Source organism: Methanoregula sp. (assembly GCF_041663825.1).
Taxonomy (GTDB): Archaea; Halobacteriota; Methanomicrobia; order Methanomicrobiales; family Methanospirillaceae; genus Methanoregula.
Window position 1 is genome coordinate 1 of the sequence record NZ_JBAYLY010000005.1, and the last position, 57,671, is coordinate 57,671.

The 57,671-nt window shown below is 52.9% G+C and carries 52 protein-coding genes, 1 tRNA gene and 1 pseudogene (1 of these 54 running past the window's edge); 36 read left to right on the top strand and 18 right to left on the bottom strand.

The features are described 5' to 3' along the window. Together WCX19_RS03350 and WCX19_RS03355 are read right to left on the bottom strand one after the other, a co-directional pair. A partial coding sequence (locus tag WCX19_RS03350; protein WP_373004987.1) for a serine hydrolase domain-containing protein occupies nt 1–519 on the bottom strand: 519 nt, incomplete at its 3' end. Nucleotides 520–664: 145 nt separating this feature from the next. Then, nucleotides 665–2,080: a serine hydrolase gene (locus tag WCX19_RS03355; protein ID WP_373004991.1), complete on the bottom strand. Its 1,416-nt coding sequence runs from the start codon at nt 2,078–2,080 to the stop codon at nt 665–667. Nucleotides 2,081–2,250: 170 nt separating this feature from the next. On the opposite strand from WCX19_RS03355, the gene dacB reads away from it, so the two are divergent. The 3 genes from dacB to WCX19_RS03370 all read left to right on the top strand — a co-directional run bounded on the left by dacB (nt 2,251) and on the right by WCX19_RS03370 (nt 5,486). Further along, the gene (dacB, locus tag WCX19_RS03360; protein WP_373004994.1) at nt 2,251–3,828 is read left to right on the top strand and encodes a D-alanyl-D-alanine carboxypeptidase/D-alanyl-D-alanine-endopeptidase; all 1,578 of its coding nucleotides are present in this window, start codon (nt 2,251–2,253) and stop codon (nt 3,826–3,828) included. A gap of 374 nt (nt 3,829–4,202) precedes the next feature. Next, on the top strand, nt 4,203–4,415 hold the full coding sequence (locus WCX19_RS03365; RefSeq protein ID WP_373004997.1) for a hypothetical protein: 213 nt from the start codon (nt 4,203–4,205) through the stop codon (nt 4,413–4,415). 267 nt (nt 4,416–4,682) lie between these two features. Then, a complete protein-coding gene (locus WCX19_RS03370) occupies nt 4,683–5,486 on the top strand; it encodes an ABC transporter substrate-binding protein (RefSeq protein ID WP_373005000.1) in 804 nt (267 codons plus the stop codon). Nucleotides 5,487–6,137: 651 nt separating this feature from the next. On the opposite strand, the gene WCX19_RS03375 is transcribed toward WCX19_RS03370, so the two are convergent. After that, nucleotides 6,138–6,815, bottom strand: coding sequence for a DUF2115 domain-containing protein (locus WCX19_RS03375; protein WP_373005003.1), 678 nt, complete (start codon nt 6,813–6,815; stop codon nt 6,138–6,140). Nucleotides 6,816–6,958: 143 nt separating this feature from the next. Here WCX19_RS03375 and WCX19_RS03380 point away from each other — a divergent pair, with 143 nt between their 5' ends. From WCX19_RS03380 to ilvN, 3 genes are read left to right on the top strand one after another with little or no spacing between them, the layout of a single operon-like run. Beyond that, nucleotides 6,959–8,449, top strand: coding sequence for a 2-isopropylmalate synthase (locus WCX19_RS03380; protein ID WP_373005006.1), 1,491 nt, complete (start codon nt 6,959–6,961; stop codon nt 8,447–8,449). Further along, nucleotides 8,446–10,125 carry a biosynthetic-type acetolactate synthase large subunit gene (gene ilvB / locus WCX19_RS03385; RefSeq protein WP_373005009.1) on the top strand — a complete coding sequence of 560 codons (1,680 nt, stop codon included), beginning with the start codon at nt 8,446–8,448 and terminating at the stop codon, nt 10,123–10,125. The genes WCX19_RS03380 and ilvB overlap by 4 nt, the downstream gene beginning before the upstream one ends. After that, nucleotides 10,122–10,625, top strand: a complete 504-nt coding sequence (gene ilvN, locus WCX19_RS03390; RefSeq protein ID WP_373005012.1) for an acetolactate synthase small subunit — start codon at nt 10,122–10,124, stop codon at nt 10,623–10,625. Before ilvB ends, ilvN begins: the two co-directional genes overlap by 4 nt. 54 nt (nt 10,626–10,679) lie before the next feature. Here ilvN and WCX19_RS03395 read toward each other — a convergent pair whose 3' ends face one another. Continuing rightward, nucleotides 10,680–10,919 carry a hypothetical protein gene (locus WCX19_RS03395; protein ID WP_373005015.1) on the bottom strand — a complete coding sequence of 80 codons (240 nt, stop codon included), beginning with the start codon at nt 10,917–10,919 and terminating at the stop codon, nt 10,680–10,682. Between WCX19_RS03395 and WCX19_RS03400 the strand changes: the two genes are divergently transcribed. Continuing rightward, nucleotides 10,905–11,414: a PEGA domain-containing protein gene (locus tag WCX19_RS03400; RefSeq protein ID WP_373005018.1), complete on the top strand. Its 510-nt coding sequence runs from the start codon at nt 10,905–10,907 to the stop codon at nt 11,412–11,414. The genes WCX19_RS03395 and WCX19_RS03400 overlap by 15 nt on opposite strands. 316 nt (nt 11,415–11,730) lie before the next feature. Here the strand turns inward: WCX19_RS03400 and WCX19_RS03405 are convergent, their stop codons facing one another. Then, nucleotides 11,731–14,469, bottom strand: coding sequence for a PAS domain S-box protein (locus WCX19_RS03405; RefSeq protein WP_373005021.1), 2,739 nt, complete (start codon nt 14,467–14,469; stop codon nt 11,731–11,733). A 297-nt stretch (nt 14,470–14,766) separates the two neighbouring features. Between WCX19_RS03405 and WCX19_RS03410 the strand changes: the two genes are divergently transcribed. The 8 genes and pseudogenes from WCX19_RS03410 (at nt 14,767) to WCX19_RS03445 (ending at nt 20,612) form a co-directional block, all read left to right on the top strand. Further along, nucleotides 14,767–16,290, top strand: coding sequence for a sodium:solute symporter (locus tag WCX19_RS03410; RefSeq protein ID WP_373005024.1), 1,524 nt, complete (start codon nt 14,767–14,769; stop codon nt 16,288–16,290). 59 nt (nt 16,291–16,349) lie between these two features. Beyond that, complete coding sequence (locus WCX19_RS03415) at nt 16,350–17,663, top strand: NAD(P)/FAD-dependent oxidoreductase (protein WP_373005026.1); 1,314 nt, start codon at nt 16,350–16,352, stop codon at nt 17,661–17,663. Between the two features lie 77 nt (nt 17,664–17,740). Continuing rightward, the gene (locus WCX19_RS03420) at nt 17,741–18,439 is read left to right on the top strand and encodes a glycosyltransferase family 2 protein (protein ID WP_373005028.1); all 699 of its coding nucleotides are present in this window, start codon (nt 17,741–17,743) and stop codon (nt 18,437–18,439) included. A 36-nt stretch (nt 18,440–18,475) separates the two neighbouring features. Then, a complete protein-coding gene (locus WCX19_RS03425; protein ID WP_373005031.1) occupies nt 18,476–18,895 on the top strand; it encodes a PaaI family thioesterase in 420 nt (139 codons plus the stop codon). Nucleotides 18,896–18,965: 70 nt separating this feature from the next. Continuing rightward, complete coding sequence (locus tag WCX19_RS03430; protein ID WP_373005034.1) at nt 18,966–19,118, top strand: hypothetical protein; 153 nt, start codon at nt 18,966–18,968, stop codon at nt 19,116–19,118. Nucleotides 19,119–19,189: 71 nt separating this feature from the next. Then, a pseudogene (locus WCX19_RS03435) lies at nt 19,190–19,243 on the top strand (hypothetical protein); the annotation flags it as partial. Nucleotides 19,244–19,327: 84 nt separating this feature from the next. Further along, the gene (locus WCX19_RS03440; RefSeq protein WP_373005036.1) at nt 19,328–19,519 is read left to right on the top strand and encodes a DUF2148 domain-containing protein; all 192 of its coding nucleotides are present in this window, start codon (nt 19,328–19,330) and stop codon (nt 19,517–19,519) included. Nucleotides 19,520–19,532: 13 nt separating this feature from the next. After that, nucleotides 19,533–20,612 carry a GHMP kinase gene (locus WCX19_RS03445; protein WP_373005039.1) on the top strand — a complete coding sequence of 360 codons (1,080 nt, stop codon included), beginning with the start codon at nt 19,533–19,535 and terminating at the stop codon, nt 20,610–20,612. Nucleotides 20,613–20,771: 159 nt separating this feature from the next. Here the strand turns inward: WCX19_RS03445 and WCX19_RS03450 are convergent, their stop codons facing one another. After that, nucleotides 20,772–23,432 (bottom strand): PAS domain S-box protein, encoded by a 2,661-nt coding sequence (locus WCX19_RS03450; protein ID WP_373005042.1) that lies wholly within the window; start codon nt 23,430–23,432, stop codon nt 20,772–20,774. Nucleotides 23,433–23,665: 233 nt separating this feature from the next. Further along, a complete protein-coding gene (locus WCX19_RS03455; RefSeq protein ID WP_373005045.1) occupies nt 23,666–24,322 on the bottom strand; it encodes a VTT domain-containing protein in 657 nt (218 codons plus the stop codon). A 79-nt stretch (nt 24,323–24,401) separates the two neighbouring features. On the opposite strand from WCX19_RS03455, the gene WCX19_RS03460 reads away from it, so the two are divergent. Further along, on the top strand, nt 24,402–25,334 hold the full coding sequence (locus tag WCX19_RS03460; RefSeq protein ID WP_373005048.1) for a PEGA domain-containing protein: 933 nt from the start codon (nt 24,402–24,404) through the stop codon (nt 25,332–25,334). A gap of 945 nt (nt 25,335–26,279) precedes the next feature. On the opposite strand, the gene WCX19_RS03465 is transcribed toward WCX19_RS03460, so the two are convergent. The 5 genes from WCX19_RS03465 to WCX19_RS03485 all read right to left on the bottom strand — a co-directional run bounded on the left by WCX19_RS03465 (nt 26,280) and on the right by WCX19_RS03485 (nt 30,464). After that, a complete protein-coding gene (locus WCX19_RS03465; RefSeq protein ID WP_373005051.1) occupies nt 26,280–26,843 on the bottom strand; it encodes a hypothetical protein in 564 nt (187 codons plus the stop codon). Nucleotides 26,844–26,937: 94 nt separating this feature from the next. Next, complete coding sequence (locus WCX19_RS03470) at nt 26,938–27,570, bottom strand: class I SAM-dependent methyltransferase (RefSeq protein WP_373005054.1); 633 nt, start codon at nt 27,568–27,570, stop codon at nt 26,938–26,940. Between the two features lie 87 nt (nt 27,571–27,657). Beyond that, nucleotides 27,658–28,938: a magnesium transporter MgtE N-terminal domain-containing protein gene (locus WCX19_RS03475; RefSeq protein ID WP_373005057.1), complete on the bottom strand. Its 1,281-nt coding sequence runs from the start codon at nt 28,936–28,938 to the stop codon at nt 27,658–27,660. A gap of 22 nt (nt 28,939–28,960) precedes the next feature. Continuing rightward, nucleotides 28,961–29,179 (bottom strand): hypothetical protein, encoded by a 219-nt coding sequence (locus tag WCX19_RS03480; protein WP_373005060.1) that lies wholly within the window; start codon nt 29,177–29,179, stop codon nt 28,961–28,963. A gap of 13 nt (nt 29,180–29,192) precedes the next feature. Next, the gene (locus WCX19_RS03485) at nt 29,193–30,464 is read right to left on the bottom strand and encodes an NRAMP family divalent metal transporter (RefSeq protein ID WP_373005063.1); all 1,272 of its coding nucleotides are present in this window, start codon (nt 30,462–30,464) and stop codon (nt 29,193–29,195) included. Nucleotides 30,465–30,807: 343 nt separating this feature from the next. Between WCX19_RS03485 and serS the strand changes: the two genes are divergently transcribed. From serS to WCX19_RS03505, 4 genes are all read left to right on the top strand, one after another. Then, entirely contained in the window at nt 30,808–32,085 is a 1,278-nt protein-coding gene (serS, locus tag WCX19_RS03490; protein WP_373005067.1) for a serine--tRNA ligase, read from the top strand. A 106-nt stretch (nt 32,086–32,191) separates the two neighbouring features. After that, a complete protein-coding gene (locus tag WCX19_RS03495; RefSeq protein ID WP_373005070.1) occupies nt 32,192–33,673 on the top strand; it encodes a zinc-ribbon domain-containing protein in 1,482 nt (493 codons plus the stop codon). A 95-nt stretch (nt 33,674–33,768) separates the two neighbouring features. After that, nucleotides 33,769–34,719: a PEGA domain-containing protein gene (locus WCX19_RS03500; protein ID WP_373005073.1), complete on the top strand. Its 951-nt coding sequence runs from the start codon at nt 33,769–33,771 to the stop codon at nt 34,717–34,719. 544 nt (nt 34,720–35,263) lie between these two features. Further along, nucleotides 35,264–35,500, top strand: coding sequence for a hypothetical protein (locus tag WCX19_RS03505; protein ID WP_373005076.1), 237 nt, complete (start codon nt 35,264–35,266; stop codon nt 35,498–35,500). A 422-nt stretch (nt 35,501–35,922) separates the two neighbouring features. Here WCX19_RS03505 and WCX19_RS03510 read toward each other — a convergent pair whose 3' ends face one another. After that, nucleotides 35,923–36,954, bottom strand: a complete 1,032-nt coding sequence (locus tag WCX19_RS03510; protein WP_373005079.1) for a mechanosensitive ion channel family protein — start codon at nt 36,952–36,954, stop codon at nt 35,923–35,925. A 46-nt stretch (nt 36,955–37,000) separates the two neighbouring features. Here WCX19_RS03510 and hypD point away from each other — a divergent pair, with 46 nt between their 5' ends. Beyond that, entirely contained in the window at nt 37,001–38,029 is a 1,029-nt protein-coding gene (hypD, locus tag WCX19_RS03515) for a hydrogenase formation protein HypD (RefSeq protein WP_373005082.1), read from the top strand. Nucleotides 38,030–38,089: 60 nt separating this feature from the next. Continuing rightward, a tRNA-Arg gene (locus WCX19_RS03520) sits at nt 38,090–38,161 on the top strand. A gap of 101 nt (nt 38,162–38,262) precedes the next feature. Here the strand turns inward: WCX19_RS03520 and WCX19_RS03525 are convergent. The 3 genes from WCX19_RS03525 to WCX19_RS03535 are packed head-to-tail and all read right to left on the bottom strand — an operon-like array spanning nt 38,263 to nt 41,023. Next, nucleotides 38,263–39,066: an energy-coupling factor transporter transmembrane protein EcfT gene (locus tag WCX19_RS03525; protein ID WP_373005085.1), complete on the bottom strand. Its 804-nt coding sequence runs from the start codon at nt 39,064–39,066 to the stop codon at nt 38,263–38,265. After that, the gene (locus tag WCX19_RS03530) at nt 39,066–40,499 is read right to left on the bottom strand and encodes an ABC transporter ATP-binding protein (RefSeq protein ID WP_373005088.1); all 1,434 of its coding nucleotides are present in this window, start codon (nt 40,497–40,499) and stop codon (nt 39,066–39,068) included. The genes WCX19_RS03525 and WCX19_RS03530 overlap by 1 nt, the downstream gene beginning before the upstream one ends. Continuing rightward, nucleotides 40,496–41,023: a tryptophan transporter gene (locus WCX19_RS03535; protein WP_373005091.1), complete on the bottom strand. Its 528-nt coding sequence runs from the start codon at nt 41,021–41,023 to the stop codon at nt 40,496–40,498. Before WCX19_RS03535 ends, WCX19_RS03530 begins: the two co-directional genes overlap by 4 nt. A gap of 244 nt (nt 41,024–41,267) precedes the next feature. Here WCX19_RS03535 and WCX19_RS03540 point away from each other — a divergent pair, with 244 nt between their 5' ends. From WCX19_RS03540 to WCX19_RS03600, 13 genes are all read left to right on the top strand, one after another. Then, nucleotides 41,268–42,482, top strand: coding sequence for an NADP-dependent malic enzyme (locus WCX19_RS03540; RefSeq protein WP_373005094.1), 1,215 nt, complete (start codon nt 41,268–41,270; stop codon nt 42,480–42,482). Between the two features lie 210 nt (nt 42,483–42,692). Further along, on the top strand, nt 42,693–42,956 hold the full coding sequence (locus WCX19_RS03545) for a 4Fe-4S dicluster domain-containing protein (RefSeq protein WP_373005098.1): 264 nt from the start codon (nt 42,693–42,695) through the stop codon (nt 42,954–42,956). A gap of 178 nt (nt 42,957–43,134) precedes the next feature. Continuing rightward, the gene (locus WCX19_RS03550; protein WP_373005101.1) at nt 43,135–44,379 is read left to right on the top strand and encodes a DsrE family protein; all 1,245 of its coding nucleotides are present in this window, start codon (nt 43,135–43,137) and stop codon (nt 44,377–44,379) included. Nucleotides 44,380–44,595: 216 nt separating this feature from the next. Further along, nucleotides 44,596–45,009: a molybdopterin dinucleotide binding domain-containing protein gene (locus WCX19_RS03555; RefSeq protein WP_373005104.1), complete on the top strand. Its 414-nt coding sequence runs from the start codon at nt 44,596–44,598 to the stop codon at nt 45,007–45,009. A 3-nt stretch (nt 45,010–45,012) separates the two neighbouring features. Further along, complete coding sequence (locus WCX19_RS03560) at nt 45,013–46,398, top strand: formylmethanofuran dehydrogenase subunit B (RefSeq protein ID WP_373005107.1); 1,386 nt, start codon at nt 45,013–45,015, stop codon at nt 46,396–46,398. Further along, nucleotides 46,395–48,116, top strand: coding sequence for a formylmethanofuran dehydrogenase subunit A (locus tag WCX19_RS03565; protein WP_373005110.1), 1,722 nt, complete (start codon nt 46,395–46,397; stop codon nt 48,114–48,116). Before WCX19_RS03560 ends, WCX19_RS03565 begins: the two co-directional genes overlap by 4 nt. Before the next feature lie 13 nt (nt 48,117–48,129). Beyond that, on the top strand, nt 48,130–48,930 hold the full coding sequence (locus WCX19_RS03570) for a formylmethanofuran dehydrogenase subunit C (RefSeq protein WP_373005113.1): 801 nt from the start codon (nt 48,130–48,132) through the stop codon (nt 48,928–48,930). Between the two features lie 96 nt (nt 48,931–49,026). After that, the gene (locus WCX19_RS03575; RefSeq protein ID WP_373005116.1) at nt 49,027–49,773 is read left to right on the top strand and encodes a SagB/ThcOx family dehydrogenase; all 747 of its coding nucleotides are present in this window, start codon (nt 49,027–49,029) and stop codon (nt 49,771–49,773) included. Between the two features lie 191 nt (nt 49,774–49,964). Further along, nucleotides 49,965–51,875 carry a molybdopterin biosynthesis protein gene (locus WCX19_RS03580; protein WP_373005119.1) on the top strand — a complete coding sequence of 637 codons (1,911 nt, stop codon included), beginning with the start codon at nt 49,965–49,967 and terminating at the stop codon, nt 51,873–51,875. 83 nt (nt 51,876–51,958) lie between these two features. Further along, nucleotides 51,959–53,389 (top strand): aldehyde dehydrogenase, encoded by a 1,431-nt coding sequence (locus tag WCX19_RS03585; protein WP_373005122.1) that lies wholly within the window; start codon nt 51,959–51,961, stop codon nt 53,387–53,389. 185 nt (nt 53,390–53,574) lie between these two features. Further along, entirely contained in the window at nt 53,575–54,177 is a 603-nt protein-coding gene (locus WCX19_RS03590) for a helix-turn-helix domain-containing protein (protein ID WP_373005321.1), read from the top strand. A gap of 88 nt (nt 54,178–54,265) precedes the next feature. Continuing rightward, on the top strand, nt 54,266–55,132 hold the full coding sequence (locus WCX19_RS03595) for an alpha/beta fold hydrolase (RefSeq protein WP_373005125.1): 867 nt from the start codon (nt 54,266–54,268) through the stop codon (nt 55,130–55,132). A gap of 164 nt (nt 55,133–55,296) precedes the next feature. Next, nucleotides 55,297–55,449 (top strand): hypothetical protein, encoded by a 153-nt coding sequence (locus WCX19_RS03600; protein ID WP_373005128.1) that lies wholly within the window; start codon nt 55,297–55,299, stop codon nt 55,447–55,449. Nucleotides 55,450–55,603: 154 nt separating this feature from the next. Here WCX19_RS03600 and WCX19_RS03605 read toward each other — a convergent pair whose 3' ends face one another. Further along, nucleotides 55,604–55,849, bottom strand: coding sequence for an NAD(P)H-dependent oxidoreductase (locus WCX19_RS03605; RefSeq protein ID WP_373005131.1), 246 nt, complete (start codon nt 55,847–55,849; stop codon nt 55,604–55,606). A 193-nt stretch (nt 55,850–56,042) separates the two neighbouring features. Next, entirely contained in the window at nt 56,043–57,098 is a 1,056-nt protein-coding gene (locus WCX19_RS03610; protein WP_373005133.1) for a hypothetical protein, read from the bottom strand. A 173-nt stretch (nt 57,099–57,271) separates the two neighbouring features. Between WCX19_RS03610 and ilvD the strand changes: the two genes are divergently transcribed. Further along, on the top strand, nt 57,272–57,671 hold the start of the coding sequence (gene ilvD, locus WCX19_RS03615) for a dihydroxy-acid dehydratase (protein WP_373005324.1). 1,244 nt of this gene lie beyond the right edge of the window; the window shows 400 of its 1,644 coding nt (coding positions 1–400); it begins with the start codon at nt 57,272–57,274; its stop codon lies off the right edge, out of view.

Here is a 57,671-nt window from a genome sequence, read left to right on the forward strand (position 1 = left end):
CCGTTCGAGCATCTCGCTGTTGGAGTACCCGAGCCGGCCCAGCGTATCCCCGTCGTACTCCTTTAATCCGGTCCGGTGGGCGAGCAGATCCCGGAGCGTGACGTGTTCGCTCACATAGGGATCCTTTAACGCAAAGCCCGGCACGTAGGTCACGACCGGCGTGTCCCAGGTGAGTTTTCCTTCATCAACGAGCGTTCCGATTGCCTGTGCGGTGATGTACTTGGTGACCGATGCAATCTGGAACCGGGTGTCGGGGTCCACTTTTTCTTGTGTATTGATCTCGCGGACACCGAACCCTTTCAGGTACACAACTGAGTCGTTGTCGACAATACCGACAACGGCACCCGGGACTTCGTATTCTGTCATCTTCTGGGTGACAAAATCGTCAAAGCCGTTGATTTTTCCGGCTGACGACTGTTTCTCCGCTGCCTGCTGGGTGCATCCCGCAGCAAGGAGAATGACAGCAATGAGAAGGGCAGCCACGACAAGGATGTGGACAGGGGGGATCTTTTTGGGCATGATAGAACCATTTGTTACTTTTTTTTACTACAGATTAAATCTGCGGTTTTCATCTTCTCTAAAAATGAGAACAAAAAAAGATAGAAACGACACAGACGGACGGTCTAAAAAATATATAATGAGGGGTGAAAAATCCCGGTTTTCTTCACGACACCTTCACCGCTTCATCGTGTGAACTTCCTTGAGTATACATCTCAAGGCCGCGGACCTTTCCCGAGGAGTCCCGTAAAAAGATGAACGAATCGTGAGACTCCGGCGTGACAAAGAAGGTATCGTTGCCCTCGTACATGAGCTCGACATGCCGGTCACCGGGCATGACCGCATCGTAGAATAACCTGCCGTCATCGGAATACACGGTAATTGTCCATGACTTTTCCCAGGCCGGTGCATATGTCCCGGTGTATTCAGAACTGTTCTTTAGAGAAAGCAGGACGGCCTTTCGGTCAAGTTTCTGCGGCAGGGAATACGGCTGGCCAAAGACAATTGCCGACAGGTCTCCGGCAAGGGGGGCGATGGAGGTCCGGTCGTAGTTTGAGAGGAACATGATGTTTACATCACTGTCGGGATAATAGAGCGTGTACGAGATGAACCCGAAATTCCGGCCGGCATGGCCGATCATCGTCCGGTTCCTGACTACCGCGCTGTCGATCCCGTAATGGTTCCGGATCATTGCCGCTGTCGATTCTTGGGAGAGGATCGTTCCCTGTGTATGGAAGGAGCGCTCCCAGCTAAACAGGTCTTCGGTTGTGGAATGGACCGACCCGGCGCCCCAGGAATTGTGGATATTCTGGAGATCGTAATGGACAGGTTTTCCCGCCATCGTGGTATACCCGCTCGCCCGGCCTGCAAATACGTCCCGTGCATTGTCCTGGCCGGTGCTGTTCATGCCAAGCGGGAGGAAGATGTTTGTTTTTAAGTATTCTTCGTAGGACATGCCAGAAGCGTTCTCGATGACGGCACTGAGCACGATGTAGCCGTTGTTGGAGTACGTGTAATTCGTTCCCGGTGCAAAGGAAAGGGGCAGTGCGGCTATCCGCTGGACGGTCTCGGGAAGAGTAAGATCGGTCCGGTCGGTTAAGGAGAATGCGCCATCGGAGGGAATGCCGGAGGTATGGTTCAGGAGATTGTAGATCCGGATATCTTTCCATTGCGCGGGACCGGGAACGTAGAGCGTGACCGGGTCGGTGACGTTCAGGCGCCCCTGCTCCTGGAGTTTCATGATGGCTGCGGCAGTGAACTGCTTGGTGTTCGAGCCGATCGGAAAGACGGTCCGTGGCGTGTTGTTGACCGCGAACTCGTAGTCGGCCATTCCGTATCCTTTTGAAAGGAGCACGGTACTGCCACGTGCCACATGGACGGCACCGCTGAAACGGCCGGCATCAAAAAGAGCATTCATATATTCATCGAGATTGTGCGATACCGCGAAATCCGCTGCGGAGAGCGTGACCGGGGTACCGCCGGCCTGCCCCCTGCTGCTGTCAGCAGCCGGCTGGGTGCATCCCGCAGCAAGGAGAAGGGCAGCCACGACAAGGATCAGGACCGGGTGGATCTTTTCAGGCATAATAGATACAAGCGGTACTTGGAGTACCGGTTTTTAAAAATCTGCGGTTTGTATTTTGCCAGGATAAAATAACTGATACGGGACCGGCGCCAAGGCTCGTGCAGTCGGGGGTTACAAAAATCATTTCACATAATTTATGCCAGATTAACGACGAGATCCTGTTTGATTGTATGACTCCTGAATCCTGCCGACGATATATGGCCGGCGCAATCATCAGTTTCCTGCTTGTTTTAATTATTGCATCTGCCGGGTGCTCCGGTACTACAGCCCAGACTTCAGCCGGCTCGTCTGCACTGGAGAAAAATATCACGACTATAACTTCGGCGCCGCAGTATTCCCATGCAAGCTGGGGCTTAATCGTTGTCGACCCGGCGACAAACCAGACGCTGCTTGAGAAAAATGCAGACGAGATGTTTGCACCGGCATCAACGACAAAACTCTTCTCATCATCTGCGGCCCTTGCAGCGCTCGGCCCCGATTACCGGACGACGACCCCGGTCTATGCAGTGGGAACAATCGGTGCGGATGGGATCCTTGACGGAAACCTCGTGCTCGTTGCAAAAGGCGACACAACCATGGGCGGGCGCACACTCCCCGATGGAACCATCGAGTATACCAATACCGATCATTCCGAGTCAGGTGCCGGCCTCACGACAACCGATCCCCTTGCCGGCCTCGACAACCTTTCACGGCAGGTAAAAGCGGCCGGCATTACAAAAGTCTCCGATGTAGTGATCGATGACCGCCTGTTTGCCAATGTCCAGGGAGAATTCATGGCGCTCCTCTCGCCTGTTGTGATCAATGACAACCTGGTGGACTTAAGCGTCACGCCGGGTAAGCCGGGTTCTGCACCGTCTGTTAAAATGCGGCCGCAGACCTCCCTGTACAAATTTGACAACCGGGCAACCACCGGCCCGGCCGGGTCGACAACCGCGCTCGATGCCGGGGAGGAAGCAGGAACAATCATACTCGTCGGGACTATCGCTGCCGATGCCGGGACGGTCAACACCACGGCAGCGGTCACGAACCCCGCTGTCTTTGCCCGCACGCTCTTCATCGAATCCTTAAAACGCCAGGGTGTCACGGTCGCTGCACCGGCAACCGGTGAGAACCCGGTCAAAAAACTCCCGGCGGCGGGAAGTTACGGTAGCGCAAAAGAAGTGGCAAACCTCACCTCCCCGCCGCTTGCCGAGGACGTGAAGCTGACGCTGAAGGTCTCGCAGAACATGCATGCCAACTACTACGTCATGCTGCTTGCCCTTGCGGAGAACAAGACGACCTATGCTGACGGTATGACAAAGGAAGGCAACGTGCTGCGGTCGCTTGGCCTCGACACGACCGGCGCGATGCTTGGCGACGGCGCGGGCGGGGACCGGGTCGATCATGTCTCGCCCCGTACTGTTGCGCAGCTGCTGACCCTCATGAGCAGGCAGCCGTATGCAGACCGGTTTGTCAAAGCCCAGCCGATCCTTGGTGTGGACGGTTCGACTGTCGGCCATTGTGCTACCGGCAACCCGGCCTGCGGCCGCGTGTACGCAAAGACCGGCACCTACAGTTACCCGGACCCATTGAACGGGGACAATATCTTACTTTCAAAAGGTCTTGCCGGCTATGTGGATACAAAGAGCGGGAAACGGCTCGTCTTTGTCGAATATGTCAACAATGTGCGGCTCACGGACAATGTCACTGCTGAATCCGTGGGTACGGATCTCGGTAGTATTGCCGGGATGGTCTACGGGAACTTCTGATCTTCCCGCCTTTTTTTGTATTTTAAGACTGGTCCTCGCATTGCTGTACCGGCAGATGAGTAAAAAGCAGGAGTGGAACCGGCCACGGATGGTTGGATCTTCCCGAAACTCTCGTGCCCTCACTTGCCGCCCGTTCGCCTTCCTTCGATGAGCCCCTGTTATCCACACCCTTGTTGTTCAGAGTGTGCATTCGCCGTTTGTCCCGGTGTGAAGATGATGGCGCGACCGTATCCGGAAGAGCAGAAGGGACCTGATGACTTCGCGGTACGAGACCCGGACCAGGTTTTACGAGAACGGCGTCTCCGGACTGGCTTCAAGATTTCCCGGGAGGACTGACATAAATAAACCCCCGGCCGCAGGTCTTCCAGTCCGTAATGACAAACGTACTGTCCGGCATCCTCCTGACAAAATCCACCTTGACCATAATCCCCCATATTCCCGATATTAAAACAATCGAACTCCTCGTGCCGCAGGCATTCCCGGCTTTTGTAGTCCGACCGCTCCCGACCGTTATCGAACGGCTGGCTGGTCCTCCACGGGTTTTGGCCAGAGAGTATCTCGAAGAGTGTTGCCACACCGTTGTGTAAGGTTATAACCCGTCATAAATGTTGATTTGTAAAGGATTATAACCGGACACATTTTTGGGAACGTGAGAGGGTTACGGTCTGACACGACCGGGGGATGTGGTTTTCCGGTGAAAAAAAATTTGCATTTGGAAAAAAATACAAATTTACCGATCGTGGCAGGGAGGCCGGGGTTATCAGGTCTGCATCCGGCACGTGTCATTGAGGTCACAGGAGTTTTCCGTATCGTTCAAACATCTGTAAATACCCTCCCTGCAAGAATTACTGACCATGAAACGATGGCTTCTTCCGGTTATTTTTATCGTGGGGGTATTCCTGGTCTGTGCCGGGTGTACGCAGAGCTCCCCTTCTGTTTCGGCAAACGGGTCGGTATCTACACCCACGGATACGACAAAGAAAGTATACGTCGTTGGTATTGACGGTGACTATTTCCCATTCTCGTATATCGACAAGAACGGGATGCTGACCGGTTTTGATGTCGAATCGATCCAGTGGATCGCAAAAGACCAGGGTTTTGATGTGCAGATCCAGCCTATGGCCTGGGACGGCATCATTCCCGCACTCCGGGCAAAAAAGATTGATATGGTCTACTCGGGTATGACAAAGACGCCCGAACGGATGGAGCAGGTTAACTTCTCGAAGACCTACTGGGGAGTCAACCAGGCAATAGTGGCCCGGAATTCCTCAACCATAACCATGGACAACTTCATTACCGGGAAAGTTATTGTCGGGACCCAGAGGGGATCGTCTGCCAATACCTGGCTTGAGAACAATCTTATCAGGAACGGCACGCTCAAGAGCACGAACCTGACGCTGTACGACAACTTCCCGCTTGCCTTAACCGATCTTTCCAACGGTCGCACTGATGTCGTGATGTTTGATGTGCCGGTCGTTGTCCACGCCATAAAAAACAAGCCGATAAAAAAGATCGGCATTATCACAACCGATGAAGCATACGGTGTCGCAGTACGGAAGGACGATACTGCGCTGCTTGCTGCCATCAACACGGGTCTCGACCATCTCATGGCATCGGACAGGTGGAAAGAACTTATCCAGAAGTACGACATGCAGTAGGTAAAAGGCCCCTCATTTTTTTTGGATTTAAAAAAAATAACAGATCCCACTCTCGCTGTACGTGACAGTGTCAGAAGGGATTGTATCGCCACTTTATTTTTTATAGTTGTTAAATGATGAGAATCGTTAATCTGCCAATTGAATGATCTCAAAGTCTGTATGTGTTGCAGTGACACTCACGATCCGGGCGGGCAATCTGATGATAGGACTGATGCCCCCATACTCTCACGAGCAAGGAGTGCCGTCTCGTCTGACGGCAAATAACCATTAAAACCGCCGCATCCCTCCCTCCGGATACCCCCGTTTCCCCCGGTTAATACATAAGGGGCCAATCTAGGAAAATTTTCCCGAAAAAACCGGGTTGTTTTTACCCGTTAAAAACCCCTTTATTTTTTGGCCATAGCGGGGTTCCTGGCCAGGCCGGGTTAACGGATGGGCATTACTGCCGGTTTTTCGCGACCAAAGGAAGGCCGCTAAATTGCACGGTTTTTTCCTGATTAAAACAGCCCGTTTCCCAAAATAACGGGTTATAACAATATTCGTGGAAAGTGTTGGCACCAGTTCCACGGGAGATTTCCGGAGGTAGTACCGGCCCGGGACCTCTTTTGTCGGAGAATGGATCCTGGGAGAGGGTCGGTCCGGCCCTGGTAATTACCCATTGAAATTATGGTACCGGTAACAGTTATCGATAAACTCCTGCTTCCGGTGCTCGCTTGCGTTTACCGGTGGCTTGAGGTACCCGACCGCCGGCGTCTGTTGTGCCGGGCAGAACGGGCAGAGGGCACTATCCACATCGCCTGATTTCTCCCGGGCCGGACAGTAGTACACGCCGTCAACAAGTTCGACCCGGTCGCCGCCGGGAAACCTCAATCCCACCGGGTGACCCGGCTCCTGCTTTACTATCATGCAGAAACCGACGAGCAAAAATTTCAAAAACCGGAGCCGGATATCCCCGGTCCCGGGCCGGCACTGGTCTGCTACCATGTTCCAGTATGCAGCCGCGGCATCCGTCACCGGCTCAGCATGTGTCCTGAACGTACCCTGCTGGTCCATGAGCCGGATGCTCTGGTACGTTCCGAGCAGGTGGCCGGTGATCGCTTCTTCGAGTTCTTTGCGGTATTCCGGTGAAAGATCCCGGACCGAGTTTCCGAAGTTCTGCTCCATCTGCCGGATGTCGCGGGGCGAATACAACAGCACGACCCGGGCAAGTGCCGCACCGAGTTCGCCCCGGCTCCGCAGCGCCAGAAACCGGGCACAATCTTTCTGTATGGCAGCGGCGACCTGTACGGGCGATCCCTGTTCAGGATTATACGGCATATCAGAGTTCATGGCCAGAAGTCTCCGGGAAGAGGTTTTCCTTACCCGGTATTTTGTCCGGCCGACACATGTAAGGGTTCCGGTGCGGGTATTTCCCTGTCCGAACGTTTTAATAGTCTGCTTTCCTAGTCATGTAACATGGTGTCTAACCATGAGTGAGTGTTTTATTAGCCAGTAAACTGCGCTTTTTTGATACCACGTTACGGGACGGGGAACAGACCCCGGGTGTATCGTTAAACCCGGACCAGAAATTAGAGATTGCGACAAGGCTTGCAGCCATCGGTGTCGATGTTGTCGAAGCCGGCTCTGCTGCGGCATCCACGGGCGAACAGGACGCGATCCGGCTCATATCAGGTGCCGGCCTGCCGGTCGAGACCTGCACGTTTGTCCGTGCGGTAAAGACCGACATCGATTACGCTGCTGATAACGGCGCGGACTCCGTCCACCTCGTGATCCCGGTCAGTGACCTGCACATCGAGAAGAAGATGCGCAAGACCCGCGACCAGGTAGCAGAGATGGCATGGAGTTCGGTCGAGTACGCGAAGAGCCGGGGGCTCATTGTCGAACTCTCGGGCGAAGATGCTTCACGGGCCGACCAGGAATTCCTGAAGTACGTCTTTGCCGGTGGCGTGGAACGTGGGGCTGACCGGCTCTGCTTCTGCGACACGGTGGGCGTGCTCACACCCGAGAAATGCGCGGCATTCATCCCGGCCCTTGCCGGGATTGCCCCGCTCTCGATCCACTGCCACGACGACCTTGGCTTTGCGCTCGCAAACACGGTCGCTGCCTTAAAAGCCGGCGCCACCTGCGCCCACGTCACGGTGAACGGCCTTGGCGAACGGGCGGGGAACACGCCGTTCGAGGAGCTGGTCATGTCCCTGGAAGTGCTCTACGGCTACGATACCGGAATAAAAAAAGAGGAGATCTATTCCCTCTCGACCCTGGTCTCGCGCCTCACCGGCATCCCGCTGCCGGTCAATAAGGCCGTGGTCGGCGAGATGGCGTTTACCCATGAGAGTGGCATCCATGCCCACGGCGTGATCCGGGAACCTTCGACCTACGAGTCCATCCGGCCCGAACAGATCGGGAGGAAACGCCGGATAGTACTCGGAAAGCATTCCGGCTCTGCCTCGGTAGAAGCGGCGCTGCACGAGATGAAGTATGCGCCGAACGATCAGCAGCTCAAGGCGATCGTTACCCGGATCAAGGATCTCGGTGACTCCGGGAAACGCGTGAGCGATGCCGACCTCATGGCTGTTGCCGATGCGGTGCTCGCAATCGAGTGCAAACCGGTCATCCGGCTCAAGCAGTTCACGGTCGTCTCGGGAAGTAGCATGATCCCCACGGCCTCGGTCACGCTCGAAGTCAGGGGCAGGGAAACGACCGGCGCGGCAACCGGTGACGGCCCGGTCGATGCCGCGATGCAGGTACTGAGTAAGTCAGTCGCCGATGCCGCAAACATCCGGCTTGAAGAGTACCACGTCGACGCCATCAGCGGCGGGACTGACGCACTGGTCGAAGTGACCGTAAGGTTAAGTAAAGACGGGAAGATAATTACATCTAGAGGCGCCCGCACGGACATTATCATGGCGAGCGTCGAGGCGATGATCGCCGGAATGAACAGACTACTTGAGGAACGACCATGAAGACCGGGGCAAAACTCCTCGTTGAAGCACTGCAGCGCGAGGGTACCGACACACTGTTCGGCTACCCTGGCGGGCAGATCCTGCCAGTCTATGATGAACTCTACGATTCACCATTGCGGCATATCCTGGTACGGCACGAGCAGGCTGCTGCACATGCCGCTGACGGGTATGCCCGCGCGAGCGGCCGGGTAGGAGTATGCATTGCCACTTCGGGGCCCGGTGCCTGTAACCTTGTCACCGGGATCGCGACGGCCTATATGGACTCGGTCCCGATCATTGCGATCACCGGGCAGGTCCCGACCTACATGCTCGGGAACGACGCCTTCCAGGAGTCCGATATCCAGGGCATCACGATGCCGGTCACCAAGCACAACTATCTCGTGAAGGATACCGTGGATATCCCCCGGGTGGTTAAAGAGGCATATTATATCGCGAGTACCGGAAGGCCGGGCCCGGTGCTTATTGACCTCCCCAAGGATGTCAACACCCGGTCCATCAAGGAACCGGTCGTGCCGGAAAAAGTGGCGCTCCGGGGCTACAACCCGACGTACAAGGGGAACAAGCGCCAGATCGACAAGGCAATCGCGCTGATCACCGCTGCCGAGCGCCCGCTCATCTACGCGGGCGGCGGCGTGATCTCATCCAACGCATCGCCGGAACTGGTCGAGTTTGCAACCAAGCTTGGCGTCCCGGTCACAACGACCTTAATGGGCCTCGGGTGCATCCCCTGCGATCATCCGCTCAATCTCGGCATGCTCGGCATGCACGGCACCGAGTACGCGAATTTTGCCGTGACGGAATGCGATCTTTTAATCGCCATCGGGGCCCGGTTTGACGACCGGGTCACGGGAAAGATCGACACCTTCGCGCCACATGCAAACGTGATCCATATCGATATCGACCCGGCCGAGATCGGAAAGAACAAGCGCGTGGACGTTCCGATTGTGGGCGATGTAAAATCCGTGCTGACCGACATGATTGCGGGCTTGAAAAAGATCGGCGCCTGCGACGCGTGGAATACGAAGATCAAGCACTGGAAGCAGCACCACCCGCTCAGGTACGGGAAGGACAAGGGCTGCCTGCACCCGCAATTCGTCCTCCAGCAGATGAACGAGCTCCTCAAAGGGAATGCCGTGATCGTCTCGGAGGTGGGCCAGAACCAGATGTGGACCGCCCAGTACTTCTGCTTCCGCCATCCCCGCACGTGGATTACGTCCGGCGGCCTTGGCACGATGGGCTATGGTTTCCCGGCTGCTATCGGGGCGCACTTTGCCCGGCCGGATGTGCCGGTCTTTGACGTGGCCGGCGACGGGAGCATCCAGATGAACATCCAGGAGATGGGGACCGTGGCGCAGTATAAGATCCCGGTGAAGATCGCGATCTTAAACAACATGTACCTCGGGATGGTGCGCCAGTGGCAGGAGCTCTTCTACGACCGGCGCTACTCGTATACCGAACTCCCACCGGTGGAGTTCGTGAATATCGGGAAAGCGTACGGTATCGACGGCATCAAGGTAGAGTCCTGCGACGAGGTCATGCCGGCCCTGAAGGCAGCAGTTGACTGCGACGGGCCGTTTGTGCTCGACTTCAGGATCGAGCGGGAGGAGAACGTCTTTCCCATGGTCCCGGCCGGTGCAGCGATTAACGAGATGATCGGGGGGCATCCGCGATCATGAAGCCGCACACGCTATCCGTCCTTGTGGAGAACAGGGCAGGTGTCCTCTCACGGGTAACAGGCCTCTTCTCCCGACGCGGGTTTAACATCGAGAGCCTCGCGGTGGGCCCCTGCGAGGAACCGGACATGAGCCGGATCACGATTGTCGTGATCGGCGACGATGCGCAGGTCGAGCAGGTGATGAAACAGCTCAACAAGCTCATCGATGTGATCAAGGTCTCGGACCTGACCGACAACGAGCGGGTCGAGCGCGAACTGGTGATGTTCAAGGTGACCGCCGACCAGGGTTCGACCCGGGCAGAGATCATGCAGATCGCGACGATCTTCCGCGCCCAGATCGTGGACGTGGGGGCAAAATCGGTGATCCTCCAGGTGGTCGGGGACACCGACAAGATCAACGCGATGGAGAAACTGCTCCGCCAGTTCGGGATCAAGGAGCTGATCCGGACCGGAAGGATCGCGATCCTGCGTGGCACGAAGACCGTGACGAGCAGCAAGTAACCTTTTTTTATTACCCTGCGGCACATTTCTTGAGGTCGCATAATACAACCTTTATCACCGGCTCTTCACATCATCACGGTATAAAGTTCCTGCACCTGTTTTTATGAGGATCGTTTGTATCTTCGCGCGCCTCTCGCTTGTCGCACCTGCCGCTGTTACCACAAACATCGTACAAGTGTTTGTCCACCCGGGCAGCGGGAGCGTTTGTGTCGATACCACCTGCCAGGTTGCCCGGGGTCGTTTTCCGGGTACAGCAGCACGCAGTTCGATACGGTCGCCGTGGGACGTGACCATACAATCAAAGTTTACGATACCAAGGGATACGAGGACTATACCGACACATTTTACATGGACTACAACGGCGATACCGTCACCCTGCAGATCTACCTTGTCCCTGTCGCAACTGAAACCGCCGCGTCCGTGACCACGTCATCCGGAACTGGCGCCGTAAGAGTCTTTGTCTCCCCGGGTCTCGGCCAGGTCTGCATTGACAACAGGGAATGTGAGTCGAGCACCGGTGCGGTCTCGACCAGCTGGAACGTGGACTTTGACGATGTAACGGCCGGCTCCGCCCACACGATCACAGTAACCGCCGATGGCTACCAGACCGCCACCACGCAGATCACCATCCTGCCGGACCAGGTCAACGAAGCTGATATCACCTTACAACCGATCCCTTCCGCCGCAGATACATCAATCCCGAAGACACAGGCCGGGTCTGGTGGTCTCGTAGCGCTTGTTGCTGCCGGGATCTGCGGAATGGTTTTCGTGGGGAAACATGGGGAGTGAGATCCTTTTTTATCACACAGTTCCGGCAAAGGGATCCATATTGCGATAATGCTGAAAATTTTCATATCTGGTTTTTTTCCGGGAATACGCACCTACGATCTCAGTATATCTCCTTCCGATCAGCCCGCTATAAAATACCGGATCAACTGTATTCGTATCCTAGACCGGTTCCACCGGTTACCCGCGAATATGAGCCGCAACTCGTACCGGATCTTTATGTTGGGGGCGTGATCCAGTTCTCATGATCCAAGTAAGCCTATGACGGGGAATAACTAGGGAGGGATAAATCAAGTTTAACTGACAATTTATCCGCATTTTACCGCGCATCAGTGAACCGGTATGCTCCCGTGGGCACAGTGATCTCAAACCGTACCCCTTTACCCGGCGCTCCGGTTTCCTTAATAATAATACCCGTCAGGGTGAGGATCTCCCGGATAAGGAATAACCCGAGCCCGGTATTTTTCCCGAATCCTCGCTCGAAGATCCGCTCTTTTTCGTCAACAGCAATGCCAATCCCGTTGTCCTTCCATACAACCACCAGATCATCGCCCGCTTTTTGAGAGGCTATCCGGATTTTTGTTACCCGCTGACCGTGCAGGATGGAGTTATCAAGGAGGTTGGAAAAAACCTTTTCAAGCATTGGATCGGCAAATACCCAAACTCCCCGCACCTCCGCATCAAGCGTAACCGTTGACGGAACCTGCGAGCGGGGGATTACAGTATCCAGATCTATCCACTGGGGTTCATTCGTTCCAAGAATCTGGTATACACGGGTGAATTCGATCTGCGACCGGATCGCTGTGATGGCGGACTCCATTTTCTCTAAATACCCGGCCTGCCCGGGATCCGTGCATTTTTTTTCTGCAATTTTAAGAAATCCAAGGATTACGGTTATCTTGTTGAGGATGTCATGTCGTGTGATGCTGGAGAGCAGGTTGAGCTGGCGGTTCGCCCGCCGGAGTGTCTCTTCGGCTTTCTTGCGCTCGGTGATATCAATGGCTACGCCCCGGAACCCATTCGTTACTCCGCCTTTATCTGTCCGACAGGGACGGATCTCAAGGATAATCGGACGCCCGTCGCGGTGGCGGGCAGGGACTTCTAGGGACGAGGGGATGCTTCCCGAGGACTCAATCTGCGCCTTAGCCTGCCTTGAAACAGACTTTCCCTCATCCGTGATCAGATCGGTGGTCGCTTTGCTCATAACTTCTTCAGGAGAATAGCCCAGGACCGTCTCAACCGTGGGACTGATGTACCGGAATTTTCCCTGACGGTCAGTCTCCCAGATTATATTCGGGGTGGTCTCGACAAGCGCCCGGAATTTCTCCTCGCTCTCCCGAAGTGCCTTTTCCGCATCTTTAAGCTCAGTGATATCCCGGAATATCCCTTCTACCCCGGCATACTTCCCAGCTGCGTCATAATAACAATGGCTGCTGGTCGAAACCGTGACTGGTGAGCCGTCCTTTCGTTTCAGCGTGATCTCCATGGAGGAGACAGATCGGTCTTTTTTCAGCGCGGCAAGAAAGAGATCTCTCTGTGCCGGATCGGCATAAAATTCGATGGCGGTCTTACCGATCATCTCTTCAGTTCCCGCATACCCAAGGAGTCTGGCCCCGGAAGGACTTGTCAAAATAAGGTTTCCTCTAGTATCGGTGCGATAAAATACATCCTGGATATTCTCTAAAATACTGCGGTAGTCCTGTTCGACAATGGCGCGGTAACGCTTCTCGCTTTCCCTGAGTGCCTCTTCGACCCGTTTACGCTCGGTGATGTCAATATAACTGCTCCGGATCAGTTTCCTCGTGGAAGATGGCAGGTGGACGAGCCGCACTTCAACGAAACGGTCCTCACCGCTGGCATTCCGGATACGCCGTTCAAATACGAGCTCTGCTCCTGCCAGAACCTGTTTCCGATGTTCAGGGACTGTTTCACGAAAGGGTCGTCCATCAGATTGATCGGGCCTGTAGAACTGCTGGGGACCGGAATCGAGCAACTGCTGCCGGCTGCACCCGAACAGTTGTCCGGCCTTTGCATTTGCCTCAATATACCGATCGAGATCCATATCAAAAAGGAGGATTGCCTCGGGTGCTTTCTCGATTAATGTCCGGAAGCGTTCCTCGCTCTCCACTAATGCGGAGTCTGTTTGTTTTCTGGTATCGATCTCTTTTTGCAATTGCAGGTTCGCAGCATACAGATCGGCAGTCCGCTGATTTACACGGTCTTCCAGCACATCGTGTGCTTTTCGGAGTCCTTCTTCAGCAGCTTTGCGTTCGGTAATGTCCCGGACGGCCTCGATTGCGCCGATGATGCTTCCGTCCTGATCGTACAACAGGCTCGCCTTGGCCCAGAGGGTTCTCGGCTCTCCCCGCAGACGCGGGAGCGTAGTTTCAGCAGCAAGCATCGTACCATCCCGGACAATGTTTGAATATTGGCTCCCGATCTCATCGGGAGGCAGGAAGATCAGATCAATCAGGGTCGGTCTCCGTTCACCGTAGAATGGGAGAGCATACTCGTAATCCCCCCTCCCCAGCATACAGTTAGCGGGGATACCGGTCATATCCTCAATTGCCCGGTTCCACGCGATTACGATACCTTTCGTATCGATTGCAACGGTTGCATCAGGCAGGAAATTGATGATATCCGCTTCACGCCGCTCATGGTCCCGGATGCTTGCCTCCGCCCTTCTCTGCTGGATGGACTGTCGGACATGGTGGGCAAGTTCGGCAAATTGAGAAACCGGTTCCCCACCTTTCTGGAGATAAAAATCAGCCCCTTCGTTTAAAGCCTGGATGACAACTTCTTCACGACCCCGACCCGTGAAAAGGATAAACGGAAGGGTGTTTCCCGAAGCCCTTATTTTTTTTAAGAATTCGATACCATCATGTTCCGGCATCTGATAATCCGAGATTATGGCATCGTATGTCTTTGAATTCAGCAGTGTGAGGGCTGCCGGAGCAGAGGTAATGGTGTCTACGCTGAACTGCCCGCTCTGCTCAAGGAAGAGTTTGCCGATCTCAAGCAGGTCGGGTTCATCATCAACATAGAGGATAGTATACATGATGCGACATCGGTGTAGGGCAATGGACTATTGCTCTGCATGTTGTTAAAATGTATTTCTTTGGGCAATTTCTGACAAATCAAGAGAAAAAAATAAAATTAATAATGTGAAAAATCGGTTACCCCCACAATAGTTATTCGCTAACATTTCGATCGTGTTATATGTTAGCATGCTACAAATTAACAGGATAGTATGTTTGGAGTGCCGAATCTCACGATTCTTGTATTCGGCGGCGTGACACTTGTCGCTTTTGCCGCACTGCTGTACTGGGGCCTGACCTTTGGGGGGCATGACTAAATGGCGGATTTTATCACCGTTGCGGTTATCGCCATCTACTTCCTCCTGATGCTCGGGATTGGCGTCTGGGCGTCAGGAAAGATCAAGACGACAGAAGATTACCTTGTCGCCGGCCGCTCGCTTGGGTTCTGGGTCTTTATCCTGCTCATGATCGGTGCGGTCTGCTCGGGCATGTCGCTTCTTGGGGTTTCGGGGCTCGGGTACCGGGCCGGCTGGCCGACCATGTGGGAACAGATCTTTGTCCCGCTCTCGATTGGGTTCTGCGTTATCTTCTTTGGCGTGAAACTGCATAACGTCGCAAAGTCTGCCGGTTATGTAACCGTGCAGGACTACCTCGCCCACCGGTACCAGAGCCCGACGGCGCTCCGCTCGCTCTCGGCTGTTGCCGGGATTATCGTCTCGCTCATCTACCTTGTGGGGCAGTACACCGCGATCGCCATAGTCCTGATGTGGCTCTTTGCGATCCCGCTCTGGCTCGCGCTCGTGATCGCGACCCTCGTCACGATGGTTTATACCACTATCGGCGGGCTCTATGCGGTCGCATGGGCATCCCTGATCCAGTCCATCATCCTGATTGTCGGGATCTTTGTCATGGCCCCGATCATTATCTTCTATGCCGGGGGATTCACGCACGTCAACGAATATCTTGCGACCGTCAACCCGAACCTTGTGATGCCGTGGATGCCGACCGGCGCCTTTGCACCTGCATACGTCGTCTCGTTTGCGATCATGCTCATGGTCGGTCTTGCCTGCGCCCCGCACGTGATCAACAACGTGCTTGCGGTAAAAGATGTCAAGTACTTCAAGTGGGCCCCGATTGTCGCATTCGCGGTCTACGGGATCGCCATGTTTCTCTTGAAGTTCGCCGGTTTTGCCGGTCTTGTCATGGTAAAAGAGGGCGTCTTTACCCTGCCGACCGTCTCGAATGCCTCGGACTTTGTCATTCTCTACGGCATCCAGTACTCCCTCCCCATCATCGCACTCTGGGCAATCTTTGCCGTGATCGTGCTTGCCGCTGTCATGTCGACGACCGACCGGCTGATGCTCACCATCGGCGCCATGTGTTCCTGGGATCTGTATAAGAAGATCCTCAAGCCAGACGCGAGCGACAAGAGCGTCCTTTTGCTCTCAAAAGTGATCGTGGTGCTCTCCGCGCTCGGCACCATGATCCTTGCGATCAACCCCCCGGATGCCCTCGCGAGCCTCATCTGGATGGGTATCGGGATCATGCTCTCCACCTTTGCCGTCCCGCTCCTTGCCGGGCTCTACTGGAGGGGCGCAACACGCGAAGGGGCACTTGCCAGCATGACTGTCGGCCTTCTTTCCGCAGTTGTCTTCGGGGCACTCAATTACTTCAAGATCACGGTCCTCGGCTATAACTTTGCCAATCTCCCGGTCCACTTCTCGTTCTTCCCGTTTGTCATCGCGATCGTGGTCATGATTGTCGTGAGCATGTTCACGCAAAAGACTGACCAGAAGATCCTTGACGAGACCCAGACCGGCTGGTATATCTCAAAACAATAATTTTCTTTTTTACCGGGAACGGTGTATTTTTATAAATCCAGCCGGCCAACACTTGGGCAGTGAAAACGGCAATTCTCGGGGGCGGATTATCCGGCCTGACGCTGGCCCGGCTCCTGCACGATAAAGGCACCGACTTTGTTGTCCTTGAAGCAGAGCCGGCATACGGTGGGCTCTGCCGGTCGCGGACCGACAAGGGATTCACGTTCGATATCGGCGGCTCGCACATCATCTTTTCGCGGGACACCGAAGTGCTCGACTTCATGCGGGAGATGATTGCCGGGAACGAGCAGCAAAACAACCGGAACACGAAGATCTTCTACAAGGGCCGGTACGTGAAGTACCCTTTCGAGAACGGTCTTGCCGAACTGCCAGAAGATGACCGGTTCTTCTGCATCAGCGAATTTGTCAAAAACCTTATCGCAGTCGAAAAAGGCGATCTTCCGGCCCCGAAAACATTCCGCGACTGGATCTACTACACCTTCGGGAAAGGGATTGCCGAGTGCTACATGGTGCCGTACAACGAGAAGATCTGGAAGTACCCGACACAAAAAATGTCCCTGCACTGGGTAGACGGGCGTATCCCCCGGCCACCGGTCGATGACGTGATCAAGTCCGCAATCGGCATCCCAACCGAAGGCTACACCCACCAGTCGGTCTTCTCCTACCCGCTCGATGGCGGGATCGAGGCACTCGTGAAGGGAATCGCACGGCCGGTGGAACCCTCAATCAAAACGAATTTCCGGATCCGTTCGATAAAAAAACAGGGAAATAAATGGCTCATCAGCAGCGGGACAGAAACGGTCGAGGCAGACCGGATCATCTCGACTATCCCGATCCAGCACCTGATTGCAGCGCTTGACGATGTGCCGCCAGCAGTGAAAACTGCCTGCGACGCTCTTACGTACAACTCGCTTGTCTGCATCAATATCGGTCTTATTGGAAGCCTGCCGGACTATTCGTGGCTCTATATTCCCGACCCGGCGCTTGGGAAGACCAACCGGGTCTCGTTTCCCTCGCAGTATAGCCGGCACGTCGCCCCACAGGGACATTCCGCGATCCTCGCCGAGATCACGCACCAGCCCGGCGACAGCGTGGCACAGATGACAGACAATGCACTCGTCGCCGAAGTCACCGGAACGCTTGTAGCCATGGGCATTCTCACCCAGGACCGGATCTGTTATACCTCGGTCGTGCGCCAGCCGTTTGCCTACGTGGTCTACGATACAGAATACCAGAAAAATATTGCCGTTCTCCGGGACTACTGCACGTCAGTTGGCATCCCGCTTGTCGGCCGGTTTTCCCAGTTCGAGTACCTCAACATGGACGGGTGCATAAGGAGCGTTCTGGATTTTGTAAAATCGTATCCTGCCTGAACTATTTTCCTATTTACTCTGGCATCACGCTTATCATCAGACAGCCCAAAAAATGTACAGGAGTTTTTCTGACCCGCATGATATCGGTTATAGTCCCGTCATTTAACGAAGAGGAGAATATCGCACAATGCCTCGTCTCGCTCTCGCACCAGACGGTCGACCGGACCGGGTACGAGATCATTGTTGTCGACGGTGGCTCAACGGACAAAACCTGCGAGATCGCACGGAAATATGCCGATATGGTCTTTATCCAGACCAGCAAAAAAGTCGGAGGGGCAAGAAACGACGGGGCTATGGCCTCGAAAGGCGATATTATTGCCACCACCGATGCTGACTGTATCCTCCCGTCAGACTGGATCGAGCAGGTCAGAAACGCATTTGCCGACCCGGCGGTCGTGCAGGTTTATGGCCCGGTCTACCCCATTGAGGACAGTATCGGTAACCGGTTCTCGCTTTTCCTTGCAAATACCTTCTCCCGTATCGGGTACTACAGCCGGACCTTTTACTATACACTCGGCTGTAACACCGCATTCCGCAGGGACGCGTTCATCAAAGCCGGCATGTACCGGTGCATCGATGCCGGTGACGATCTCGAGATCGCGATGCGCATGAAAGACGAGGGGAAGATCCGGTTTCTTGGCGGCCTCAACGTCGGTTTCTCCATGCGACGGTACCAGCAGTACGGTACACTCAAATCGCTCTATGAATGGTTCTACATCGTCGCCCACGGCGGGGAGACTCAGAAATATGCGTATTCCCAGAAAAAATACAAGTGATCCTTTTTTTGCCCGGCCCGTACGAAGGCGGAACGCATGAAACCGACACCATCCAATCCGGGCAACGCTCCTGTTCCTCCTGCAGGAGACCCGGTTGCAGCGTTTGAAGCATCAGAGTTTGCCCGGCTGCTGGGTATGCACATCATCGAAGCCCGCGACGGCTACGCACGTGTTGAGATGGACTGTGCCGGAAAAACCAACCCGCACGGTATCGCGCATGGCGGTGCGGTCTTCTCGCTTGCCGATCATGCATTTGGCATCGCATCCAACTGCGGAACCATCCATTACACCGCAGTCTCCGTGCACATCCAGTACATTGCACCCGCGAAAGGCCGGCTCGTCGCGGTTGCAGAAAGGGTAGCCACGAATGAGACCTGCGACACGTTCCACGTATTGGTGTACGAGGGAGAACGGACAGTCGCTATGTTTGACGGCGTCGCATTCAGGCTCCCGTAGGCATCTCCTTTACGCGCACCGCCCCACGAACCCTGCGCCTTTATCTCCCGGCAGTTGCCCATACTCCCTTATGACTGTTGAAAAAACAGCAGTGACCGCAGTTGCCGGGCTCATGGCGCTTGCGGCCCGCACCGCACCAAAAGCACACGGGGACGATGAGATCCTCCTTGCCGTGCTCACGGACGCCCAGATAAAAAAACTCTCCCGCGCGATGTCGGATTAGGCACGAAAAACGGGCTGGGATACTTCCTGCGCGATGCGAAGAATGTTGCCGCTTCCGATGCGTGTCTTGTCATCGGCGTCCGCGGCGCTGCCACGGTCGGCCTCAACTGCGGGGCCTGCGGGTATGCGACCTGTGCTACCCTGGTAAAATCAGCACAGAAAAAGAAAAACACTACAACCGTGTATGCCGGCCCCAACTGTGCGGTGCGGATGACGGATCTCGGGATTGCCCTTGGGTCTGCGGTAAAAACCGCCCAGATCCATAACGTGGACAACCGGATCATGTACACGGCAGGATCGGTTGCGATGAACCTCGGATTTCTGGGGAAAGACTGCACGGTCGCCTTTGCGATCCCGCTTTCGGCATCGGGGAAAAGTATTTTCTTCGACCGGAAAGCATAACCGGTGACAGACAATGCCAGTCATGATGATACGCGGCGGCGATCTCGATCTTGTCGAATACGAGTTTAAGTCATTCCTTCCCGGTGAGATCACAAAAACACTTGGTTTTGAGAAGAACCGTTACAAGCTGCGCCCGAAGAAGAGTAAAGTCGTGGTAAAGGCACCGGCCCGGATCCACCTCTCCGTCCTCGATATGAACCGGTTTGCACCGGACCACGCAGGCGGCGGGGGGATCGGGTTTGCCATCCAGTGCTATTGCACCGCGGAAGTCGAGTGTACCCGGCAGGGGCTCGTGATCGATTACAGCCGGTCGGCCATTGTCGAGAACTTCGTTGCCGTTTTTAACAAAGCGGTCGGCTACACCGGCGGGTTTAAGATAAAAGCGACCGACCACCAGCGCAAGCATGTCGGCCTCGGGTCGACGAGCACAGTCATGATCGCGGTTGCGACAGCCTTAAACGAGGCTGTCGGCTCGCCGCTGACCAATGCAGAACTTCGCCAGCTGATCGGCCACAACTATGTCGAGGAGACCGCAGAAGGTACGATCGCGTTCGGCTTCGAGACCGGGGTCGGCCCGGCCGCGAGCACCCATGGCGGCATGGCAGTGATGGGCGACGAACTGACCCTCGTGTACCACCACCCGTTTGCGGAAGGAAAAAACGTTTTTATTGTTGTCCCGCCAACCGACATCTCGTCAGCCGGGACAAAAGAGTTTGACCTCCTCATGAACCGGGCACGGTCGCTTGACTACCGGGACCGGGAACTCAAGGCATACCTCTTTATGATGGATTTTATCCCGGCTCTCGAACGAGAGGACTTAAAAAAAGCAGGCGACGTCGTCTGGGAGATCGAATTCCGGGGATCAAAACGAGCAGAGATCGAGCACCACAGTTACCGGATCTACCAGTACATGAGCATGCTGCGCGAGGCCGGCCTCGAATTTGTCGGTATGAGTTCTGTGGGCCCGTCAATCGCGATTGTGACGGAAAAAGACAGTAAAACCATCCAGAAGATCTTAAAACCCATCGGACTTGAGATCGCGATTGTGACAAAAGTGGATAATAAGGGAATGACGATTACGTGCGGGAAATAACCCAGTACAGACAGGGATAGATCCCCCTTTAAAAGACGAGGAAACAAAACCAGGATCCTTTTTGTACCAACCATTTTCTCCTGAAAATCCAGTGTTTGATTCAACAACAGTATGCGAAGGAATTCCCCCAAGTACAAACAGGATGTTCTGCAGATTCCCTTAACCCTTTATGAGGGCATTGGTTTTCCGGCCTGAGATCCGGTACTGTTTTTCCGGAACCGTAATTTCGAATCGTGCACCGTTGCCAGGCACCCCGGTCTCTCTGATGGTGATCCCGGTCAGGGAAAGGATCTCCCGGATCAAAAACATTCCAAACCCCATATTTTTCCCCAATCCGCTCTCGAAGATCCGTTCCTTTTCCTTGACGGCAACGCCTATCCCGTTGTCCTCCCAGATAACAACCAGGTCTTTTTTTGATTTTCGGGCGGATACGCGAATTATGGTCACCCGCTGCCCATGACGGACGGAATTATCCAGCAGATTAAAAAAAACTTTTTTAAGTAACGGGTCAGCAAAGACCTCAACATTTGGAATATCCAAAGTCGTCAGGGTAATCGTTGCCGGGACCTCTTGCCAGGGTATAACCGAATCCAGTTCTACCCATTGCGGCGCGTTGTTACCTATATCCTGGTAGACTCTGGTAAATTCGATCTGTGACTGGATATCTGTAATGGAGGCTCTTATTTTTCCCAGGTATTTTCCGAGCGTAGGATCGCTTGAGTTCATTTCTGCGAGTTCAAGGTACCCGTGAATTCCGGTGATCCGGTTCAGAATATCATGCCGGGTGATACCAGAGAGCAGGCTGAGCTGGCGGTTTGCCCGAAGGAGAGATTCCTCTGTTTTCTTTTGTCGGGTAATATCACGGCTGATGCCGGTATATACGGTAATATTACCTTGGGCATCGCGCATCAGTGACCCGTTCTGGGAATGCCACAGCCATGTGCCGTCCTTGTGTCGTATTCGGTACTCAAGCCCACTCGTCTTTTCCCCGGTCTGGAATGTGTGCCGGAAGAATTCAAGGTTGCGGGGAAGATCATCAGGATGAATTAAGTCAATAGCGGATTTTCCGATCCACTCCCCGGGCTCGTATCCCAGCAATTCGGTAACCTGTGGAGAGATGTACGAATAAATCCCGGTAGGGGTTATCGAGTAGATAATGTCATCTGCATTCTCCACAAAGGTGCGAAACTTCTCCTCGCTCTCTCTGATTTCATCTTCCGCTTTTTTCCGCTCGGTTATGTCTTCAAGGTGAACCTGGATCAGGTCAGGCGGAATAAAGGCAGCGCTGGCATGGATATACTTTCCGGGCAGGAAATGTTCTGATGTGCATTCCGTTAACAGTGTTCCCCTGATTGCGAAACAGTGTCTGATCTTGGACAGGATATCAGGCCGGCCTGCGTATAGACGGGATGTCGTTATCCCAAGGTAGTCATGCGCACGGCCGCCCGAGAGAGTTTCTGCCGCAGTGTTATAGTCCACCAGAACAAAATCGTCATTACGGTATTGCCAGGTGAATATGGCAAGAGGGTTGTTCTGGTACTGCCTGCGGAATCGGGTCTCGCTCTCCTCTAATGCAGCCTTTGTTGCCACTTCCCTGGTAATATCCCGGCCCACCGACTGGTATTCGATAAGTTTTCCAGAAGGATCATAGATCGCGCGGTCGCTCCACCGCTGCCACCGCAGTGCTCCATCCGGCATAATGATCCGGTGTTCGATAACATCCGTTGGATGACTCGGGGACAGGGAGGCAAAGAACCGTTTCACGCACTCCCGGTCTTCAGGAGGGATCTTCGGTCTGAACCGGTGTCCGATAATATCCTCCCGGTTCATCTCAAAATACCGGCAGTATGCGCCATTGACAAAGACGTGCGTGCCATCCGGCAGGAACCGGGAGATAAATTCGGACTGGTCTTCGACAACGTTCCGGTACCGCTGCTCGCTCTCCTCAAGCAGTTTCTGGCTTTTTGCCAGTTCATCGTAATTTTGTCGGAGTTCTTCATCACCTGCAGTCAGCTGCTCGTATGCTGCCTGGAGATCCTCGTTCTTACGGGCAATCACCTCCTCCGCGGTTTTTCGCTCCGTAATATCAGAGCACATTGCAAAAGAGCCCTGAAACGTACCGTCAGGAGCCATAACCGGCGTCGCTGACATCTGCGTCCGCCGGATCTGTCCCTCTTTTGTAACAAATCGTCGCTCGAACCGTCCGCTCTTCCCTTTTCGTCGTTCATCTCTCCGGGAGGTGTCGTCAGGTATCTCTTCAGGCGCAATAAGCGAGGAGATGTGCCGGCCCATCATCTCTTCTGCCGTGTAGCCGAGCATCTCCGCCATCCGCCGGTTGGCATAGACTATAGTGAACGCCTCATCCATCTGGATAATACCTTCAGCCGTGGTCTCTACAATACGACGGTATCGTTCCTCGCTCACTTTGAGTGCATCTTCCGCGCGCCTGCGCATGACCGCGTAGCGCACCTTATTTGACAGTTCGGCAAACTGGCTTTTTGGTTCGCCACCTTTCTGGAGATAAAAATCTACCCCCTCATTCAAGGCCTGGATAACAACCTCTTCGCGTCCCCGCCCGGTAAAGAGGATAAACGGAAGGGATTTTCCCAAAGATCGTATCGTTTTTAGCAGTTCGATACCGTCCATATTTGGCATTTGGTAGTCAGCAATGATGGCATCGTAGTTTTTTGTATCGAGAAGAGCAAGTGCTTCCGGGCCGGATGTGATGGTGTCAACGATAAACTGACCACCCCGTTCAAGGAAGAGTTTCCCGATCTCAAGCAGGCCAGGTTCATCGTCAACATAGAGAATACAATACATGAGACCTCGGTTTAATGTGCCGGGTTCTATTTGATAGATGTAATGATGATAGTTTCGATCCAGACGCATTCCCAATACCAGAACGGATTCCTGCAGATTCTTTCAGCAGAGAAAAGATATTTTCCCGGATTATTTGCCACGCTATCCGGTCAATACCACCGGCCCCCCACAAAAAAGATCGGAAACCAAAAAACCTGCAGGAGCGAGAAAATGCGCACACATGTAAAAAATTACTACCCTTCCGGTTTCTTCTTCTGCCGGCAGGCCTGGATAATCCCGACAATAATAAAGAGAATTGCACCAGCGGTCAGTGCCAGGACAAAGAGAAGCATCAGGCTCATATTCTCTTTGACAATAGAGAACGTGCCCAGGTAATACCCGCCGAGCACTACAAGGAGCGTCCACGCGACTGCACCAAGCACGTTATACAGGAGGAACCGGTGATACTTCATCGTCCCAACACCGGCAAGGAAGGGCGCGAATGTCCGTACAAAGGGCACGAACCGGGCGACAAAGATAGTGGCCCCCCCATATTTCTCGTAAAAAGAATACGTCTTGTCAATGTGCTCTTTTTTTATAAAGTTCGGGAACCGCTCCTGGAAAATATGTAATCCAAGGTAATTTCCCAGCCAGTAATTGACCGTGTCCCCGGCGACAGCTCCAAGGATAATTACCGGGATGAGAATCTCAAGATTCATGATCCCACTCGCTGCTGCTGCCCCGGAGACAAAGAGCAGGGAATCCCCGGGTAAAAACGGCGTTATAACAAAGCCGGTTTCAAAAAAGATGATGCAGAACAGGATCAGGTAAGTCCACATGCCGTAACTCTGGACAACCGAGGACAGGTTCTGATCAAGATGTAAGATGAGGCCAATAATTGATTCTATCATGAATGGTACAGGTATTAGGTAAACGGCCTATATCAACATGAGGCACCGTCGATTTGTTTTGGCCGGGTAACAGGTGGGAATGATGTCAACGTATATCGTCAAAAAAGGACAAACAGGGTATACTGACAACAATATTTTGTGCCACGTGATTACCATGATGATTCCCGAAAAGATTTTGCGTCTGACCTCCCTGTGCAGCATCATCTGCTTCGTGTTTCTCCTTGTTGCCCCTGTACAGGCATTCACGGCAGATTCCCTGAGTATTACCGTCGCAAATAACGGTGATGCCACGGCCACGTTCAAGTATACCCTTGAGGGAGTGATCGAAAATGCCATCCCCCAATCCATGCTCCAGGAACAGCTGGTAAAAGGACTGGCCACAAGTTCGGATCCTCCGGAAGTGCTCTCCTTTGATAAGTCAGGAGCAGGTCTTTACCTGAAAAATTTTGCCGTGATAAACGATGTCCCGACCGGGTCAGAGTACCAGACCGCATCCATGGACTTTAAAAAAGCCCAGATCGCTCTCCAGAACTCGGCCGTAAGTACCGTGATCTCCGCTGATTTTTCCCCGAAAGTCACAACCGTTATCTTCCCTGACGGATATTCACGCCAGCTCACCGATTCGTCGGTCCTGCCATCCCTGAAGCATACGGTGATCGATCCGGCGAAAGCTGCTGCTGTATCGACAATAAATGCCTCGGCGCCCGGGGCAATCAGGGTCAGTTCGTCTCCCGCACAGGTGCACGTGTATATTGACAATACTTATACCGGCGAAAGCCCGGGAACCTTTACCGGTATAACACCCGGCCGACACGAGATCATGCTGGAATCTGACGGGTACCTTTCCCTTACAAAGACTGTCACGGTAAACCCCGGTGAGACAGCCACCGTTTTTGAATCCCTGGAACTTGCTGAAACACCGGTAAAGAAATCGGGTGCACCGGGCATTGGTGTCGTGATCGCTGCTCTCGTACTTACCGGGTGCGGCATGGCCATCCTGCGCAGGAAATAAGATCCGGCTTTTATTTTTCCGGAAGATCTCTTCCGGCTTTTTTTAACCTTCGCAAAAACTTCTGGTTTTTTAACACACTGCGAAACGCATGTTAACGGACGGGACAATGCCCGTCCCCTTCAAACATCCAAAAGCACTTTACGATGATACCGGATTACCTTTTCAGACACTCTCTCCACAGGGGATATGTCACAACGGCAGGGAACTCCGGCGCATTTTTCACGGCATGTATGGATCTCATGTCCGGGGATATTCATTTTTTTATTGGGAAGAGCACAAGGATTGTTCACTCCGCGAAAGAGCCAGATATCCCAAACGGACCTTTAAACCTTGTACTTCTCTAAATTTTCCTTTGCAAACATCAGAATTTTTTAACAGGACTTGCCGAAGCGATTCCCGGTCCATTGGGGGTACCCCCTCCCGGCAAGCCCCGGGTGGCACCCCCCACTCCCAAAAAGGAGAGGTACCCCCACCCCCCGACCAATTTTTTTAAAAGCATGATACCCCCACCCCCTGTCCGGGCATAAGAGGGGGACTACCCCCTCTTTCCTGCATTCCCAAAACCTGTGCTTCGCGTGGAATTATCGTCTGAATGTATATTTTGCCGGCCGATGGCTTAGTGGGGGTAGGGGCCTCTTTTCCTGCATGGGGGCACCCCCCGCTCCCAAAAAGGAGAGGTACCCCCACCCCCCGACCGATTTTTTAAAAGCATGATACCCCCACCCCCCTCTTGTGGCCCGGGAGTGGGGGGTGCCTCTTTTGTACAAATGGAGGGGTACCCCTTCCTGCACCAAAGGGAGGATGGCGGCTGTCAAAAAGGATATTCCCGCGTCCAGATCTGGTTTATACGAATTTTTAGTGATTGTTCTTTCAACGTGAAAATAGAGAAGTACTAAAAACCGGCAAAACAGATCGAGCACGAAAAAAAGAGAGAAAAATTACTGTCTAACGCCTTGATCGGATCGCAAGGATACCGATGACACCAAATGCGGCAAAAGCGGCGAATGGCAGGTTGCCGGACCGGGTTGGCGCCGGTGAAGTTGCAGTTTCGACGGCAATTGTTACTTCAGCAGAAACATTGGACTGGGTGTTGGCTGATACCGGGGCGGTTACATTTGCCTGCTGTGCCGTCGTATTTGCCGCTGCGAGCGGGACGAGGGTCACTGCAATCTCAACGGTCTCGTTTTTCGCCGGGACTGAGGTTATATTTGCTGTGTAGACGGCATACCCGGACTTTTCAACGGTAATGATACGGTAGGGCGTTCCGGTCGTATAGACCTCAACCTTTAGTTGACCGTCCTTTGTGATTCCCTTGAAATCCTTATCAAAGGTAACATTTGCGTTGTCCACATTTGCTTTGACAAGGTAGGTACCCATGTTCCCGCCGATCAGCTGCGGGGCAGTAGTAGCCGTCGCGGCCGCAGTCTGGTTATCTGCCGGGACCGCAGCTGACACGCATCCGACAATTGCAATACACGCAAAGAGCGTTAAAAAGAATATTTTCTTCACATAATCACTTCCAAGTACGAGAGGAAAGAACGTCGCACGTACATTTAATAATTCCTCCGTGATCTGACGAATTACAGCGAAACGCCCTTAAAAATCAGGTTGTTTTTTCAAATGCGGCAGTGATCTCGGCTCGGGGGAGCGGCTGCCCGAGCACGGTCATCGTCCAGCGCCGGGTAGAACACTCCAAGGCAGATAATGGTGAGAGAAGTGCCTGAACCTCAATCTCAGAAAAGTAATGAGTGGCTATCCCGTTTTTCCGTTCGAACGTACCCGGTTCGATCTCGCGGCCGGTGCCGGCCCGAAAATCCTCACCAGAAAACCCGGAAAAATACAGGGTTCCACCCTCCTTAAGCACCCGTGCCGCTTCCCCGACGCAGCGGACACGCCCGGCTCCTGACAGGTGCCCAATCACGTGGAACGCAATCACGACATCAAATGAGGCATCGGCAAAAGGCAGGTAGCGGACATCGGCAAGGGCGATATCCCCGCGTGCAGTTTCTGGGATAAGAGACCTGCACAGGATCGCAGCAGTGGAAGAAAAGTCAACGCCAACCACCTCGCAGTTTTTTTCCAGAATCGCGGAGAACGTCTTCCCGTTCCCACACCCGAGTTCAAGCACGCGCAGGCCGGGGCGAAAAGGCGGCAGGTTATGGACTGCTCCTCCCCAGACCCGCCCCCGCCGGGAATACTCGTTCTCCCAGCAGCCTGCATCACGATCTCTGTTCATATATCTGCACCGTTTCCATTACCGTCACCGACTCTCGATGCAGAACCGGCTTTGCCGGGACGAGAATCATGTTCCGGATCCACACTATTATTCGAGGAAATGATGGGTCAGGTTCATGACATCGCGGTACGGGATGACCCCGATAAGGCGATTGTCGTCATCGGTGACCGGCATGGCCCGGAAACTGTACCGCTCGAACTCCTGCGACGCCTCTTTAAGGGTATTCTCTACATTCAGGGCAATCACGTTCTCCGTCATAATCGCAGAGAGGAGCGCCTTGTCATCCGCCCTCAGCAGTTCCTTGAGGTCAACCACACCCAGCAGCCGGTCATTGTTATCCACGACGTAGATATACATGACGACATCTTTTCCACGGGCATGACCGGGAAAATCATTCTGCACGTACTCAACGGTCGTGTCCGGGAGGAATTTTAAGATCTTCTGGGTCGTGTAATGGATCACCTTCTCCTCCTGCTTTTCCATAATCGCCCGGACTTTACGGGCATTGTCGGGACTGAGCGCCGCGAGAATCTCTGCTGCGTCCTCATGCGGGATAACTGACAGGACATCTGCCGCCTGGCCCGGTGTCATGATATTGATTAAGGGGACCACTTTTCCAATATCGAGCGATGCAATAATATCCCGCTGGACATTGGGCTCTATTTCTTCTAATGTATCGGACGCCTGATCGGTTTCAAGCGATGAGAATACCGCGAGACGCTGGTCATGATCAAGTTCCTCGATGATATCGGCCAGGTCGACCGGGTGGATATCCGCAAGGGTCTCTTTTAAGACCGTGAGCTTGACATTGCCCTTGAAACTGCTGATGTGGGTGGGCAGGGGCTGGACGTACTTCCATGAAATTATCGAATCCTCTGTGGTCTCCGTATCCCCCGGGAAGAGTCGTGCAAGCGGCCCGAATCCGAACCGGCGCAGCCGCGCCGCCTTGCTCGTGTCCACTTCGGTCACAAAGAGCCGACCATTCCGCTCGACAAGCCGGATATCGTAGACCACTTCTACTTCCGCATCCTCCGTGTCGAGCACTTTCTTGTCAAGGATATGGTCGCGCAGCAGGATTGCATCCTCGGCCGGATCCCGCTCGTATTTTTTTGGGTCATCAATACCGATGACAACCCGGCCCGGTTCAAGGCTTTTTACCTGTTCCCAGGGTATAAGCAGTGACGGATCACCAAACGGGCGCCTCACAACCAGGTATTTTACAACGGGAAACGTCCCGGTCTCTACGATTACAAGATCGGACAGTCTCCCGATCTTCTTATCAGAAAAGAGCACTTTTGCATCCAGAAGTTCGCTTAACAAGTAACGGGCATCTGATTTTGCTGCAACCGTATCCTGTTTTTCATTCATTTGTTCACCCCCGTTTTTCTCATCAAATACCGCCTCCACCAAGCATCGTCCAGAATTTATAGCCCAGGAGCAGGACGAGAAGGACCAGGTACACCCGAAGCATCAGGAGCGCGAACTTTACCCCACGGGACATCTGGATCTTTGGAGTAGCATACTTCCGGTTGATCTCAGAAATTTTACCGGTCCACCCCCTGATAATGCTGCCCACCCTGCTCCCGAAGATATGTTCAATACGAATCATATGATAAACCACCTCACCCTCCGAACAGGCCCGGGAAGAGGGTCGATATGCCAAACAGCGTCGAGAGGACAATAATCACCGCTACGATCACGATCCCGGCGATATTCTGTGCGAGCGTGTTCTTGTATTTTCCCATGATCTCTTCGTTATTCAAGAGCAGGATCAAAAACACCAGTGCCGCCGGGAGCAGGGTTACTGCAATTACCTGTACAAAGAGCGTGATGAGGACAAGCGGGGCATCGGGTATCAGCACCACGGCTCCAGCCGTCAGGATGGCAAACAGGTAGCAGGCATAGAACCACGGCGCTTCCCGGATCTTAAGGTTGAGCGAATGCGCCCATCCGAATACTTCCCCGAACGCCCACGAACTGGAAAGCGAGATACAGATCGCCCCGAGGAACCCGGCATCGAATAGTCCTATCGCGACAAACGTCCCAAGCCACGGGTTAATTCCCATCATGATGGTCGCTGCCTGCGCCGCACTGTCAATCTGCATGCCGTAAAGAACCGTTCCGGTCACAACGACAACAAAAATAGCGACAATGACGGTAAACGCCGAACCGATCAGGGTATCCAGCTGCCCGAAAGGAATATCTTTTTCCTTCATCCCCTTATCGACAACCGCGCTCTGCTGGAAGAAGATCATCCACGGGGCAATTGTCGTCCCGATATTTGCCATTAAAAAGAAAAAGAGCGTGCTGTTAAAACCACCGGGGAAATGCGGGATAAGCCCCTGGCCGAGAACGTCCCCAATCGACGGGTGGACAAGAAATGCTGCAGGGATGTAGATAAGGTTGAGCACCGCAAAGACGATCGCAATCTTCTCCCAGGTCCAGTATCGTCCCTGGAGCACCATGAGCAGCATGACGACCGAAACAATTGCGATGGTAAAAATGGGGGGGACGTGGAAGATGCTCATTGCTGCAGTCATACCGATAAACTCGGTGATAAGTGTGAGCCAGTTCACGAGCGTAAGATCAAGAAATGAGAACCAGCCCCAGAACGAGCCGAACGCATCGAAGATCGCCTCTGCGTGGCCTCTTTTCGTGACTGCCCCAAGACGGACTGTCATCTCCTGAACCACATAGGCGACCGGCAGGAGCAGCAGTAAAAACCAGATCAGGCCGTAGCCATAGGTGGCCCCGGTGACCGTGTAGGTGGTGATCCCCCCGGCATCGTTATCGGCGAGCATCACGATGAGACCCGGGCCGGCAAGGATCAGATAAATCTTGAGCGCCTTAACAAAACGCCGGTATTTATAAAAAAATGTTGATCCAAAATCCATAAGGCGCCCCTTTTTAGATTCATCACCCGGTTACATTGCGGTAATCTTCCCCTCCGTTCATCCGGCCGGCATGGCGATGAGCGTCAAAATCAGATTCTTCCCGGATACAATGGCCGCGAACAGGTAATAAAATATCTCAAAGAAAGGTCTGTCATCGTATCAGTCCCTAGCATCATCTGTGGCGATATTTTTGTGGAGCACTGCCGGGCAGACTTCATGTAAACTGTTCTCTCAAGTGCATTGAAGCATAATAAGGTAAAATAAGATACACTAATACTGGAATATCAAAATCAAAAAAGCCCCTCGTACCAGATACAGGGGATGTTCATTTGAGGTGCGCGAAATGTTAGATATCAGGTTTGTACGGGCAAGCCCGGAGATAGTAAAAGCCGATTTATTGAAACGCAATACTCCGGAAAAAATTGCATGGGTAGACGAGATCCTGGCAAAAGATGCGCGATCCCGCGAGCTCAAAGTACAGACTGATGAACTGCGGCGCCGGAGGAACACGATAGCCCGCGAGATTAACGAGGCACGCAAAACAGGAAAAGACCCGGCACCACTCATGGCGGAAGCGGCCGAACTTCCAAAGAATATCAAGGACAATGATGCCGAACAGGATGAGATCACTGCACTCATCCGCACCCGGCTCATGCGCCTCCCCAACATCCTGCACGAGAGCGTACCGCAGGGAAAAGACGATACCGAAAATATCGAGATCCGGCGTATCGGCACCCCGCGTACATTTGACTTTGAGATCCAGAGCCACGGGCAGCTTGCTGCCGACAGGGGCTGGGCAGACTTCGAACGGGCAACGAAGATCTCCGGCGCAGGTTTCTATTTCCTGAAGGGGAACCTTGTGCTCCTGGATCTTGCGCTCCAGCGCTTTGCTCTCGACCTGCTTGAAAAGAAAGGATTTACACCCATTTCCCCGCCGCTCATGATTAACCGCAGCTCGTACGAGGGGGTCACCGATCTCGAGGATTTCGAGAAGGTCATGTACAAGATCGACGGCGATGATGCATATTTGATAGCGACAAGCGAGCATCCCATGGCCGCAATGTACCAGGACGAAATCTTTGAAGAAAAAGACCTGCCGCTGCGTCTCGCCGGCCTCTCATCCTGCTTCCGTCGGGAGATCGGGGCGCACGGGCTTGATACAAAAGGGCTCTTCCGCGTCCACCAGTTTACGAAGATCGAACAATTCGTCTTCTGCAAACCTGAAGACTCCTGGCAGATCCACGAAGAACTGCTGGCAAACGCCGAGGAGATTTTCAAAAAACTGGAGCTTCCCTACCATGTCGTCAACATCTGTACCGGGGATATCGGCACGGTCGCTGCAAAGAAATACGATATTGAGGCATGGATGCCGCGCGAGAACGCCTACAAGGAAGTTGTCTCCTGCTCTAACTGCACCGCGTACCAGGCTGCAAGCCTTAACATACGGGTGCGGGACAAGGAGAATTTCGAGTCAAAACGGTATGTCCACACCCTCAACTCGACCGCAATCGCCACGTCGCGGGTGCTGCGGTGCATTTTAGAGAATTACCAGAACAAGGATGGATCGGTAACAATCCCGGAAGTTCTCAGGCAGTACATGAACGATCGGGAGTTCCTGTAAAATCCCTTTTACATTTACCTCTCCTTTTTTATCATTAAAACCAAAACATCTGGTAAATACTTATTTGCCATAGGTAATGCAAGAGTATAACAGTGAACGTGGTACTATGGGCTATCCAGATTTGAAAAGCGACGAGTCCATTATTCTGACCGCACAGCATATCAAGGTAAAATCTGTGCCGTTCGAACTGGTGCTCACCAACCGGCGCCTTATCATTATCGACAGCGAGAAGAATGTTGTCCCTACTCAGCAAATTCCGCTGGTAACGATAAGGAATGTAGCGACCGGGGAAAATGCAATCCGCGATCCGGTAATTACCCTGACGATCCTGACCGATACGGCAGATACCCGTGAACTGGCGCTCACCTTTGCGATGCAGACTGCCGGGGAACGCAAACGCGAGGCCGGCGAATGGGTAAAGACTCTCAAAAAATATATCTCGGAAGCGTCATCGTATCCGGTTGAGATGGTGCCAGAGAAGCAGGGCTCTGAACAATCCCGCCAGGAACATGTCGGTACTCCCGGTGTGAAAAAGAAGATCGAGATTTCCCGCCCGATAAAAAAGATCATAGTAGACTCAAGTAACCTGCCGCCAAAACCTGTCGAGACAACATCGCTTCCCGAAGGATCTTTCTGTAGTCGGTGCGGGAACCGCATTCCTATGGGATCGACATTCTGTAACAGGTGCGGAACCAAGGTTGTCATCCCGGAAGAAGCAGCGGCCGATTCTACAACACCAGGGCAGATTACCACGGCCCCGTCGGTTACACCCGGATCGGGAGATCACAAGGGGAGGCCCATCGAGCAGATCATCCACTCGATCGAACCCCTGATTGAGGATTCGGTGCCTCGCACGGAAATTACCCCGGCCATACCGGAACCGGAACAGGCGCTCTCGGTTCCCACTGAAGCACCCGCAACCCCAACTGCCGAAACAACGCCCCCGGTGGAAGGAACACAGGCATCGGTGGCAGAACCGGTCTTAGCACCGGTAGTTCCACCCATACCCCAGGTTCCTCCATTACCACCAGTACCTGCAGCACCACGGAAAAAACGGACACCGATTCTTACGGTTGCCATAATTCTTATTGTAATCATCGCGGTAGCAGCCGGTGGATTAATGGTCATGAAAAACATGCAGACAAACACCGAAGTCATACCGGTGACGACCACAATACCCACCACGGCTACCACCATGCCGACACCAACTCCGACACCGGTAGTGACAACGATCGTGACAACCGCTGAGCCGACAACGCCACAGGTACTTATCCCGACAACAGGTGTCTGGGCCGAGATTATCTACGATAAGACATATAGTGGACTGGTAGGCACCCCGGGTTCGCAGGTAACCGTGACAGATACCGGGGATCACTTCTATGTAATTCCCACAAGTGAAGGGACCGTTGCCATCTCTATCAAGAAGACGGATGGTTCTGGTGACGAACTGAAAGTTATTGTCTACAAGGCCGGCACTGCGATAAAAACAGTGTCAACGACCACCCCCAATGGCAGGATTGACCTGCAGTTTGCCCTGGCAACCCCGACACCCACCCCAACGATGGCAAAAACAAATAGTACTGCGTAACAGAGGATCGGCCTGAAAATTATTATTTTGTCCCGTCCGTGTGATGTATGCAGGACAGACAAAAAAAATAAATAAATTTTTAGGATAGGTGTATCTTGAAACACTGGAACCTGTATGCAGGAATTCTCCTGCTTTTCGTGCTCGTCGGTGCGGCTGCCGCATCCGGTTCGATGCAGTCGTACCTGGGCAACACCATTAAACTCTCGGGATACTGTTATTCGAGCTCGACAGTCTACCTCTTTTTGACCGGGCCAAACCTCCCGACAAATGGCGTTGCGCTGGACAACATTTACCGCCGGGCGGACCAGGGAGGTTTTACCGAGGTCAGTGTGGACGATCACGATCGGTGGGAATATAACTGGGGCACAAATTCACTTGGTGGAGGCCTTGATGCCGGCACTTATACCGTGTGGGCAGTCAACAGCCCCAACGATCGTTCTCATCTGGGAGAGACGGAATACAGTACGATTTCCGTTTCCCTGGGTAATCCAAGCATCAGTGTTGTCACCCCTGCCGTTCCCGGCAGCTTCGATCTCCGCTCGGTTCCGGACAATACATCGGTAGTAATAAACGGGAACTATAAAGGCAGCACACCACTGACCGTGTCCGGTCTCGATCCCGGCAAGTACACTATCACGTTCTCCCGTTTTGACTACGAAAAATTTTCCACAACGGCAACAATTGAAGCGGGCGCGATCACCGAAGTGACAGCAACACTCCAGCCAAAGACCGGGAGTCTTGTGATTAATACAACTCCTTCAGGTGCCCAGATCCTTCTTGATGGGAACAATGTAGGAACAGCCCCGGTCACACGTACGAATCTTGCTGCCGGCAACCACACGATCAATGCAACGCTTGATGGGTATATCCCGGTTGAAGAACAGGTACGGGTGATCGCTGACCAGTCGGTCACAAGCACGATTGAACTGGAAAAACCTTCGGTAATCCCGGGTATGACCACACCCGTACCGATCCCGGTAACAATCGGTGCATGTTCCTGCGCAATCCTGATTTTTGCATTCTGCCGCCTGCGTGCCGGCCCGTAACAACATACGGGCCAACGGCTACACATTTCCCGCCATTTGGCCGCCGTAACAGTAAACACGGGAGGGAAATATGCGCAGGCAGCCGGTGGAGCGAGACCTACCCTACATACAGTTTCAGTGGGAAATTTGAATTTGCCCTGTCCATTGACGAGAATGCATTTACCGGGAACTGGACGTCCGATTCTGACGAGACCGGTGCAATCAACAACACATCAGTCCGGTCATGGAACGGTATAAGGATTTAAACCGTCAGAGGAAAACCCGGCGGAGCAATATTTTTTCGGATTTTTTTTGAAGCATGACAAGGTCAGGGATAAGGGTACTTCATGCTCCCGCCCTCATTTTTACGAAGACGAGACAACGACAATCTCTGAAAAAACTATCTTCCCGTAGATTTTCCTTGCCTCCCGGATAGGCCAGAGTTCGTACAGGATTACGGTGGCAGGAGCCCATACTCCCACCTAGAGCCAAAGATGCAGATACCATCAGAGAACATAATGACAGGCAGCGATTCGCCGAACTGCAGGACCGCCGACTCAAAAACGTGCTCACTACAAGGACAACGAGCGCGATAATCATGCTCTATTTCCCGTACTTTGTCTACTGGCGATACTTCCGGTCTGTGCAAAGCACCCGGTACCGGAAATGGCTGCGGATGGCCTCGGGGCGTGCCCGGTTTTCCGGGGGCATCAGTCGCAGATGCCGGTACCATGAGTGCAATTTTAAACCGGGTCGTATCCGGGAAGTCCCGGATTTTGTCTACGATATAGTCTTCTGCTGATGAGATCAGTTCTTTTTTTTGCAAACGGCACCGGGCAGTAGGAAGTAAAAAAGCTGATCCGGTGAAGAAGGCCTGATCCCGATTACAACATTTCCATCTTCAACAGGATACATCGATTTGGATTCCGGAATATGTACACCGGATTAATTCGTAGCCCCGCACCCTATATTAGTTGCATTATTTGATTTTTTCCGGGGAGTGAAAAGGTCTATGCAACGACATATAAGACAAATTTGTAAACAGTTAGCACGGGGATTTTATGCAACAGCCACTTTAACGGCGGTTTAATTATCAATTGAATGGTTCAGCCACTACCAGAAATGAGAAGGTACGGGAAGCGGCCAATAAAGATACCGGTTTAATTATCGTCGATGCAGAAGATGGGGAAATAAACAGGATTATGTAAAAAAGATCCGTGAAAATTATTGTTTCATCCGAACCTCGAGCTGCGGGAACGGGATATCGATACCTTCCGCCGCGAACCGTGCAGAGATCCGGACATTGATGGCATCCTTTACCTCGTCCGGAACATTGTAAGCCCGCGACCAGATGTAAAGCACAAACTTCAGGCTCGAATCCCCGAATTCCTGGAAGAAGACCTTTGGTCCCGGATCATCAGCAAAATATTCTGTATTCTTTATCGCATCCTCCGCAACTTCGAGTATGATCTCTTTTACCCGGACAACATCGCTTCCGTACGCAGCAGTGATCGGGATTGTATACCGGATTTTCGGGTCGGGAGAGGAAAAATTGATGACACTGTTTGAGGTGAGCTTGTTGTTTGGGATGGTGACAATCTTCCCGTCAATAGTCTTGATCCGGGTACTCCGCGTCCCTATAACCAGTACGTCGCCATAAAATGTGTCAAACTGGATTCGGTCGCCGACCCTGAAGGGCTTGTCGACGGTCAGGATCGCACCGCCAAAGAAGTTGGAGAGGAAATCCTGTGCCGCGAGTGCGATAGCCACACCAGCGATACCCGCACCGGCAAGGAAGGGTGTTATGTTGATATCGAGGTTGACAAAGATCAACATGATCCCGATAAACCATATTACATAGCGCACTGCCAGTTCGAGAAGGTCGATAAGCCGGTCATCGGTATCGCCTTCCGTACTCGCTGCAAGGGCATGGCCGTAAATATGGATAATATCGTGAAGGAGTGTAGACACGATCCATGTCCCAATCAGGATAAAGATCGAGTTGAGCACATGGTCAGAGATCATCCATGCATACTGTGCCGGGACGACGTCAAAATACTTCAGGGCAATATAGACCGATAACGCAACGATGCCTATCTGAACCGGTGTACCGATCGCCGCGATGATAATATCATCCCATTGTGTCTCGGTAGTTTCAGCATATTTCTCGAGCCACTTTACAACGAAACGTGCGATGCCCGCCACGACAAGGCCGACAATAACGATTGCAATGGCAAAGAGCAGGTTATCATCCATATACGTACTCTTATGTCACAGGGCAGTAAATAAATGTAAGATTACCATGGCAACGGGAAACGAGATTGCAGAGACACTTCGCGGGCTGGTGGACCGGGATATGACTTTTATGCACATCTGCGGGACTCATGAAGCGGCAATTGCCCGCACGGGCCTGCGGAGCATCCTGCCTCCACAGTTGAAGATTGTGATGGGGCCCGGCTGCCCGGTCTGCATCACACCGCAGGGCGAGATCGATGCGGCACTCGAACTGGCAGAAAAGGGCTGCATCATCGCAACATATGGCGACCTCCTGCGGGTACCCGGTTCCAAAGGCTCTTTGGAGTCCTGCGGCGGTGATGTGCGAGTCGTGCAGGGCGTCCACAAGGCAGTCGAGATCGCAGAGAAGACAGACAGGGAAGTCGTCTTTATCTCGGTCGGTTTTGAGACGACCGCCCCGACTGTCGCCGCGACCATCCTGTCACACCCGCCGAAGAACTTCTCCATCCTTTCCTGCCACCGCGTCGTCCCCCCCGCAATGAAGTGGCTGCTTGCGCAGGGCGAGGCAAACCTTGACGGTTTTGTTCTTCCCGGACATGTCTGTGCAATTATGGGGTATGAAGAGTACGAACAGTTTGCCGTGCCGCAGGCTGTTGCCGGCTTTGAAGCCGAGGACATCCTGCTTGGTCTTCTCATGCTGGTCGAACAGGTTCGGGAAGGAAAGCACCGCGTGGACAATGCCTATCCACGAGTAGTAACCCGGGAAGGTAACACCAAGGCAAAGAAGATCATGTACGAGGTCTTCGAGCCCTGTGATGTTGAATGGCGGGGCTTCCCGGTCATCCCGCAGTCCGGCCTCCGCTTAAAAAAGGAATTCGGGCAGTACGACGCGCAGAAGAAGTTTGGCCTTGTCTATAAGAAGGTAAGTAAACATTCGGCCTGCATCTGCGACAAGGTTCTGCGAGGGATTGCCCAGCCGACAGACTGCAAACTCTTCGGGAAGGTCTGCACGCCCCGGACTCCTGTCGGGCCATGCATGGTCAGCCACGAAGGGGCATGCAAGATCTGGCACCTGTATCAGGTCAAAAACCTGTGAGTCTCCCGGCTATCCTTCTCTTTTATATGGATGCGCACAAGATTAAGTAAGGTAAAATACGCCTCGGTAGGGTAGTGGACATCCTAGAAGCCTCCGGAGCTTTTGACCCGGGTTCGAATCCCGGCCGAGGCGCTTAAGCATTTTTCTGATTTTGTTTTCCTTGAGCGCAATGCGAATAATTATCCGGGTTGTCGGGCCACCTTGGCTTTTGTGCACGCCAAAAAAGAGAGGTTTTAGAAGATCAGGCCCGATGCGAAGATCGCAATGACAACAAATCCCGAGACCGTGACTGCAAGGCCGCCCATCATCGCGTAATCCCCGGTGCAGAACTTTCGCTCGCGCACATGAGTCCTGATTCCCGTGCGATATCCCCGCATATCTATGGTGAGTCCGAGCACGTTAGAGCGCAGGAGCGCGTTTGAAACAAGCGGGATTACAATGGGTGCAACGCTTTTGATCTTCCCGATCATTCCTGTCCCCGGGTTATAGCCCCGGGCCAGCTGTGCCTCATGGATCCGTTGCCCCTCGATCTGGAGAGTCGGGATAAACCTGAGCGCGAGAATAAACATCAGGATATAATCGATGGGCATGTGCAGTTTTTCCATCGCGTGAACAAGATCGCGGGGCTGGGTTGAGATAAGGAAGAGCTGGAAGGCGAAGATCAGCACCATGAACCGGAGCGCGAGGATCAGGCCAATGCCAATTGCACCGTCGGTTATGGCAATGGACCCGCCGATCACCGGCACTCCCTGCGGGATCAGGTACCCGAGCGTAGCGCCGTTTGGCATCGTGAGCACCGTGATGATGATAAAAACGACGCTCATTATCAGGACGAGTTTGAGCTGCTGAATTACTTCGCGGTGGAGGTGGCTCGCGTACGCAATGACCAGAAGGGCAACAACCATCAGGATGAGGAAGGGGATGCTCGTTACAAAAACACACATCACACTTGCGACTATGATAAAGAGAATCTTCGAAAACGGATGGAGCCGGTGGAAAAAACCGTCCTTGTGAACGTACTGGAGGATCTCGGACATTATTCCATCACCTGTGTATCCGATATGACCCGGCCCTGATCCATGGTGATCATGCGATCTGCGCAGTACTGTGCGATATCCCGGTTATGGGTAATAACAATAATTGTGTGCCCTTTTACCTGGAGATTTTTGAGAATTTCCATAACGAGCCGGGCTTCGTCCCCGTCTAGACCGGTCGTAGGCTCATCAAGGACAATGATCGCCGGCTGCATGGCGACCACGCAGGCAATGGCAAGCCTCTGTCGTTCGCCCCGGGATAACCAGCGGGGATAGAGGGTCTTTGTGTGCAGGAGTCCGACTTCGTCAAGTGCTGCATCGATCACGTCATTTTTGTTCTTAATCCCGAGGTTTTCAAGCCCGAATGCGATTTCGTCTTTTACCGTGTCGGCAAAGAACATGTGATCCGGGTTCTGGAAGACCAGGCCTACATCACGGGCAAGGTCAGTAATCGTGCAGTCCCGGGTATTTTTGCCCCGGATCAAAACATCCCCTGCAGTAGGAATAAGAAGCCGGTTAAACTGCTTGACAAGTGTGGTCTTGCCGGAACCGTTTTCGCCGACAATAGCGACAAATTCGCCGGCACTGATTTCGATGCTGACATCGTGCAGGGCCGGGACTTCATCGTAGGAATACGAGAGGTGCCGGACAGAAATGGCCGGTGAAGATGCAAAAAGAGCCGGGGCTGCACCATTCCTGATGCCGGTAAAATCCGGGATGACGATCCTTCTGATCCGCTCGTCTTTGAGGACATCTTCCGGTGCGCCGATAGCTGAAATCGCGCCGTGTTCCATCACGACAAGAGTATCGACCATGTCCCGGAAATGGGCATACTTATGCTCGACAAGGAGGATGGTCTTGCCCTGCTTCTTGAGGTTGGATAAAATTTCAACGATCCGCCGGGTCGCATGTTCGTCCAGCTCGGAGGTTGGCTCGTCAAGGATCAGGATGTCATTTCCGAGGGCGAGCGTCGCAGCAAGAGCTGCGCGCTGTTTCTGGCCCCCGGAAAGGTTGTGAGGGGAGCGGTTCTTAAGCTCCGTAAGGTACGTAACCTCCATGATCGAGGCGAGGCGCTTCTCAATTTCTTCGGGAGTGATGCCACGGTATTCAAGTGCGGAAAGGATCTCTTCTTCAACGGTGGTAAAGATCATCTGCGCTTCGGCGTCGTCAAAGACAATCCCGATGTTTTTCGCTATCTCGGAAAGCCCGGTATACGTCGAAACATCCCGGCCGTTGATGGTCACAAGGCCCGATTTCTTCCCGCCATACTCATGACAAAGGATGCCACATGCTGCAAGGCAGAGCGTAGTCTTCCCGGCACCGGAGGGGCCGGTCACCATGATACAGCGGCCCGGTTCCAGTACTAGAGAGAGACGGTGCAGCGCTTCCTGCACCGTATGTGGATACGTATAACTGACGTCTTTAAGTTCGATCATTCCTGTCCTCTCACCAGCACCCTGCTTGAGGGGATGTAGAGGATCTGGACAACAATTGCATTAAATACGGCAGTTATGACGACTATCGGAACAAAGACAATCATAAAGTTCCCGATATTGCCACCATACTTGGGAAGAACTGTGGCCCCGACAAAGAGAAGCGCGATTGCAGCAAACGAGAACCCGCTCACCAGTGTTGAGAGGAACGTGGTTACAGTCGGGGCAAGTTTTGTCCGGGATTTCAGGAGAGCATAGAGCCCGAAGCAGACCAGCGCACCCAGCGGTTCGCTGATAAGGTTTGCAGGTGGGAACATTGAACTTGATATCAGCATCGACAAGAGGCCGGCAACGATACCGATCCCAAGTGCCTCGTAGACTTTGGGCTGGATCAGGATGATCGCAAGGCAGTAGAACGCAATGATCATGTTGGGCGTGAGCGGCGTATGGAGCATCGCAAGGAAATACCGCAGGATCGCACCGACAGCAAGAAGAATTCCGACTATGGCAATATCTTTTGACTTCATGATACTATCACATCTGTAATCTGGATCAGGTATCCGAAAGAGCACACAACCCGCGGTTAATCCGCCGTTCGTGGCAATTGATTATACCTTGATGTATAATTCTGTTCATTGCTGTATTAAAATGTAACTTTGCTGGCATATGCATCGTAATTATCCTTCTCACCTTATTCCATAAGAAAAACGAGCCTTAACAGGGCAAGGTTCATTACCTTTTACTGCGTTTTTCTCGTACAATGTGAGGGATATGCAGGTTACCGCTGGCAGTGATGAGATATACCGGGAGTCCCTCGCACTCCATGCACTGCATCACGGGAAACTGGAGATTCGTTCCAAAGTTCCGTTCAGGAACCGGTACGACCTGTCCCGGGCTTATACCCCCGGCGTTGCCGAAGTCTGTCGCAGGATTGCCAAGGACCGGAACCTGGCGTACCGCTACACCCTCAAGGCGAATACTATTGCTATCGTGACTGACGGGTCGGCAGTCCTTGGTCTCGGGAATATAGGAGGGTATGCGGCGATCCCGGTGATGGAAGGGAAGGCAATCCTCTTTAAGGAGTTTGCCGGCATCGATGCCTTTCCCATCTGCTTTGAGAGTTACGAGACCGACTTTGTCGACCAGGTGAAAAATATTGCACCGGTCTTTGGTGGGATCAATCTCGAAGACATCGCAGCCCCGAAATGTTTTGAAGTCGAGGATGCCCTGCAGGATATCGGGATACCGGTCATGCATGACGACCAGCACGGCACGGCAGTAGTCGTGCTCGCGGCGCTCCTGAATGCCTGCCGTGTGACCGGACGAAAATACGAAGATCTTAATATTGTTGTTTGCGGCGCCGGGGCGGCAGGGTATTCCATCACCCGGCTCCTCAAATGTATCGGGTATGATCCGCTCGTCTGCACGATGGTTCACGAAATTACCGTCTGCGATACCCAAGGGATTATCCACCGCCGGCGCGAGGGACTCTACCAGAATAAGTACAAGTTCATTTTAAGCGAGGAGACCAACCACGCGGGCCGGACCGGTTCGCTTTCTGATGCGATGGACGGTGCGGATGTTGTTATCGGTGTCTCCGCTCCCGGTATTATCACGCAGGACATGATACGGTCGATGAACAAAAATCCCATTGTCTTTGCCATGGCAAACCCTGTGCCGGAGATTTGGCCGGATGCAGCAACAGACGCAGGGGCCGCCGTGGTCGGGACCGGGAGAAGTGATTTCCCGAACCAGATCAACAACGTGCTCGCATTCCCGGGTATATTCCGGGGAGCGCTTGATGCCTGCGCCACCCGCATCACTGATGAGATGAAGATCGCCGCTGCCCATGCGATCGCCGGTTGCGTCCGGAAACCTCACCGGAGACATATCCTGCCAAGTATCCTTGACAAGGATGTGACCCGGGCCGTGGCACGGGCTGTGGCTGAGGCAGCGAAGTCCTCCGGGGGCAGGACAACAATCTGATCTATCCCAAAGACACCATCAGCCCGAACCACACTTCCCCAAAATCGATCATGATGGAAGTTACCCTGCAATTTTCCCGTACAGTCACTGCCATACTATTCCCTTGCGAGACTAAAAAAACGGGAAACTGTGACAGGGGATTGTTTGAAAAAATTTAATTATAATGTTCGATAACTGTAATAATCAGTTAAATTTGAGTGTGATGTTTCAATGGCGTTTGCAGTGCATGTCAACATAAACCGGTGCACCGGGTGCGGTAACTGTGTCCGCGCCTGCCCGGTTAATGCTCTCGAGCTTTATACAATTGATCCAGCAACGAAGGACAAGATCTATGCAGTCAGGGACGGAAAAGCCATCAGCCTTGACGTCAAGGCAGAACTTTGTGCCGGCTGCGGTGTCTGTGTACGCGCCTGCCCGTACCAGGTAATCACTCTCTCCGGACGCGGAGAGACGGGAATGCTTGCGAACATCTAATTGCCTGTCCATCTATCACAGGATTTGATACCAGTAAACCGGCCCGGTAAGAACCGGACCCTCTTTTTCCAACCCTTAAAAACGATATATCTGGTAAAACGGTATACGTTAAAGGGAACGCATTTAGTCACATTGATAACCAGACCTGCACATACTCACATGCAGGGATAAATGATCCATGACCTCACATTTTCTCCTTTTAAGCGATGCCCTGACCCAGGAGCGGTTGTCATGGACTGAAGAAGTGCTCAAATATTATTTTATCCAGTTCTCTCCCGAGGCACTTCGCCGGACCGTGCCGGAGAAAAGCCCGACCTTTATCCTCTTTCTCACCGGGGATGCCCTCTACAGCCTCTTTGGCCGGGAAACCAGCCAGATCTGGGAGATTATCTTCTCCCTTCCATCCATGAAAGTCATCTGTGACCAGCAGGATCTAGACCTTCGCGGACTATCCATCGATCCATTAAAAGTGAAGTTTTCCGGTCTTATCAGCAGTCGGCAATCGGTTCCTGAAGGGTCACAACCATCGTTCTGGGGAGAGGTGGTGGATGCTGCCCGGGCTCAGGCACCAGAAGAAACGGCGATCGGGTACCTCCAGGTACAGTCACCTTACATGCATCGCGCGGCCCTGTACGCTCTCCTCTGCCTGGAAGCGGCACTTGACCGGGACTGCGATCCGGAGCTCTATGCGTTCCTTGACGGGGTACATATCGGACATGCAAACCAGCACCCGACAGCCTTCAGGAATCTGGGCGAAGGTTTCTCCGAACTCGCCATCCACGCCTCGCAGCACCAGCGGCACTGCCTTCTTATGGGGTCAGCACCGTGTGCAATGGAACGGGGATACGGCATGTGGGACGATGGGAAAGGGCTTGTTATCTCTTCCTGTTCGATTAAACCCCTGAAACTGAGGGGCCTCTATGACATGGTTGAACGGTTCACAAAAGACCACAGGATCCTTGGGACAAACTCGGGATCCATCCAGTTCCGCCAGGATCATACCGGAATACCGGACGGGCTGTCCGGTAAAGATCACGCCCCGCCGTCACTGCTGATCCTGATAACCTTCAGTCCCTACACAACCGGGATGGCCACGGGGGCACTCTCTTTTGCTACCGCATCCGCCCATCAGGGAATCGAAACGCGGGTGGTGTTTATAGAAGACGGCGTCTATGCCCTGACAGGGGAACAGAAAACCGATGCTGCCGAACAGTTTTTCTCCCTGCAGGATATGATTAACTCCGCTTCACGGAACGACAGGCTTGAGTTTTTTGTCCATCAGCCTTCACTCCATCAGAGAGGCCTCGTCAAAAATAAAAAGTTTAACGCTGTGCTTGATATCAACAATCATGATTTGGGAAAACTATTGTTCGAACCACCTTTGGGTATACGTTGCCGGTACCAGAGGCTGCTGTTTTTTTAAAACCGGTACGTTTCATCGATTATAAAAGGATGAAAAAGAGGAGTTTATTGAGTTAAATTAACTTGAAATGGAAATATTTGCAGTTTGCTGTATTTAGTTAACAATGGTGTATCAATAAATAAATTATTTAACATCTGCATTCCTACGACATGTACAGGCAAAAGAGCCGATTTATTAAAACTGTGTTTGTAGTGTGTGATTAATACGAGGTGAACAATGGGTAGCGCGATTAAACTGAACATGATCACCCAAAGATCGGTTGAAGAGGGCGCCGCGATGGAAAAGGGTAAGACAAACCCTGACTATTTCGAAGCCTGTTCAATCATAGAACTGAATCCTGAAGACATGAAGCGTGCTGGTATCTGGAAGAACTCGAACGTGAAAGTGACAAGCGAGTGCGGCACAGTTATTGTGAAGTGCATCAATGCGACGCAGTACTGTCCCCCGGGCCTTGCCCATATTCGCCAGGGAGTCTGGGCCAACCAGGTTGTTCCTCCACGGACCCAGTGCACCGGGACCCCCCAGTACAGCGGTTTCCCGGTGACGGTCGAACCAGCATTTAACGAGAAGCGCAAGACCGCCCTTCAGCTTGTTCAGGGCGCAGTCGGACTCTGGAAAGGAGTGAACTAATCCATGCCAAAGCTCATTACCCAGGTGGGATGCCCGTACTGCGGATCATCCTGCGATGATATCGAAGTCCTTGTCTCTGACGACAACAAGAAGATCCTTGAAGTCCACAATGCCTGTATTATCGGAACCAACCTGTTCCACCATGCAAACGACCCGACCCGGCCAAAGCTCCCACGCATGCGCCAGCCGGACGGTTCGATAAAAGAGATCTCGTATGATGAGGCAATCGACTTTACGGCAAAAACTTTACTTGCCGCGAAAAAGCCCCTTATCTATGGATTTGGTTCGACCAACTGCGAAGGTATGAGTGCAGTCGCAAGGATCGCCGAGAAATCCGGCGCTGTTTTAGATAACTGCGCATCCATCTGCCACGGGCCTTCCTTCCTTGCAATGTTCGATAACGGCTACCCAAGCTGCACGCTTGGTGAGGCAAAGAACCGTGCCGATGTCGTGGTCTTCTGGGGATGCAACCCGATGCACGCCCACCCGAGACACACTTCCCGTTATTCGATCTTCCCCCGGGGTTACTTCACCCAGAAGGGACAGATGCAGCGGACGATTATCAGTGTTGACCCCCGCCAGACCGATACCGCAAAACTCGCGGATATCCACCTCATGCTTAATCAGGGTCACGACTACGAACTTTTCGATGCGTTCCGCACCGTCCTCAAAGGGTATGATATACCCGATGAGGTTGCCGGTATCAAGAAAGAAGTGATCGTTAAGTCTGTAGAAGTTATGAAGAAAGCACGTTTTGTGATGATCTTCTTCGGTATGGGATGCACCCATACGGATGGACGTAACCACAACATCGATGCTGCCATCAGCCTGACCCGCGACCTCAACCTCCACACGAAAGCCTCGATCATGGCAATGCGTGGACACTATAACATTGCCGGTCCGGGACAGGTCTGGGCATGGTTGTTCGGATTCCCGTACTGCGTCGACCTTTCCAAGGGAACTGCCGCCCACATGAACCCCGGTGAAACCAGTTCAATTGATCTGGCAATGCGAGACGAAGTGGACTGCTTTGTCAATGTCGGAACAGATGCTGGTGCACACTGGCCTATCGATGCCATCAAGCACATCAAGAAACATCCTTTCATCACCGTTGACCCCAACTTCTGCATGGCAAGCGAGATCTCCGATCTCCATATCCCGGTAAGGATTGCCGGTGTCGATGAACCGGGCGTTGTCTATCGTATGGACAATGTCCCGATCCAGTTTAAATCGGTTATTGACGGCCTGCCGGGAGTTCCCAGTGACGAAGAACTCTTTGACAAGATCTACGAGCGCATGTGCGAGCTCACCAAGACCCAGCCGGTCTGGCTCACCTCAAAGGAAGACCGGAAACACCCGACAAACATCTCGGCGGTGAATGAAGCATGAGCGAGATCAAGGGTGAGATTTTAATCAAGGGTGGGTTTATTGTCGACCCGACCCAAAAAATTAACGGAGATGTCGGCGATGTTGCCATCAGAGATGGCAAGATTGTTGATAAAGTCAGTTCTGCCGCAAAAGTCATCGATGCCAAGGGCAGAGTTGTCATGTCCGGCGGTGTGGATGTCCACTCCCATGTTGCGGGTCCCAAGGTCAATGTCGGACGAATTATCCGGCCTGAAGACAAACTCTTCAAGAGCGGTGTTACCCATGACCCCACCCGGATGGAAATTGGCTTTTCAATCCCGAGCGTCTTAAAGACCGGGTACGATTACGCCCGCATGGGGTACGGTTTTGTCATGGAAGCGGCAATGCCTCCCATCCATGCACCCCACGTTCACGAGGAAATCCACGACACCCCTATTATCGATGAAGGAGCGCTTCCGGTTTTCGGGAACAATTGGTTTGTCATGGAGTACCTCAAGAAAGGTGAGGTCGAGAACACCGCAGCCTACATTGCATGGTTGCTCAAGGCGACCAAGGGCTATGGTGTTAAGGTTGTCAACCCCGGCGGAACGGCTGCCTGGGCATGGGGTATGAACTGCCTGGGTATTGAAGATCATGTGCCTTACTTTGAAATCACCCCCCATGAGATCATTACCGGTCTCATGGCGGCAAACGAGTACCTCGGCCTGCCCCACTCAATCCATGTTCACCAGAACAATCTCGGGAACCCGGGCAACTACCCGACAACACTTGCCTCGCTCAAACTCGCAGAGGGTGTCAAGACCAAGAACAAGTTCGGCCGTGAACAGGTTATGCATTCCACCCACCTCCAGTTCCACTCGTATGGCGGGGACAGCTGGGCAAATTTCTGCTCGAAGGCAAAAGAAGTCATGGACTACGTCAACAAGCAGAAAAATATTACCATTGATCTCGGCTGTGTGACGCTTGACGAGACCACGACCATGACTGCCGATGGCCCATTCGAGCACCACCTCCATGCCCTCAACCACCTGAAGTGGGCAAATGTTGATGTCGAAATGGAAACTGCCGCCGGCGTTGTCCCGTATATCTACGATAAGAATGTTGTCCCGAACGGCGTTCAGTGGGCAACCGGCCTTGAACTTGCGCTCTATGCAAAGGACCCGATGCGGACATTCATCACGACAGACCACCCGAACGCCGGCCCGTTCATCCGGTACCCGCGTGTTATCAAGTGGCTGATGAACCAGAAATCACGGGAAGCGGTTCTTGCGTCCATGAAGAAGGTTGACAAGGTCATCGATCTGACCAACATCCACACGCTTGACCGGGAACTCACGCTCTACGAAATTGCAGCTATGACCCGTGCAGGTCCCGCAAAGTGCCTGGGCCTCACCAATCTCTATGGCAGCCTGAAGCCCGGCATGATTGCAGATGTTGCGGTCTATGACCTCAACTTCAATAACATGCCAAGCGACCCCGAGAAGATTGAATCCGCGTTCCTGAACTCCAGCTGCTTTGTCAAGTCTGGTGAGATTGTTGTCAGGGACGGCGAGGTCATCAGCCACGGTCACAAGAAGACCGTCTGGGTTAACCCAATCATGAAAGAAAACCCGCAGGTAAAACGTGATGTTGCCGAGAGTTTCAACAAGGGCTACTACACGGTCGGACTCACCAACTACCCGGTGCGCGAATATCTCGCCCCCCACCCGTTCGTGATCGACGTAAATGTGGAGGCTTAAGGCAGGTGCAATCATGGCGACTGTTACTTTAAAACCCACGAAGACTCCCGAGCTCATGCTTGAGGCAAACTCCATCACGCCGGATGCATTTGCAGGAAAGACCGCAAGCCAGATTGCCGATCTCGTATGCCGTGAAGGAAAGACCTATGTCAAGATCGGTGACTTCTTTGAAGTTTCCGGTAATGCGGGTGCAACCGCAGCAGAGACCGACATTCTTATCGCCGGCGACTGCACACGGGTAAAATATATTGGCAGCAAGATGACTGCCGGCACGGTCACGGTAAACGGCAATGCTGATATGTATGTCGGCGGCTGGATGAAAGGCGGCAAGATCCACATTAAGGGAAATGCCCACTCCTTCTGCGGTATCGCAATGGAAGGCGGCGAGATTCTCGTCGACGGCAATGCTGAAAACCATGTTGGCTGCGCATACCGTGGCGACTGGCGCGGTATGAAGGGCGGCACGATCCGGATCAAGGGCAGTGCAGGTAACGATATCGGCACCTTCATGCTCGGTGGCACGATCATCATAGAAAAGGACGTATTCATCCACGTCTCGACCCATGCAGAGGGTGGCACCGTTATCATCAAGGGTAATGTCGAGGGACGTGTCGGTGGCCAGATGGTCAAGGGAGACATGTACGTCTTTGGCGCCATCAAGTACATGATGCCCGGTTTCAAGAAAGTAGACCGGATGGAACTTGAAGTTGATGGCACAAAGGCCACCTTTGACCACTACATCGGGGATCTTGGGGAACGTCATCCCAAGAGTAAGGGTAAGGAAGTCTTTGCTAACCTCTATGTCAAGGCATAATCAATTTTTTCTTTTTTGTCCCGGCCGGGATACCTACGGGTGTTATCCAACAGGAGCGTAAATATCAGGATACACCAGAAAAACTGAGGTCAGATTATGAACGATGTCGGTAAAGAATTTATCAAAGGAACCCGGTACCCGGATTATTCTACCGTGGACCTGGTCCTGCGTAAACCAGAACCCCCCATGGAACTTCCTGTTCCTGATGGCGCAAAGATCACAAAACTCCCCGATCCAAAAAAGATCAAGGTACCCAATGTCCCGGTAACTGATCTTATCGGGAAATGGGAACCATCGGGTTATCTTTCACGTTCATCGATGACCCTGGCGGAACTCTCGGCACTGTTGTGGTATACTCAAGGGTTCCGCGCAAGAATTAACGAATTCCTTGTCTTAAAAAACGTCCCGTCCAGCGCTTCGCGGTATCCGATTGAAACCTATTTTGTCGCAGGAGAAGTGGAGGGACTTTCTACGGGTATGTACCGGTATGTCCCAAGCATACACAGTATAATTACCATAAACGAAGACGCGGATATCTCCACCGCGATTGCGACCGCGAGTTTGAATTTCAAGGTTGTCACTCGCGCAGCAGTAACATTCATCTGGGTAGGGGTACCTTACCGTTCGACATGGGCAATGGGGAACCGGGGATACCGGAGCGTCCTCTTAGAGGCAGGACATACCTGCCAGGAACTGATCATGACTGCAGGTTGCTTTGGGTTTGACGTGCAGCCTATCGATACGTTCCATGACGACATGATAACACATCTTACAAATACCGATCCTGAAACACAGTGGCCGGTCTACCTTGCCGCCGTAGGAAAACGGACACGTGAGGTCTGACCGGCACGTGTCCAAAGATTTTTTTACCCCGTCACCGGTGATCATAATCGAATCATTTATTGAGGATTATCAGGATAAGGTACCTGAAATACCAGCAGGGGCATGCAAATATCCCCTGTTTTCAAATACGAGTGACCCATGATATCCCCCTTACAACAATGGCAAACAAAAGTGCATTACGGTGATGCGGCATGGTGAAACGCTACCTGTCACTGGTTACGTTTGATGAGGCACTGCATCTCCTCAAAACATCATTTGTAATCCCGGAGCATACTGAGATCGTTCACGTTACCCGGTCGCTGGGCCGTGTCGTTGCTGCGCCTGTCTATGCCCGGTACTCTGTGCCGGAAGTAAGTCTTGCAGCCATGGACGGCATCGCAGTAAAAAGCCGGGATACCTTTGGCGCTTCGGATCAGACGCCGGTTACTCTTCAGGATTTTGCCCGGGTCAATACCGGAAATATCGTTCCCCTTCGGTTCGATGCCGTGATCATGATTGAAGAAACCTGGGAAGTGGAGGACAAGTTCCAGATCCGTAAAGCCGCAATGCCATGGCAGCATGTGCGCCCGGCAGGTGAAGATATCAGGGAAGGCCGGCTTGTTCTCCCGAAGGGTCATCAGGTCCGGGCTTTTGATATTGGCGCCCTTGCAACTTACGGGATCGTGGAACTGAAGGTCAATACGTTCAATGTTGGGATTATTCCTACGGGAAGCGAGCTGGTTTCATTAGGTGTTCGGCCAAGCCCGGGACAGGTCGTGGAAAGTAACACGGTCATGGCACAGGTCCTTCTCGATTCGATGGGAGCACATTGCACCCGCCTTCCGATCGTACGCGATGATCCTGATCTTATCAAGGAAGCGCTTCGTACTGCTGCACGCGATAATGACCTTGTCATCATATCAGCCGGATCTTCGGCCGGGACACGCGACTATACCGCAGGGGCGATATCGGCAATTGGCGAACTGCTTTTCCACGGCGTCGCGGTGAAGCCGGGGAAACCAATGATGCTCGGGAAGATCGACGGTAAACCGGTCATCGGGCTTCCGGGCTTCCCGCTCGCCGCCCAGTCCGTCCTGCGTGAATTTGCAGTCCCTCTCCTTGAATACTGGGGACTTGCGCCACTCACGAAATATTCGGTCAGGGTAAAACTTTCAACACCCTTAAGTTCCGATCTCGGCTTTGACGAGTTTGTACCGGTATCTGTCGGAAGGATCGGCAACCAGTACTGGGGCATGGCCCGTTCACGAGGCACAGTTGTACAGATGTCAACCGTCCGATCAAATGGATACACACATATCCCGGCGCCGGTTGAAGGGTTCGATGCGGAACATGAACTCAAAGTTTATCTTACGACAGACCCGGCAAATATCGAGCGAACCTTAATCTTTTCCGGGGCCATTGACCCCATTTTGGAAGAACTGGGAAACATCGCACACGATCAGGGCCTCTTTATCCACACGGGAAGTGCCGGAAACACCGGTGCCATCCTCTCGCTTAAGCGAAATTCCTGTCATGCAGCGCCGATGAGCCTGCCGGCGTTCTCTCTCCTTGGAGACTGCCGGTTCGTCCAGCCCTGTCTTAAATCAATGGACCTCGTCTTTGTCAACATCGCTACACAGGAACAGGGGATTGCATCTGCAAAGGAAGTCTCACCCGATTCACTTGATGCAGTCTGCTGGATCAACTCACGCAAAGATACCCCGGCACGGATCCTTTTTGATTCATTGCTTTCATCCCACAATCTTATGCCCTCCCAAATCAGGGGGTATGACAATGAAGTTGCAACACCGGGGGCTGTAGCCGCAGCAGTCCGGGCCGGACAGGCAGATGCCGGTATCTGTTCAAAGGGACTGGCAGAATCCCATGACCTGATGTTTCTTCCGGTAGCTCATGAGCAGTATGAACTGGTGATGCGTCGGGAGATGCTGGACGATCCACGGATCGTGACCCTTATTTCACTAATTAAAAGCCCGGAGTTCAAAGTGCATCTTGACCGGTCCGGTGCCTATTGTACCACCCAGACAGGGAGGATCCGAAGCCTGTCTTCTGAGAACATTGAAATTGAAATTCCTCCGACAAGTAACTCCCTGAAGATTTCATAAAAACAACCGCTGCCATTTTATATGCGGCCCGTGGACACTTCCTCAAGAGATGTGGGATACGCGAGAACAGGGGAATCGGTTTTATGGACATGCTCATTAACGGGACTGCTGCTCCTGCTGCAGATGAAACGTGGATTGAGGTGACCAACCCGGCAACCGGTGAATGTATCGATCGGGTTCCACGGGGATCCAAAGAGGAAGTAAATGCGGCCGTTGAAGCTGCTGACGCGGCTTTTGGTGAATGGTCAAAAAAAACTACCCGGGATCGCGGTCTTATTCTCTACCGCGCGGCAGAACTGATCCGGCGGGATCATAAGGCTCTTGCAGCGCTCCTTACCCGTGAACAGGGAAAACCAATCCGGGAATCAACCGATGAAGTACGGGGATGCGCAAATATCTTTGAATATTATGCATCCATCGCCGGTCTGCCAGCCGGTGAAACGGTTACCCTTGGAAAAGCCGGGGACTGCCTGGTAACCCGGGTTCCGCTCGGGGTCTGCGCCGCAATCATCCCCTGGAATATGCCGGTACTCATCATGGGTTGGAAGGTGGGGCCAGCCATCCTTGCGGGAAATACCCTTGTTCTCAAACCGGCGTCAACGACCCCACTCACAAATCTACGCATCGCGGGGCTGATGCAGGAAGCAGGCCTGCCACAGGGAGTGCTCAATGTTGTGACCGGCCCGGGAGAAACTACCGGGGCGGCATTGGTACAACATCCCCGGGTAAAAAAAATATCATTTACGGGGGACTGTGCAACCGGCCACCGGATCCGGGAGATGACAAAAGACCATCTCAAGGTACTTACGCTGGAACTGGGCGGATCCGATCCGATGATCGTGATGGCCGACGCGGATATTCCCAAAGCCATTGAAGGGGCGCTCCGAGGGCGGTTTTATAATGCCGGCCAGATCTGCACCGCGGTCAAACGTCTGTACCTGCACGAAAAGATCGCAGAGGAGTTCATGCGCCTGCTTACGGCGAAAGCAGAAAGTCTTACAGTCGGAAACGGACTCTCACCGGGCACAGATATGGGGCCGCTCAACAGCGCAGAACAACTCGGGAGGATCAATTCTGTGGTCAGTGAAACGATTGGGCGGGATGAGGGTGTAATACGAACCGGCGGATACCCATTAACAGGATCGGGATACTCGAAGGGTTTCTTCTATAAACCAACCCTGATCACGGATGTTGCACCGGATGCAGCGCTCCTCACCAACGAAATTTTCGGACCTGTCCTTCCGGTGGTGACAGTACCGGATCTCGGTGCGGCAATTCGCGAGGCCAACCGTTCGAAATACGGTCTTGGCGCATCGGTCTGGACAAAAGACATCTCAACGGTAAAACGGGTATACGATGAAGTAAACGCCGGGATCATCTGGGTTAACCGTCACCTTATAGTTCCTCCTGAAGTACCGTTTGGGGGAACAAACGAGAGTGGGGTTGGCCGTGAGAACGGTTCAAAGGCACTTGACAGTTACACCCAGTCAAAAACCATGTACCTGGGCTGGTAACAAATTCCTTTTGGCTCTTCGCTGAATTGAATGGGTAACTTTGAGTGAGTAACACCCCCCACTAAAAGGGATAGCCCATGTCACTTCATCCCGAAGAACTGTTTCAGATGGCACTCAATGTACAGGATCCGTGGTTTATAGACAAGATCGATTTTTCACCGGATACGAAACGCCTTGATATCTAGATCGATTTTAATCCCGGTTCGCGATTTGAGTGTCCCGAATGTCACATTCCCGGATGCACATCTTATGATACAAGGGAGAAAATATGGCGTCATCTGAATTTCTTCCAATTTAAGACATATCTCCATTGTCGTGTTCCTCGTATAGAATGTAAAAAATGTGGAATTCGCCAGGTAGATGTTCCTTGGGCACGGGATCAAAGCGGTTTTACTTTGTGGATGGATGCATTGATAGTGCTTCTGGCGCGAAAAATGACCATATCTGCAATTTCAGAGCATATTGATGAGCATGATACCCGAATCTGGCGGGTCATTGGGCACTATGTTGAAGAGGCACGATCGCAGCAGGATCTCTCATCAGTAACCTCCATCGGTGTTGATGAAACTGCATGCACACGAGGACATAAGTATGTCTCATTAGTGGTGAATCTGGACAACTCAAAGGTAATCCACATCAGTAAAGGGAAAGATGCATCTGTGGTCTCATCGTTCAAGAAGGATTTTTCTGTACATAACGGAAAACCAGAGAGGTTACCGAAATACTTCGAACTTTATGACTATGATCTATCTGCATGTGGCAACCTTCACTTCACGTTACACACTTGAAATAGCGAAGAGTCGAATCATTTTTCAAAGTCAGGCCCAATATACCATGACAGGGAAAAAACAAAACCGATTTTTAAAGGACCCCGTTATGAACAAAAACCACATTTTCATCCTGGTAATTGCACTCACCATCTGCCTCATCGCCATGGTGGGCTGCACAAGTGCTCCGAACGCCCCTTCCCAGCCACAGGTCACGCCGGCGCACAACTATCCGACCGTATCGTTCAACGCAACTCCCGTCAAGCACGTTCAGGTTAACGGGGTTTCACTGGGATATCGGGAATTCGGATCCGGTGAACCGCTCCTGATGCTCGCGGGATTCGGCGAGACCATCGATTCCTGGAACCAGACGTTCATCGGCATTCTTGCGACGAAATACCATGTCTACACATACGACCACCGGGGAATGGGATACAGCAGCGACAGTAATGGGACGCACACCATTGCCCTGTATGCTGATGACGCTGCCGCGATCATGCCCGCTCTCGGGTATGACAGCATGCACGTGTATGGCGTCTCCATGGGATCTTCGATCGCTCAGCAACTGGTCATCGATCACCCCGAACGCGTCAGGAAACTGGTTCTCGATTCCGTTTCCTACAGCGTCCGTATCCCCGAAACAAAAACACTGCTCGGCATTCTCGAATCGGTTGTCGCTCCCAATTCGACCTATTCTGAGGGGATTCAGCATGAGGCAGAAGCGGACCTTGCCTGGAGCGGGTCATGGGACAAGCTTCCCGGCATCCAGAAGAGTGTCATGCTGGTCGAAGGTACGGCCGATGTCATTACGCCCGATGTGGTTGCAGCCAATATGACCAGGCAGATCAACGGTTCGTGGCTCGTGCGGTTCAAGGGACTTCCGCATATCGGATCCCAGGAGGCACCGGTCGAGTACGGGATGAATGGGCTCGACTTCCTGGGCATGAACGAGTCCGCGCCCTACGCAGCGCCATAATTTTTTTGCAATGGGAATATTTTCCGGGAGATTCACCGGAAAACGTTTCCTGAAAATTAATTTTGGAAATTTTTCGAATCTTTTTTGCCGGAACTTGATTGAAAAAATTTAACCGGACTTTACTTAAAAAAATTTATCTGGTATGAATCTCCGGCGATGCAGTAATGGCAATCGCGATGTCTGGAACAGTTCACCAGGTAGCCGGTAAGGATGAGCACATGAACGGCGCTGGGGGGAGAACTGTTTCCGTGATGAAGAATATCCGGGCATCCGGTTCTCAGGAACATTCCGGTTTTACCGTCATCCGGGCTGAATGATAACCTGTATGGTGATGATCATTCTTCTCCCGCATGGTAGTATCGACTGTGTTCCTGTAGTGTATATCTAGTATGTATGATACAAATAGTAAGAACAGACACGCATGTGACTTACTTACAGGTTTGATACTAATGGAACAGGCACCGAAGAAATTTAAGTACAGCTGGCCTGGTCGAAGCAACCCTGGATATGATCAGTGGCAAATGGAAACCTCTGGTCGAAGGTAGCCGTCGTCCCCGCCCGCCGTGTATAGACCACTGCAGCCGCCGGTTTGAGGTAGAACGAATGCCTGACGGCCTGAAGGCCGGTAAAACACAAACGGTCCATGAATGAGGTCATCGCACCGCTTGCCGCAGCGAAATGCACCGGCGATCCGAAAATAAATCCATCCGTGTTCATAGCGTATCTCGAGGACCCCGTTAACACTGTCGTCAAACATGTAGCGACCGTTTTTGGCACATGTCATGCGGGCGGAACAGCCGGCAAGTGGTTTTAGGACAGGAACTCTGGTACGCTACAACTATGATCTATCTGCATGTGGCGACCTTCACTTCACGTTACCCACTTGAAATAGCGAAGAGCCTTCCTTTTTTTATAGGATCCTGCGGATCAAAAGTATCGCCGCGATGCTGCCCAGGCAAACAGCCACCGGCACCGGTGCGGGCTGTGTTGTTGCGGGGACACTTGCAGAGACCGGGGTATCCGGAAGAGTCGTGATAACGGTAGTGGCGTTTGTCACTGCCGGAATCGTAGTGACGGTAGAACTTATCGTTGGGACACTGCAGGTACCCCCGGATCCGCCGCACTGCACAACATTGAACCGGGTTGACGCAACCACATTCTGCTCGACTCCCGAAACTTTCACAAGGTACTCGTCCGGGGCAAATGTTGAGGTATCTACGTCAAAAGACCAGGTGTTCATACCGCCGCTGCCGGACACCACCTTTACCATACCACTTGCGCCGGAAAATCCGGAAGACTGGGTTTTTGAGGTCGGGACAAATGATGATGAATAGATCTCGACCATGAGATTGTCATCAACAGCAAGATTGGTGATTCCCTTGATAGTGAACTTGTCTCCCGGGGATTTGTCACCAATCGGGTTGAACGTTATCGTCGGCTGGCTGACATAAAATGAGACCGAGGCAAAGGTATCATCAATATTCTGGCTGCTGACGGCCTTTATTAACGCCGTTGCGGCATCCGGACTCTGGAGTTTTCCGCCGCCGGTGAACTGGTAGAGTATTTTATTGTTGTGATCTTTTACGACTCCGGAAGAGGCATCATAGACGACATCGAACCGCCCATTCATCATCGGGTGCTGGATCAGCACAAAATACTGCCCGGATGCAAGGTTTGCAGTATCGGTTTTCTTAAGTTCGTATTCGTAGGAATTATCGTCATTTACCTGGACGGTCGTGACCTTGGCGAAGTTGTACCCGATAAACCAGACCTGGAGTCCCACCTGGGGATGGCCGGTTGCAATGCCCCGGATATAGACCGGATCTCCCTGTGATATAGTGGTCGTTGTCGCCGAACTTCCCGGCGTAAGGGTTACTGCAGTTGCACAGGGAATACTAATCGCGATGGCAAGCAGAAGGAGATAGATTATACGGTGCGCATTTCCTGGGGCAGGGTACGTTGTCAAGGCAGGACTTCCTTATCGTGTACATATATGATTCCCGCCAATCCAGAAAAAGCAGATCGTCTTGTATTGGATGGATGGCATTTGGCAGTGTAAAATCAGACAACCCGGGTATTCTTTTGTATCCTGCAACAGATTCATGAAGCATGGGAGGTAATCCTCTGGTAATGACGCATATGCGAAGTGACATGGTCAAGAAGGGATATGAACGGGCGCCCAACCGTTCGCTTTTGCGTTCTCTTGGGGTGACCGATAAGGAGATGGACCTCCCGTTCATCGGGATTGCCAATGCGTACAATACAATTGTACCCGGCCATACCCACCTGCGGCAGCTCTCAGAAAAGGTTCGTGAAGGAATTGCCGCTGCGGGGGGCGTGCCGTTTGAATTCGGGGTTATCGGCATCTGCGATGGCATTGCCATGGGCCACGAGGGGATGCGATACTCCCTCCCGTCCCGGGAGAATATCGCAGATTCTATTGAACTCATGGCGCAGGCCCACCGTTTTGACGGCCTCGTCTGTGTCGGAACCTGCGACAAAATTGTGCCCGGCATGCTCATGGCGGCAGTCCGGACCA

What these genes read in the sequence shown, in the direction of transcription:
- WCX19_RS03355 (WP_373004991.1), bottom strand. Translation starts at nt 2,080, where the DNA reads ATGCCTGAAAAGATCCACCCGGTCCTGATCCTTGTCGTGGCTGCCCTT.
- dacB (WP_373004994.1), top strand. Translation starts at nt 2,251, where the DNA reads ATGACTCCTGAATCCTGCCGACGATATATGGCCGGCGCAATCATCAGT.
- WCX19_RS03365 (WP_373004997.1), top strand. Translation starts at nt 4,203, where the DNA reads ATGACAAACGTACTGTCCGGCATCCTCCTGACAAAATCCACCTTGACC.
- WCX19_RS03370 (WP_373005000.1), top strand. Translation starts at nt 4,683, where the DNA reads ATGAAACGATGGCTTCTTCCGGTTATTTTTATCGTGGGGGTATTCCTG.
- WCX19_RS03375 (WP_373005003.1), bottom strand. Translation starts at nt 6,815, where the DNA reads ATGAACTCTGATATGCCGTATAATCCTGAACAGGGATCGCCCGTACAG.
- ilvB (WP_373005009.1), top strand. Translation starts at nt 8,446, where the DNA reads ATGAAGACCGGGGCAAAACTCCTCGTTGAAGCACTGCAGCGCGAGGGT.
- ilvN (WP_373005012.1), top strand. Translation starts at nt 10,122, where the DNA reads ATGAAGCCGCACACGCTATCCGTCCTTGTGGAGAACAGGGCAGGTGTC.
- WCX19_RS03395 (WP_373005015.1), bottom strand. Translation starts at nt 10,919, where the DNA reads ATGGTCACGTCCCACGGCGACCGTATCGAACTGCGTGCTGCTGTACCC.
- WCX19_RS03405 (WP_373005021.1), bottom strand. Translation starts at nt 14,469, where the DNA reads ATGTATACTATCCTCTATGTTGATGATGAACCCGACCTGCTTGAGATC.
- WCX19_RS03410 (WP_373005024.1), top strand. Translation starts at nt 14,767, where the DNA reads ATGGCGGATTTTATCACCGTTGCGGTTATCGCCATCTACTTCCTCCTG.
- WCX19_RS03420 (WP_373005028.1), top strand. Translation starts at nt 17,741, where the DNA reads ATGATATCGGTTATAGTCCCGTCATTTAACGAAGAGGAGAATATCGCA.
- WCX19_RS03425 (WP_373005031.1), top strand. Translation starts at nt 18,476, where the DNA reads ATGAAACCGACACCATCCAATCCGGGCAACGCTCCTGTTCCTCCTGCA.
- WCX19_RS03430 (WP_373005034.1), top strand. Translation starts at nt 18,966, where the DNA reads ATGACTGTTGAAAAAACAGCAGTGACCGCAGTTGCCGGGCTCATGGCG.
- WCX19_RS03440 (WP_373005036.1), top strand. Translation starts at nt 19,328, where the DNA reads ATGACGGATCTCGGGATTGCCCTTGGGTCTGCGGTAAAAACCGCCCAG.
- WCX19_RS03445 (WP_373005039.1), top strand. Translation starts at nt 19,533, where the DNA reads ATGCCAGTCATGATGATACGCGGCGGCGATCTCGATCTTGTCGAATAC.
- WCX19_RS03450 (WP_373005042.1), bottom strand. Translation starts at nt 23,432, where the DNA reads ATGTATTGTATTCTCTATGTTGACGATGAACCTGGCCTGCTTGAGATC.
- WCX19_RS03455 (WP_373005045.1), bottom strand. Translation starts at nt 24,322, where the DNA reads ATGATAGAATCAATTATTGGCCTCATCTTACATCTTGATCAGAACCTG.
- WCX19_RS03460 (WP_373005048.1), top strand. Translation starts at nt 24,402, where the DNA reads ATGATGTCAACGTATATCGTCAAAAAAGGACAAACAGGGTATACTGAC.
- WCX19_RS03470 (WP_373005054.1), bottom strand. Translation starts at nt 27,570, where the DNA reads ATGAACAGAGATCGTGATGCAGGCTGCTGGGAGAACGAGTATTCCCGG.
- WCX19_RS03475 (WP_373005057.1), bottom strand. Translation starts at nt 28,938, where the DNA reads ATGAATGAAAAACAGGATACGGTTGCAGCAAAATCAGATGCCCGTTAC.
- WCX19_RS03480 (WP_373005060.1), bottom strand. Translation starts at nt 29,179, where the DNA reads ATGATTCGTATTGAACATATCTTCGGGAGCAGGGTGGGCAGCATTATC.
- WCX19_RS03485 (WP_373005063.1), bottom strand. Translation starts at nt 30,464, where the DNA reads ATGGATTTTGGATCAACATTTTTTTATAAATACCGGCGTTTTGTTAAG.
- serS (WP_373005067.1), top strand. Translation starts at nt 30,808, where the DNA reads ATGTTAGATATCAGGTTTGTACGGGCAAGCCCGGAGATAGTAAAAGCC.
- WCX19_RS03495 (WP_373005070.1), top strand. Translation starts at nt 32,192, where the DNA reads ATGGGCTATCCAGATTTGAAAAGCGACGAGTCCATTATTCTGACCGCA.
- WCX19_RS03510 (WP_373005079.1), bottom strand. Translation starts at nt 36,954, where the DNA reads ATGGATGATAACCTGCTCTTTGCCATTGCAATCGTTATTGTCGGCCTT.
- hypD (WP_373005082.1), top strand. Translation starts at nt 37,001, where the DNA reads ATGGCAACGGGAAACGAGATTGCAGAGACACTTCGCGGGCTGGTGGAC.
- WCX19_RS03525 (WP_373005085.1), bottom strand. Translation starts at nt 39,066, where the DNA reads ATGTCCGAGATCCTCCAGTACGTTCACAAGGACGGTTTTTTCCACCGG.
- WCX19_RS03530 (WP_373005088.1), bottom strand. Translation starts at nt 40,499, where the DNA reads ATGATCGAACTTAAAGACGTCAGTTATACGTATCCACATACGGTGCAG.
- WCX19_RS03535 (WP_373005091.1), bottom strand. Translation starts at nt 41,023, where the DNA reads ATGAAGTCAAAAGATATTGCCATAGTCGGAATTCTTCTTGCTGTCGGT.
- WCX19_RS03540 (WP_373005094.1), top strand. Translation starts at nt 41,268, where the DNA reads ATGCAGGTTACCGCTGGCAGTGATGAGATATACCGGGAGTCCCTCGCA.
- WCX19_RS03545 (WP_373005098.1), top strand. Translation starts at nt 42,693, where the DNA reads ATGGCGTTTGCAGTGCATGTCAACATAAACCGGTGCACCGGGTGCGGT.
- WCX19_RS03550 (WP_373005101.1), top strand. Translation starts at nt 43,135, where the DNA reads ATGACCTCACATTTTCTCCTTTTAAGCGATGCCCTGACCCAGGAGCGG.
- WCX19_RS03555 (WP_373005104.1), top strand. Translation starts at nt 44,596, where the DNA reads ATGGGTAGCGCGATTAAACTGAACATGATCACCCAAAGATCGGTTGAA.
- WCX19_RS03560 (WP_373005107.1), top strand. Translation starts at nt 45,013, where the DNA reads ATGCCAAAGCTCATTACCCAGGTGGGATGCCCGTACTGCGGATCATCC.
- WCX19_RS03565 (WP_373005110.1), top strand. Translation starts at nt 46,395, where the DNA reads ATGAGCGAGATCAAGGGTGAGATTTTAATCAAGGGTGGGTTTATTGTC.
- WCX19_RS03570 (WP_373005113.1), top strand. Translation starts at nt 48,130, where the DNA reads ATGGCGACTGTTACTTTAAAACCCACGAAGACTCCCGAGCTCATGCTT.
- WCX19_RS03575 (WP_373005116.1), top strand. Translation starts at nt 49,027, where the DNA reads ATGAACGATGTCGGTAAAGAATTTATCAAAGGAACCCGGTACCCGGAT.
- WCX19_RS03580 (WP_373005119.1), top strand. Translation starts at nt 49,965, where the DNA reads ATGGTGAAACGCTACCTGTCACTGGTTACGTTTGATGAGGCACTGCAT.
- WCX19_RS03585 (WP_373005122.1), top strand. Translation starts at nt 51,959, where the DNA reads ATGGACATGCTCATTAACGGGACTGCTGCTCCTGCTGCAGATGAAACG.
- WCX19_RS03595 (WP_373005125.1), top strand. Translation starts at nt 54,266, where the DNA reads ATGAACAAAAACCACATTTTCATCCTGGTAATTGCACTCACCATCTGC.
- WCX19_RS03600 (WP_373005128.1), top strand. Translation starts at nt 55,297, where the DNA reads ATGGCAATCGCGATGTCTGGAACAGTTCACCAGGTAGCCGGTAAGGAT.
- WCX19_RS03605 (WP_373005131.1), bottom strand. Translation starts at nt 55,849, where the DNA reads ATGAACACGGATGGATTTATTTTCGGATCGCCGGTGCATTTCGCTGCG.